Raw genomic sequence first — 56,182 nt, 5'->3', positions numbered from 1 at the left:
TCCGCGTCTACCTCGCCCTGCTCGCCGGACTGGGCCTCCTCCTCGCCCTGCGGGTGTGGCGCACGCTGCTCCCGCCCGTCGTCCTCGGCGTCGCGGGACTCTTCTTCGCCGGCCTGTGGGTCACCCTCTTCTACGGCCCCCGCGCCATGCCCAACCTCTGGTGCGCGCTCGGGGCGCTCGCCGCCACCGGCTGGTTCCTCCGCGCGGTCCGGCGCGGCCCCGGCGCCCCGGAGGACCGCCGTGCCCCCTGGCTCGCCGCGGCGGCCGTCGGCTTCGTCGCCGTGATGCGCCCCGCGGACGGCCTCTGGCTCGCCCTGCCGCTGGTGGCCGCGCCTCTCCTGGTGCCCGCCTGGCGGCGCCACCGCGCCCTGCCGCTGGTACTGGCCGCGGGCCTCGCCCTGGGTGCGCTGCCCTGGGTGGTGGAGGCCTACCAGTCCTACGGGGGTCTGTTCGCCCGGCTGCGCCGCGCGGGGGAGATCCAGGGCGGCATGGGCCTGCGCTTCGCCGTCGACGACCAGATCCGTTCCCTGGTGGGCCGCACCCTGTGCCGGCCCTGCGTCGGCCCCTGGAACCACCGGTGGACCGCGCTGTGGTGGTTCGCGCTGCCGCTGGTCACGGCCGCCGGGATCGTCCTCGCCCGGCGGGCCGGACGGGGCGCGGCCTCCGTCCTCGCCGCCGCCGTCGCGAGCTCCCTGGCCGTCACCTACCTGTTCACCATCGACTACGCCGCCCCGCGGTTCCTGCTGCCCGCCTACGCCCTGCTGGCCGTCCCGGTCGCCGAGGCGCTGGTCGCCGCCGTCCGGGCGGTGGGCCGGACCAGGGGCCGCACCCGCGCCCTGCTCGGCGGCGGCCTCGCCCTGGCGCTGTTCGGGCACGTCGCCGTCCAGCTCGCGGTGGCCGCCACGGTCACCGAGCGCAGCCGCGCCCAGCACCGGGAGCTGACCGCGGTCGCCGCCGAACTGCACCGGCTGGGGGTCCGACCGCCGTGCGTCGTCAGCGGCGACCAGTTCGTGCCCGTCGCCTACTACGCCGGCTGCTCCTCCCGGCAGCCGGTCGGCGGCCACGACGGCAGCATCACGGTGGCCGGGCTGCTGCGCCTCCAGCGCTCCTCGCCGCTCGCCGTGATCACCGTCGACGGCCGCCGCCCACCCGGCTACGCGGACGGCTGGCGGCCCGTGGAGCTCGCGGGCGGGCACGTCGCCTGGCTGCCGCCGGAGGGACCGGACGGGCGGGACCGGGGACAGGCGGCGCCCGGCGGGCGTACCGTCGGACCATGACCATCGAGGCCGTGGTGTGGGACGTGGACGACACCCTCTTCGACTACCGCACCGCCGACCGCAGCGGAATCGCCGCCCATCTCGCCGCCGAGGGCCTGGGGGCGGCGTACGAGAGCCCCGACCACGCCCTCGCGCGCTGGCGCGAGGTGACCGAGCTGCACTGGGCGCGCTTCGCCGCCGGGGAGGTCACCTACGAGGAGCACCGGCGGGACCGGGTGCGCACCTTCACCGGACGGGACCTCGACGACGCCGCGGCGGACGCCTGGTTCGACCGGTACATCGTCCACTACGAGTCCGCCTGGGCCCTGTTCCCGGACTTCCTCCCGGCCCTCGACGCGCTGGTGCCCAGTCACCGGCACGCGGTGCTCTCCAACTCCAGCCTGCGCGTGCAGGAGCGCAAGCTGCGGACGCTGGGCGTGCTGGACCGGTTCGAGGCGGTGCTCTGCGCCGCCGAACTGGGCGTCTCCAAGCCGGCCGCCGAGGCCTTCCACGCGGCGTGCGAGGCCCTGCGGCTGCCGCCGGAGCGCGTCGCCTACGTGGGCGACCACCCCGACATCGACGGGCGGGGCGCGGCCGAGGCCGGCCTGCTCTCCGTGTGGATCGACCGTCACGGCGAGGAGCCCGGCGGGCCACGGGAGCTTCCCTGGCGGCGGATCCGCAGCCTGGCGGAGCTGCCCGGGGTGCTGGGGTCGGAAACCCGTTTTGGAGCACGGTCCACCTTCGGGTAATGTTCTTCCTGCGCCGAGGGAAACGGGCCGAACGGGCCGGGACCGGAAGCGCGACAAGAGAACAAGATCCCCCGCACGGGGGCTTGCGTTCCAGTGGCCTATGGTGTAATTGGCAGCACGACTGATTCTGGTTCAGTTAGTCTTGGTTCGAGTCCAGGTAGGCCAGCTCGCAGAGCTCATCTGCAAAGCCCCCGTTGTGTAGCGGCCTAGCACGCCGCCCTCTCAAGGCGGTAGCGCCGGTTCGAATCCGGTCGGGGGTACTGGTTCTCTTCGGAGGATCGCCAAAAGGCCCCCGTTGTGTAGCGGCCTAGCACGCCGCCCTCTCAAGGCGGTAGCGCCGGTTCGAATCCGGTCGGGGGTACAAACTGGTCTATACCATGTATTGGTCTATGGTGTAATTGGCAGCACGACTGATTCTGGTTCAGTTAGTCTTGGTTCGAGTCCAGGTAGACCAGCTCGGATCTGCGGAAACGCAAGATCCTCGCCCCCGTTGTGTAGCGGCCTAGCACGCCGCCCTCTCAAGGCGGTAGCGCCGGTTCGAATCCGGTCGGGGGTACGTGTAGGAGAAGGGTCCCGTTCGAAAGAACGGGGCCCTTTCTCGTGGTGGAGTGAGCAGGAAGACGGCCCGGGCCCGCCCATCGGGGCGGACACGGGCCGCGGGAGATGTCAGCCGGTGCGCCGCAGTGCCTCGGAGAGCCGCGTGGCCGCGTCTATGACGGCCTGCGCGTGCATCCGGCCCGGGTGCCGGGTGAGGCGCTCGATCGGACCGGAGACGGAGACCGCGGCCACCACCCGGTTCGACGGGCCGCGCACGGGGGCGGACACCGAGGCCACGCCCGGCTCGCGCTCGCCGATGGACTGGGCCCAGCCGCGGCGGCGCACGCCGGAGAGCGCGGTGGCGGTGAAACGGGCGCCCTGCAGGCCGCGGTGGAGCCGCTCCGGCTCCTCCCAGGCCATCAGGATCTGCGCCGACGAACCGGCCTTCATGGTCAGCGTCGACCCCACGGGCACGGTGTCCCGCAGTCCGGACAGGCGCTCGGCGGCGGCGACGCAGATCCGCATGTCGCCCTGGCGGCGGTAGAGCTGGGCGCTCTCGCCGGTGACGTCGCGCAGATGCGTGAGCACCGGGCCGGCGGTGGCCAGGAGCCGGTCCTCGCCGGCCGCCGCGGCCAGCTCGGCCAGGCGCGGCCCGAGAATGAAACGGCCCTGCATGTCGCGCGCGACCATGCGGTGATGCTCCAGTGCCACGGCCAGACGGTGGGCCGTGGGCCTTGCCAGTCCGGTCGCCGCGACCAGACCCGCGAGGGTGGCCGGACCGGACTCGAGAGCGCTCAGCACAAGGGCTGCCTTGTCCAGAACGCCGACGCCGCTGCTGTTGTCCATGCAACGATACTCGCGTCTCACTCTGTGAAACGCAAGTTCACTTTCCCGTGGAACGCGCCACTCTGGGAGGCGTGGCGTCGTGGTCGCCGATCGCGGCCACCACCTGAGTCTCAAGAAGTGCGGGGCCGACGTGGTCCCCGCCGAAGGGAAAGCGATGGGTAGGACACTGGCGGAGAAGGTCTGGGACGATCATGTCGTCCGGCGAGCCGAGGGCGAGCCCGACCTCCTCTACATCGATCTGCACCTGCTCCACGAGGTGACCAGCCCCCAGGCCTTCGACGGCCTCCGCAAGAGCGGCCGACCCGTGCGCCGCCTCGACCTCACCATCGCGACCGAGGACCACAACACCCCGACGATCGACATCGACAAGCCGATCGCGGACCCGGTCTCCCGGGCCCAGCTGGAGACGCTGCGCAAGAACTGCGCCGAGTTCGGCGTCCGCCTGCACTCCCTGGGCGACGTCGAGCAGGGCGTCGTCCACGTGGTGGGCCCGCAGCTGGGCCTGACCCAGCCCGGCACCACCGTGGTCTGCGGCGACTCGCACACCTCCACCCACGGCGCCTTCGGCGCGCTGGCGTTCGGCATCGGCACCTCGCAGGTCGAGCACGTGCTGGCCACCCAGACGCTGCCCATGGCCCGCCCGAAGACCATGGCGATCACCGTCGACGGCGAACTGCCCGAGGGCGTCACCGCCAAGGACCTGATCCTCGCCGTGATCGCGCGGATCGGCACCGGCGGCGGCCAGGGCTACATCCTGGAGTACCGCGGCAGCGCCGTCGAGAAGCTCTCGATGGAGGCCCGGATGACCATCTGCAACATGTCCATCGAGGCCGGCGCCCGCGCGGGCATGATCGCCCCCGACGAGACCACCTTCGCCTACCTCCAGGGCCGCCCGCACGCCCCCGAGGGCGCCGACTGGGACGCCGCCGTGGAGTACTGGCGGACCCTGCGCACCGACGACGACGCGGTCTTCGACGCCGAGGTCGTCATCGACGCCGCGGAGCTCTCCCCGTTCGTCACCTGGGGCACCAACCCCGGCCAGGGGGCGCCGCTTTCGGCGGCCGTGCCGGACCCCGCCTCCTACGAGGACCCCTCCGAGCGGTTCGCCGCCGAGAAGGCCCTGGAGTACATGGGCCTGGAGGCCGGGACGCCGCTGCGCGAGGTCGCGGTGGACACCGTCTTCGTCGGTTCCTGCACCAACGGCCGCATCGAGGACCTGCGTTCGGTCGCCGAGGTCATCAAGGGCCGCAAAGTCGCCGACGGCGTACGGATGCTGGTGGTCCCGGGCTCCGCGCGGGTCGGCCTGCAGGCGGTCTCCGAGGGCCTGGACGTGGTCTTCAAGGAGGCCGGCGCCGAATGGCGGCACGCGGGCTGCTCCATGTGCCTGGGCATGAACCCGGACCAGCTCGCCCCCGGCGAGCGCTCCGCCTCCACCTCCAACCGCAACTTCGAGGGACGTCAGGGCAAGGGCGGCCGCACCCACCTGGTCTCGCCCCCGGTGGCCGCCGCCACCGCCGTCCTGGGCCGGCTCGCCTCCCCGGCCGACCTGTCCGACGCGCCCGTCGCCGCCGGCGTCTGAGAAAGCTGGAGCCGAAAACATGGAAGCCTTCACCGTTCACACCGGCCGGGCCGTCCCGCTGCGCCGCAGCAACGTCGACACCGACCAGATCATCCCCGCCCACTGGCTCAAGAAGGTGACCCGGGACGGGTTCGAGGACGGGCTCTTCGAGGCCTGGCGCAAGGACGCGGAGTTCGTCCTCAACCGCCCCGAGCGGCAGGGCGCCACCGTCCTGGTCGCCGGCCCCGACTTCGGCACCGGCTCCTCCCGCGAGCACGCCGTCTGGGCCCTGCAGAACTACGGCTTCAAGACCGTGATCTCCTCCCGCTTCGCCGACATCTTCCGGGGCAACTCGCTGAAGAACGGCCTGCTCACCGTGGTGCTCGACCAGAAGGTCGTGGACGCCCTGTGGGAGCTGACCGAGCAGGACCCGACCGCGGAGATCACCGTCGACCTCGAGGCCCGCGAGGTGCGCGCCGAGGGCGTCACCGCCCCCTTCGAGCTGGACGAGAACTCCCGCTGGAGGCTGCTGAACGGCCTCGACGACATCTCCATCACCCTGCGGAACGAGGCGGACATCGCCGCCTACGAGGCCGAGCGGCCCGGGCACAAGCCGAGGACGCTCGCCGCCTGAGCCGCCCGGACTCCGCTGCCCGCGGAGCACTCCGAGGACCCGAAGGCCCCCGGAACCGACCAGACCGGTCGGTTCCGGGGGCCTTTTTCGGCCACCCCTTCGAACCCCTCGACGCACCCCGCCACCACGATTGGGCTACCGCGCCACGCGGCCGCACCGGCGGGTTGACGCCGCCCGATTCGTCCCCAACTCCCCGCGTTAGCTGGGATGTTGTCCGGGTACACGAGCCCTGACGTCGCCCGCGGGCCGTGTCGTCGAAGGGCCCGTCGAGTGAGCAGTTGCCCCCTGCGCAGGCGACAACTCACCCTAGATGGCACAATCTGTGCATGGAACACGACGGCCAACTCGCGCTCTATGCGGCAGTCGCGGACCGGCTCAAGGAAGCGCACACAAAGGTGCGCTCACTGCAAGTCCCGGAGGGCGTACGGGTGGCGCTGACCCGGAAGCTGCTGATCATCACGGCAGCGGCCAAACATGATCTCGCCGACGCGACAAGGCGGCTGGAGCGGTTCACGGACGATCTCGCGCAGGGGCGTTTCCCCGCCGAGAGCCACTGAGCACTCCGGGGCGGTCGAGTCCGTTGCGGCACAAGGGTGATTAGCCCGTTTCGTGTTTGATTTGCGGTATATATCTGCCTAACGTGCGAAAACGCTTGAACGGATACGTTCTCGCAATGTCTCCGAAGGGGAAGACGTGAACAAGGCGCAGCTCGTAGAAGCGATTGCCGACAAGGTCGGCGGCCGTCAGCAGGCCGCCGACGCGGTGGACGCGGTCCTGGACGCCATCGTCCGCGCGGTCGTCGCCGGGGACCGGGTGTCGGTCACCGGCTTCGGTTCCTTCGAGAAGGTCGACCGCCCGGCGCGTTACGCCCGCAATCCCCAGACGGGGGAGCGGGTGCGGGTCAAGAAGACCTCGGTGCCGCGGTTCCGCGCCGGCCAGGGCTTCAAGGACCTGGTCAGCGGCTCCAAGAAGCTGCCGAAGAACGACGTGGCCGTGAAGAAGGCCCCCAAGGGCAGCCTCACCGGCGGCGCCTCCGCGACCGTGAAGAAGGCCGCGGCCAAGAAGACCACCGCCGCGAAGAAGGCCTCCGCCGCCAAGACCACGGCCGCGAAGAAGACCTCGGCCACGGCCAAGAAGACCTCGGCCGCCGCGAAGAAGACCACGTCGTCGACGGCGAAGAAGACCTCGGCCGCCGCCAAGAAGACCACCCCCGCGAAGACCACCGCCACGGCCAAGAAGACCGCCGCGAAGAAGGCTCCGGCCAAGAAGGCCACCGCGACGAAGGCGCCCGCCAAGAAGTCCGCGGCGCGCAAGACCACCGCGAAGAAGACCGCCTCGCGCGGCGGCAAGTAGGAACGTCACGCGCCCCTCGGGCAGCTCGCGCGCCGGGCCGGACTCCCTCGTGGAAGTCCGGCCCGCGGCGCGTCCGGCCAGCTCGGAAGGCCTGAGGTCGGAAGGCCTGAGGTCGGAAGGCCTGAGGCCAGAAGGCTCGAGGTTCGGAAGGCCTGCGCTCAGAAGGTCTGCAGGGTCACCAGGGTGATGTGCGGCGCGCCGCCCGCCGCCGGGGTGTCGCCGACCTCCAGCCGCACCCGCTGGCCCGGGCGCAGCAGGTACAGGCCGCCCGCGTCGAAGGCGGCGGCGTCGAAGGGGACCGGGGTCCCGTCGTCGAGCAGCACCTGACCGGTGCGGGTGTCCGGGTCGAAGGTGTAAGCGGTGGCCTGCATGCGGTCAGCGTACCGGCGGGCCCGCGCCCCGCCCGGCGCGGCGGCCGCCGTTCAGGGGCCGGCCGACAGCAGGAGGGCGGCCAGCGCCGCCGTCCGCGGACCCACCCCGAGGGCCAGCGCGGCCCGCAGGTCGGCGCCGGTGTCCACGTCCTGGCGGACCGACTCCACGTCCGGGGGCAGCAGCTCGGCGGCGCCCGACGCGGCGTGCCGGGCCCGTGAATCCGGCCCGAATTCCGGACGCAATTCCCGGCCCGGGGACGCCGTCAGCAATGTCGTCCCGATTCCCGCGGCGTCCGGGAGAAAGGCACGGGGGAATTCCGCCGCCGCGGCCAGCACGCGGGACAATTCCGCAGGCCGCAGCGCCGGGAGATCCGCGTTGAGGGCGGCGACCGCGGCAGCGGGTCGTGCCCGGCGGACCACCGCCGCGCCGTGGGCCAGCGCGGCGTTCAGACCGCCGCCCGCCGTGGCCTCCGCGACGACGCGCGCGCCCAACGCCCCCAGCTCCCGAGCGGCCAGCGGGTCCTCCGTGACTACCGCCACACCCCGCACCGCCTCGCAGGCCAGCGCGGCGGCCACCGTGTCCTGCGCGAACGCCAGCGCGAGCCCCGGCCGCAGCCCGTCCGAGGCGGCGTCCGACAGCCTGCTCTTGGCCCGCGCCAGGGGCTTCAGGGGGATGACCAGGGTCCAGTGCACGCGCGTTCGTCCCTCTCTTGTCGCCCACATTGTCCCCCGGCCCGTCCGGCGACAGGGCGCCGGCCGTCGGCGGGCGGGGCGTACGGTGTTCTCGACAGACGGTCGGCCCGGGGCCACACTTGTGCGACCCACGACCCCCGAAGAACCAGGCCCCGGCCCCGTACGGCCGGAAAGGCCCAAGAGGAAGGTGTGCGCGTGCCTCGCCGCAGAATCGGCTTCTGGTACCGCTTCGCAGCGGTCATCGCAAAACCGCCGCTGGTGCTTCTGCTGAAGCGGGACTGGCGAGGAATGGAGAACATTCCGGCCGAGGGCGGCTTCATCACCGTGGTGAACCACATTTCCCACGTGGACCCCCTCGTCTACGCGCACTACCAGTACAACACCGGCCGTGTGCCGCGCTTCCTCGCCAAGAGCGGGCTGTTCAAGAAGGGGTTCGTCGGCGCCGTGATGCGCGGCACCGGCCAGATCCCCGTCTACCGCGAGTCCACCGACGCGCTCAGCGCCTTCCGGGCCGCCATCGACGCCGTGAAACGCGGCGAGTGCGTGGCCTTCTACCCGGAGGGCACCATCACCCGCGACCCCGACGTCTGGCCGATGACCGGCAAGACGGGCGCCGCCCGGGTGGCCCTGAGCACCAAGTGCCCGGTGATCCCGGTCGCCCAGTGGGGCGCCAACGAGGTACTGCCGCCGTACGCGAAGAAGCCCAGCCTGTTCCCGCGCCGGACGGTGCGCGTGATGGCCGGGCCGCCCGTCGACCTGTCGCGCTTCCACGACCGGGAGATGACGCCGGAGGTCCTCAAGGAGACCACCGAGGTCATCATGGACGCCATCACCCGCCAGCTCGAAGGGCTCCGCGGCGAGAAGGCCCCCGAGGTCCGCCACGACCCCCGCGAGATCCGCCTCGAACAGCGCCGCAGGGCCGCCCGGCAGGCCGCCGAGCAGACCGGCTCCGCCACCACGGCGGGGGAGGGGAACGGAAAGTGACCCGACCCGTCCCCGCCGAATCCGGACCCGGACCCGCCGGACCCGGACCCTCCGGTGCACGCCCGGTGAAGGCGGCCGTCTTCGGCGCCGGCTCCTGGGGCACCGCCTTCGCGATCGTCCTCGCCGACGCCGGCTGCGAGGTCACCCTCTGGGCCCGCCGCCCCGAGGTCGTGGAGGCCGTCAACTCCACCCGCGTCAACGCCGACTACCTGCCCGGCGTCGAACTGCCCGCCGGGATCCGGGCCACCGCCGACCCGGCCGAGGCCGCCCGGGACGCCGACCTCACCGTCCTCTCGGTGCCCTCCCAGACCCTGCGCGGCAACCTGGCCGCCTGGGCGCCGCTGCTCGCCCCCGACACCGTGCTGGTCTCCCTGATGAAGGGGGTCGAGCTCGGCTCCGCGATGCGGATGAGCGAGGTGATCTCCGAGGCCGCCAAGGTGGATCCGGAGCGGGTCGCCGTCGTCACCGGGCCCAACCTGGCCCGCGAGGTGGCCTCCCGGCTGCCCACCACCGCCGTCGTGGCCTGCGCCGACGAGTCCGTCGCCCGCCGCCTCCAGGCCGCCTGCCACACCCCGTACTTCCGGCCCTACACCAACACCGACGTGGTGGGCTGCGAACTGGGCGGCGCGGTCAAGAACGTCATCGGCCTCGCGGTCGGCATCGCCGACGGCATGGGCCTCGGCGACAACGCCAAGGGCTCGCTGATCACCCGCGGGCTCGCGGAGACCACCCGGCTGGGCCTCGCCATGGGCGCCGACCCGCTCACCTTCGCCGGCCTCGCCGGACTCGGGGACCTGGTCGCCACCTGCTCCTCGCCGCTGTCCCGCAACCACACCTTCGGCACCAACCTCGGCAAGGGGATGACGCTGGAGGAGACCATCGCGGTCACCCGGCAGACCGCCGAGGGCGTCAAGTCCTGCGAGTCGGTGCGCGACCTCGCCCACCGGCACGGGGTGGACATGCCGATCACCGAGATGGTCGTGGAGATCGTCCACGAGGGCAAGCCGCCGGTCGTCGCCCTCAAGGAGCTCATGGGGCGCGACCCCAAGCCGGAACGGCGCTGACCGCAGGCCGCCGCAGGCCCCGGTTCGCGGCGCTGCCGTAACGTCGCTGGTCGTGGCCCTACGCCCGGTCGGCCCCCTCCCCGGGGGCAGACCGGGCGAATCGTCCGCGCGGCCGACCGCGCCCGCTGACCGTCGCGGAACCAGCGGGTACGCTCAATCCGTTATGAGCACCCAGAACCTCCCCCAGAGCCCTGAGCCGACCGCCGAGGAACCGCAGCGCAAGCCGCGCGTCGCCGTCGTCTTCGGAGGACGCAGCTCCGAGCACGGCATCTCCGTCGTCACCGCGGGCGCCGTGCTGCGCGCGATCGACCGGACGAAGTACGACGTCCTGCCGGTCGGCATCACCCGGGAGGGGCGCTGGGCCCTGACCGCCGACGAGCCCGACCGCATGGCGATCACCGACCGTGTCGTCCCGGCCGTGGAGGAACTCGCCGAGTCCACCGAGGGCGGCGTGGTGCTCCCCGTCGACCCCGCCAGCCGCGAGGTCGTCTACAGCGAGCCCGGCTCGGTCGCCAAGACCCTGGGCGAGATCGACGTGGTCTTCCCCGTCCTGCACGGCCCCTACGGCGAGGACGGCACCCTGCAGGGCCTGCTGGAGCTCTCCGGCCTGCCGTACGTCGGCGCGGGCGTGCTCGCCTCCGCCGTCGGCCAGGACAAGGAGTACATGAAGCGGGTCTTCACCTCCTTCGGCCTGAAGGTCGGCCCGTACGTGGTGATCCGCCCCCGCGAGTGGGAGCAGGACCCGGCGGCCGCCCGCAAGAAGATCGTCGACCTGGCGGGCGACCACGGCTGGCCGCTGTTCGTGAAGCCGGCGCGGGCCGGCTCCTCCATCGGCATCACCAAGGTCGACGACCTGTCCGGGCTCGAGGACGCGATCGCCGAGGCGCAGTCGCACGACCCGAAGATCATCGTCGAGGCGGCGGTGGTGGGGCGCGAGATCGAGTGCGGCGTGCTGGAGTTCGAGGACGGGCCGCGGGCGAGCGTGCCGGCGGAGATCCCCCCGGCGCAGAGCCACGCCTTCTACGACTTCGAGGCCAAGTACATCGACTCCGCGGCGGGGATCGTGCCCGCCCCGCTGACGCCGGAGCAGACGGCGGAGGTGCAGCGGCTCGCCGTCGAGGCGTTCGACGCGGCGTCCTGCGAGGGACTGGTGCGGGCGGACTTCTTCCTCACGGAGGACGGGGAGTTCGTGATCAACGAGATCAACACGATGCCCGGGTTCACGCCGATCTCCATGTACCCGCGGATGTGGGAGGAGTCGGGCGTGTCGTACGGGGAGCTGGTGGACCGGTTGCTGAGCGCGGCGCTGCGCCGCCGCACGGGCCTGCGGTAACGGTTCTCCTCACCCTCGCCTCCACCCCGCCGCGGCCCGTCCGCGGCGGGGTCCGCCTTTTCCGGGGGCCGGCTTCCGCCCCCGGCCGCACTCCCTCCGCGCGGGCGTCCCTCCCACGTTCCCCTTGACCGCGGCTGACCGCGGCTCACCGCGCCGCCCCGTCGTCCCGCGCGCGGCTCGCTGCGCCTCCCGCCCCGCTCGCACCCCCACCGGAGGGGCGTTGTACGCCCGGGGTGGGGACGGGGGCAGGGCCGGTGGAGTGACCCCGGTCCCCAAGGGGGCTCGGAACGGGCAGGGATCAGCGCATCCATCCACCGTCTTTCGGCCGAAGCACAGGCGTGCAGGTGACCGAGAGTGAAGAGGGGTTGTGCATGCTGGGAGTGCGGCTCACGGTGGCCGAACCGGTCAGGCCGCTCGACGGTCCGCTCACGGCCCGCGAGGCCGTCCGGGCGGTCGAGGCGGAACTCGCCGGCGTCCTCGACGAGGCGCTGGCCCAGGCGCGTGACACGGACCCGGTGTTCGCCCACGACGTCGCCGAACGCCTCGCCGCGTTCGTCCGGCGCGGCGGCAGGCGGATGCGCGCCGCCTTCGCCTGGTGCGGCTGGCGGGCGGCCGGCGGAACGGGGGACGCCACGCCCGTCCTCCGCACGGGCGCGGCCCTGGAACTCGTGCAGGCGTGCGCGCTGGTCCACGACGACGTGATGGACGGGTCCGCGCTGCGGCGCGGCGGCCCGGCCCTGCACGTGGAGTTCGCGGACCTGTACGAGGACGCGCGGACGACCGGACCGCCGGGCACCTTCGCGCTGTCCGCCGCCGTGCTCGCCGGCGACCTGGCCCTCGTCTGGGCGGACGACCTCGCGGCGGCGACCGCGCTCGGCTCGCCGCACGGCGGGCGGCTGCTGGGCGAATGGCGGGCCATGCGGCGCGAGATGGCGGCCGGCCAGTACCGGGACGTCCGCGCCCAGGCCACCGGCGCGTCGGGCATGGAGGAGGCGGTGACCATCGCCACCCTGAAGAGCGCCCTGTACACCGTGGAGCGCCCCCTCGCGCTGGGCGCGTCCCTGGCCGGGGCGGACGGGGCGGTCCTGGACGCGCTGCGGCTCGCCGGACGGTGCGCCGGGCTGGCGTTCCAGCTCCGCGACGACCTGGTCGGCGCGTTCGGCGACCCGGCGCTGACCGGGAAGCCGGCCGGCGACGACCTGCGCGCCCGCAAGCTGACCTACCTGCTCGCCGCGGGCATCCGGCTCGCCTCGGCGTCCGGTGACGCCGAGGCCGCCACCGCGCTCGCCGCGGGCCCGCAGGCCGGGTCGGACGAGGACCTGGAGCGGGTCCGCGCGGCGCTGACGCGGACCGGGGCCCGGGACGCCGTCGAGGCGCGGATCGGGGAACTGGCCGCCACCGCCCTGCGGCACTTCGACCGCACGGGCGCCCCACCCGCGGTGCGCGCCGAGTTCGCGGCCCTGGTGCGACTGGCCGCGGGCGTCGCCCTCGAGGGCGCGGGGGAGGCGGCATGAGGACCGTACCGGGTCCCACGGACCACGTCGTCGTGGTGGGCGCCGGCCTGTCCGGCCTCGCCTGCGCGCTGCACCTGCTCGGGGCGGGACGCCGCGTCACCGTCGTCGAGCGGGACGCCGGCCCCGGAGGCCGCGCCGGACGCCTGCGCCTCGGCGGGTACGAGATCGACACCGGCCCCACCGTGCTCACCATGCCCCACCTGGCCGACGAGGCGTTCGCGGCGGTGGGCGACAGCCTCCGCCACCACGTGGAGCTCATGCCCCTGCACCCGGCCTACCGCGCCCGGTTCGCCGACGGCACCGCGCTCGACGTGCACACCGACGGCGAGGCCATGGAGGAGGAGGTCCGGCGGTTCGCCGGCCCCGCCGAGGCGGACGGCTACCGCCGCCTGCGGGACTGGCTGGAGCGGCTGTACCGCGCCCAGATGCGGCGCTTCGTCGACGCCAACTTCGACTCGCCCTTCCAGCTGCTGCACCCGGACCTGGCCCGGCTGGCGGCGCTCGGCGGGTTCGGGCGGCTGGACCGCGGCATCGGCCGGTTCCTCCAGGACCCCCGGCTGCGCCGCGTCTTCTCCTTCCAGGCGCTCTACGCGGGGGTCGCCCCGGCCAGGGCGCTCGCGGCGTACGCGGTGATCGCCTACATGGACACCGTGGCCGGCGTCTGGTTCCCCAAGGGCGGCATGCACGCGCTGCCGCGCGGGATGGCGGACGCCGCGTCCGGCGCCGGGGCGGAGTTCCGCTGGTCGTCCGAGGTGACCGAGCTGGAACGCTCCGGGGACCGCGTGCGGGCCGTGCGGCTGGCCTCCGGGGAGCGGATCGCCTGCGACGCCGTGGTGCTCACCTGCGAACTGCCCGCCGCCCACGAGCTCCTCGGGCGGGCCCCGAGGCGACCGGTGCGGCTGCGCCACTCGCCGTCCGCCGTCGTCCTGCACGCCGGGACGGACCGCACCTGGGACTCGCTGGCCCACCACACCCTCTCCTTCGGGGAGGCCTGGGAGCAGACCTTCGAGGAACTCACCCGCTCGGGACGGCTGATGAGCGACCCCTCGCTGCTGATCACCCGGCCGACGACGCACGACCCCCGTCTCGCCCCGGCGGGCCGGCACCTCCACTACGTGCTGGCGCCCTGCCCCAACACCGCCGTGGGGCCCTCCGCGGAGACCTGGCGCGACCTCGGGCCCCGCTACCGGGACAGCCTCGTCGCCGAACTCGAACGCCGCGGGCTCGACGGGTTCGCGGACAGCGTGCAGGAGGAGGCGCTGATCACGCCGCTGGACTGGACGGCGCAGGGCCACGCGGCCGGCAGCCCCTTCTCCGTCTCCCACACCTTCGCCCAGACCGGCCCGTTCCGCCCGCGCAACCTGATCCGCGGCGTGGAGAACGCCGTGCTGGCCGGCTGCGGCACCACCCCCGGCGTCGGGGTCCCGACGGTGCTGCTCAGCGGCAAGCTCGCCGCCGCGCGCGTCACCGGCGGCTCCCCCCGCCGGACGGTCACCTCCCTCCCGTCCGGGCCGCGCGCCGCGCGGCCCGCCCCAGCGACCCCGGCAGGCGTCCATGACCCGTCGTGAACTCGATGCCGCCCGGATCACCGACCCCGGGCTGCGCGCCGCCTACACCCGGTGCCGCGGACTCAACGCCCGCCACGGGCGGACGTACTTCCTGGCTACCCGCCTGCTCCCGGTGGAACGCCGGTCCGCCGTGCACGCCCTCTACGGCTTCGCCCGCCGGGCCGACGACTTCGTCGACGACCACGCGCGGCACCGGACGCCCCGGGAGCGCGACACCGCGCTGCGGCGGCTGGAGGACGACCTGGCGCTCGCCCTGCGCACCGGGGAGGCGGACGACCCGGTCGTCCTGGCCGTCGCCGACACCGCCCGCCGGTACGGCATCGGCCACGAGCTCTTCGCCGACTTCCTGGCCTCGATGCGCAGCGACCTGCACGTCACCGACTACCCGACGTTCGCGGACCTGAAGGCCTACATGCACGGGTCGGCCGCGGTGATCGGGCTGCAGATGCTCCCCGTGCTCGGCACCACCGTGCCGCGGGAGGAGGCGGCGCCCTACGCCGCCGCCCTCGGCGAGGCGTTCCAGCTCACCAACTTCCTGCGGGACGTGGGCGAGGACCTGGACCGCGGCCGCGTGTACCTGCCGGCGGACCTGCTCGGCGCCCACGGCGTGGACCGGCCCCTGCTGGAGTGGAGCCGCCGCACCGGCCGCCGCGACCCGCGGATCAGGGACGCCCTGCTCGCCGCCGAGGCGCTGACCAGGAAGATCTACCGCGAGGCGGTGCCGGGCATCGCGCTGCTCGACCCGCGCACCCGGCCCTGCGTCCGCACCGCGTTCATCCTCTACTCCGGGATCCTCGACGCGATCGCGGAGCAGGGGTACGCGGTGCTGCACCGCCGCGCCGTGGTGTCCGGGGCGCGGCGCGCGGCCACGGCGGCCGCCGGACTGGTACAGATCGCCGGCGCGCGGGCCCGGGCCCGCACCGCCGCCCGCCCCGCGCCCCGCCCGGACGGCGTGGCGCTCCCGTCGAGAGGACCGGTGACGTGAGCGACCGATCGGACCGTGCCGGCTGGACGTCCCCGCTGCGCAGGCTGGGCCGCCGGACGGACTGGGCGGCCCAGCCGCCGACCTGGCGCGAGGCGCGCCCCGCCCTGATCGCCGAGGCCCTGAAGCGGGCCTCGGCCCGGCCCTCGGGCAACTGGTTCGTCGTCGGCGCCTCCCGCGAGGTGCGCGTCGGCGAGCGCCCCTACGGCCGGACCGTCGGCGGCGTCGAGGTGGTGCTGTGGCGGTCGGAGTCCGGGGAACTGCGGGCCGGTCCGGGGGTGTGCCCGCACCTGGGCGCGCCGCTGAAGGACAGCCGGGTGGCCTGCGGCACCCTGGTCTGCCACTGGCACGGCCTGGCCCTGGACGGCGGGCCGAAGGCCGGCTGGGAGCCCTACCCGGTGCACGACGACGGCGTGCTGGTGTGGGTCCGGCTCGACGCAGTCGGCGGCGAGGAGCCGACGGACCTCCCCGTGGTCCCGCCGCGGCCCCGGACGGGCAGCGGCGTGGACGCCGTGTTCACGGCGGTGGGGCGGTGCGAGCCCGAGGACGTGGTCGCCAACCGGCTCGACCCCTGGCACGGCTCGTGGTTCCACCCGTACTCGTTCGTGGACCTGACGGTGGCCGGGGCGCCCCGGGGAGAGGACGACGACGTGTTCGTCGTCGACGTCTCGTTCCGGGTGGCCGGGCGGCTGGTGGTGCCGGTGCGGGCGGAGTTCACCGCCCCGGAGCCGCGCACCGTCGTCATGCGGATCACCGAGGGGGAGGGGCGCACCTCGGTGGTGGAGACCCACGCGACGCCGCTGACGGCCCCGGACGACCCCCGGCCGCGGACCGCCGTGGTCGAGGCGGTGGTCGCCGCCTCGGACCGGCCCGGCTTCGCCCTCGCCCGCGCCGCCGCGCCCGTGCTGCGGCCGCTGATGCGGCGCACCGCCGGGCGGCTCTGGCGGGACGACCTGGACTACGCCGAACGCCGCTGGGCGCTGCGCAGCACGGGGCGCTTCCCGGGGTGAGGCCCGGGTGTCACTGCCGGGGTGTACGTCCCCGCCGCGCGCGGCGGGGACGTACACCCCGGGGGAGGGGTCAGCGGGCGGCGAGGGCGCTCAGGGCCCGCAGCGCGGGCGACCGGCCCGCGCGGGGCACCGTCCACAGCACCTGGCCGCGGATTCCCCACTGGTCGAGCAGGGCGCCGGCGGCCAGGAAACCCGTGGTGGCGGCGCGTTCCATCAGGGCGACCGGGAGGTCGCAGCGGATCGCGTCGCCGGCCAGCGTGACCCGCGGATGGGGGGTGCGCACGGCCGGCCGCCGGTGGTGGGAGCCCACGGGGAAGAAGGGGCAGTCCGCCCGCCACTCGTGCCGGACGTCCACCACCCGGGCCTCACGGGTCTCCGGATACACCCGGTGCAGACCGGCGAGCAGCCGGTCCTGCGTCTCCTGCCGGTCGGCGCCGGCGGGGACGGCGTAGGCGTGCAGTTCCACCACCGACCCCCCGGTGCGGGCGGCCCACCGCGCGGCCTCGCCCTCGTAGCGTTCCAGGACGCTGATGTTGTCCAGCCCGTCGTAGCCGCTGGTGCCGAGGAAGCCCGGGCGGTCGGGGCGTACCGGCCGGTCCAGCCAGAACCGGGAGACCAGGAAGGGCGGCGCGGTCCGCAGGGCGGCCACGTCGTCCCGCCAGGCGGGGGTGCCGAGCTCCGGCGACGCCTCCGTCAGCCCGCGCAGCGCCCCGGGGTCGAGGGCCAGCACCACGGCCTCGTGCCGTTCCACGGCGTCGTCGGTGCGCAGTTCGACGCCGTCCTCGCCCGGCCGGACGTCGTGGACCGGGGTGCCGGTGCGCACCCGTGCCCCCAGGCCGCGGAGGTAGTCGCCCAGCGGTTCCCACAGCGCCTGCGGGAACGGCTCGGACGGCACGTCGAACAGCAGGCCCTCGGAGGAGCCGAGGAAGTAGATGTGGAACATCAGGAGCAGCTCGGCCGCCGACAGTTCGCGCGGGTCGGCGAAGAAGCTGCGGGAGAACACCTCGAACGCCAGGTGGTGCGCGGCCTCCGGGAAGCGGACCCGCTCCAGGAAGTCCGTCGCGCTCACGTCGTCGAAGCGCTCGTACACCTCGGGGACGCGCACGTCCAGGAGCGGCAGCGCGGCCCGGGCGTCCATCGACGCCAGGTCGCGCGCGCCGAAGGTGGGGCTGAGGGCGACGAACCCGAGCGCGCTGAACGGCGGGGTGCGGGGCACCCGGGCGAAGCTGTCGGTCAGCCCGCCGCTGTGCCGCAGCGGGTAGTCGGGCAGCGGCCGGAGCCGGTCGAGCCCGGGATCGGTGCGGCGGAGCAGGCCCCGCAGGTTGTAGTACTGGCGGAAGAAGGCGTGGAAGCCGCGGCTCATGGTGGCCTCGGAGCCGTCGGCGAGGCGGGTGCGCCATCCGGCGAGGCGGCCGCCCAGCGTCTCGCCCCGCTCGTAGAGGGTCACCCGGGCGCCGCGCTCCGCCAGCAGGGTGGCCGCGGCGAGACCGGCGATGCCGCCGCCGACCACGGCGACACCGGGCGCGTCACCGGGTGTGAAACGGTCCCGGCCCGGCGCGGGCATCAGGATCTCGGCCTTGCGGTCACGGCCCCGCCGGGCCGCGCGGGCGCGGTGGGGCGCGCCCTGGGCCGGGCGCGTGGTGGACGGCGGTGTCATCGGTGGCTCTCTCCGGTGGGTGCGGTGCGGGCGGTGGGTGCGGTGGGCCGGTGGCGGCGGGGGAGGAAGGGCAGTTCGAGGGCGGTCCGGAGCATCGGGCCGACGGGGGTGCGCAGTCCGACGCTCCACTCCTCCGGGAGCGAGGTCCCGCCGTCCAGGAAGCGCAGCAGGCGTTCCGCCGGGACCCGGCGGAACAGGTCGGTGAAGAAGGCGGGGCCGTCGACCCGGCCGGTGTCCAGCGCCCGCAGCAGCACCGCGTCCATGGCGAGGGACCGCCGCCCGTACGGCGGCGGCACGCTCGCCCGGCCCGCGCGCAGGGCGGCGGCCACCGCCCTGCTCTGCCGCTGCACGGCGGCGAAGGTGTAGCCGGTGGCCGGCCGGGTCGCGCCGCCCGCCGTCCCGATCCGGAACACCGAGCGGCCGGCCCGGCGGGGGAACCGGCCGTCCGTCATCGGGATGACGCCCTGCTCCGCCGACTCCACGGTGAACGCGCCGAGTTCCAGCACCTCGCGGCAGTACCGCCGCAGCGCCACCTCGTACGCCTCCGTGGACAGGGGCGTCCGGGAGAACTCGGTGTACTCGACCAGCGCCCGGTCGGGCGCCAGCGGGAGGACGTACCCGAAGGCGAGGCCGTGGCGGGGCTGGGGGACGCGGAAGTCCATCAGGTCGGCGACCGACGGGTCGAACCGGGGCACCGCGGTGCGGACGAACCAGCCGCGGAAGTGCTGGAGCAGCCGGGTCCGGGCCGGCGGCAGGGCGGGCAGCGGACGGGAGTCGAAGACGTGCCGGGCCGTCAGCCGGAGGGCGCCGCCGTCCGGCGTGGTGCAGCGCACCTCGGCGCCGTGGGCGGTGTCGCGCGCCTCCTGCGCGGTCGCCCGCAGGAGGCGCGCGCCGGGGGCGGCGGCCAGCCGGGCGTGCACCAGACGCTCGAAGTCCGCGGACCGGATCATCCGGTAGCACAGCGGGGCCGGGTCCACGGTCACCGCCCGCCCGTCGGCGCCGTGGACGCGCAGCCGCGGCCAGGACGCGGCGACCGCGGGGCCGAGGTCGTCGTCGCCGCGGGTCCAGTGGCACCAGGTGCGCTCGGGCGGGCTCAGCGGGCCGGCGGGCGGCTCGACCAGCGTCACCGGGCGGCCGGGGACGGTCTCGGCCAGCCGGTGCGCCAGGCTCAGCCCGGCCGCTCCGGCGCCGAGGACGACCACGTCGGCGTCCAGGGCGGACGGTGCGGGACCCCGGCTCATCCGGCCGCCCCGGCCACTCCGGCCACTCCGGCCACTCCGGCCACTCCGGCCGCCCCGGCGTGCGCGGCCCGCGGCGGCGGCGCCGGGGGGCCGCCGCGCCGCACGCCGTACGGCGGCCCGCCGGCGTCGCCGTACGGCGTGCGGTGCGGGCAGGTCTCGCCGGTGCTCGGACGGGCGCGCGCGCCGTCGGACGTCACAGCTCACTCCCGGAGGTCGGAGAACGGGTGGTCGGCCTTCGCTCAGGCATGTTCTCTTCCGGGTACCGGCCGTCGGTGGATGCGGCGCGCGGTCCGCGTCGCCGTCAGCCGGGTGACGGATCGGCGAGCAGCTCGCGGGCGGCCCGCGTGCCCGAGGCGAGCGCGCCCTGGACGCTGCCGGTCGCCCGGTGGTCGCCGCACACGTAGCGGCCCGCACCCAGCCGCGTGGTGCGGCTGAGGGGCCAGGAGGGCTCCATCACGGGCAGGGCGCCTGGCACCGTGTACACGGCGACCTGCCGCCAGTCGCGGGTGTCCGCGCCGTACAGCTCGCCCAGGCGCCGCAGCACCGCCGCGTCCGCCCCGGGCCGGTCCTCGCCCAGCACGGAGGTGGACACCAGGGCGGACCCCGGCGGGGCGTACTCCGGCGCGACCTCGCTGGGCACGCAGGTGTTGAGCACCGCGCCCGAGGGGTCCACCAGCAGCGTCGGCTCGGCCAGCGGCGGGCGCGGCGCCGCGTGGTAGTAGGTGGTGACCGTGCGGCACGGGGGCACGGCCAGGCCGGGCAGCAGCCGCGCCGCGGTGGCCGCGTCCGTGGCCACCACCACGTGGGGCGCGGCCACCTCGCCGCCGCCGACGAGGGCCACGCCGTCGTCGGTGACCGCCTCCACCGGCGTCCCCAGCCGCAGCGTGCCCTCGGGCAGCCGGCCGGCCAGCTGGGCGGGGACGGCCCCGATGCCGTCGGCGGGCAGGCAGAGCGTGCCGCGCACCATGCTCCGCCACACCAGGTGGAAGAAGCGGGCGGACGTCTCCAGCCGGTCCTCCAGGAACACCCCGGACAGGAACGGCCGCAGGATCCGGTCGACCGTCCCGGCGGACACCCCGGCACGGGACAGGGCCTCGGCCGTGGAGCGGTCGGCGCCGCGGGTCAGGAGACGGGCGGGAAGCAGGGCGTCCCGCGCGGTGAGCGCGCCCAGGGCGGCCAGGTCGCGGGCCGGCAGCACCCGCCCGGGCAGCAGCGCCCCGGCCTCCGCGGGCCGCCGGGTCGGGTCGGTCAGGCGGACCGGGCCGTCCGGGGTGTGCGCGACGAGGCCCGGCGTGAACGGCCGCAGCCGCAGGGCACGCAGGTCCAGCCGCCGCTTGACCTGCGGATATGAGGTGTTGAAGACCTGGAAGCCCCGGTCCAGCAGGAAGCCGTCCCGGCGGTCCGTGCGCACCCGGCCGCCCACCCCGTCCGACGCCTCGAGCAGCGTCACGCGTCGGCCCGCGCGGCACAGGTCCAGCGCGCAGGCCAGACCGGCGAGACCCGCCCCGACGACGACGGTGTCCGGGGCGTTTCGGGGACGACCGGCCATGGCTGTTCCTCCGGTGTTCCTTCGGTTGTCCTTGCGTGGTCCTTGCGTTGTCCTCCCGCGCCGCCCGCCGGGCGGCGCCTCTCCACCGCGGGGCCGGTGCCCCGGCGGGGCCGCCGGCGGCCCGGACGGCGGACGCCGGGTACCCGGCCGGCCCGCGGCGTCACCTGCGGGCGGCGGCCTCCACCACGGCGACGGCCTCCGCCAGGCCCGGCGGGCGCGGCAGCCCGGCCGCGGTCTGCCCGGCCCAGCCCGGCCCCAGCGTCAGCACCACCGGTCGCCTGCGGGCCCCGCGCACCCCCCATTCGAGGGCCGCGACGTGCTGGGCCAGCGGCCGACTCGCCGTGGTGCGGGACTGCGCCCACAGCCCCACCACCGCCGGCCCGGTCCGGCGCACCGCGGTCACCAGCGACTCCACGGGCAGCGCGCCGCCGAACATGCGCACCGGCAGGTCCCGTTCGGCCAGCGCCGCGGCCAGCGCCTCCAGCGGCAGCGTGTGCGTCTCCCCGGGGACGCAGGCCAGCACCGTGGTGGCCCCCGGCCGGTCGGCGGCCACGGGCGGCGCGTGACGCCGCAGGGCGCCGGAGACGTGCCAGGACAGGAAGTGCTCCACCTCGACGTACCGCTCCCCGGAGGTCTCCCACTTCCGGCCAACCGCCTGCAGCGTCGGCATGATCACCTCCGTCCAGGCGGCGACCGGCCCGTAGACGCGCATCGTCCGGTCCAGCAGGTCGTCGAGGGCCACGGCGTCCAGGCGGAGGGCGGCCCGGGCGATGCCCTTGCACTCCTGGCGCGCGTCGCCCAGCCGCATGCCCGACCCGGCCCGGCTCCGGCCGGACCCGCCCGCGGAGCGCGGCCCGCTCGGTGAGCGCGGCCCGCTCGCGCGGGGAGGCTCGTCCGGGGTGGGCGGCTCGTCCGCGCGGGGCGGCTCGTCCGCGCGGCGAAGCCCGTCCGGGATGGGCGGCTCTCCCGGGCGGCGCGGCCCGTCCGTGTCCCGAGACCCGTCCGTGCCGCGAGGCCCGTTGGTGTCACCAGGTCCGTTCCGGGTGCGCCGGCCGGAAAGAGAACGCGGCTCCGCGCGCGGCGCGGCCCCGGACGCCGCCTCCGCGCGGACCACCCGCGCGGCCTCCGCCGGCGGCACCCCGGTCGCCGTCAGCGCGCACATCCGCTCCAGGCGGGCCAGGTCCTCGGCGGTCCAGCGGCGGTGCCGGCCGCCGGTGTGCGCGGCCGGGCCGAGCCCGTACCGGCGGTCCCAGGACCGGATCGTGGTCGGCGCCACGCCCAGCCGCCGCGCCACCTCGCCGGTGGTCAGTCCGCCCTCGTCCGGCGTCTCCGGCGTCCCGCCGGGTTCCTCGTCCATCTCGTCCGCCTCCTGTCCCGTCCCCGTCAGATCCCGCCGGCTCTTCCTACCGCCTCCAGCTTACGACGCACAAACGACGCATGTTGAGTGCGTCGTTTTCACTCACAAGACTGACAGCACGAGCCGCCGGCAACGGCGGAAACGGCAGGAGGACCAGGTCATGACCACGCACACCGCGCACGCCGGAGTCCGTCCCCCTCCGACGCCGCCCCAGGTCGCGCCCCCGGCGCCGGACGAGGACGAACTCGCCCGCGGCCTGCGCGCCGCCGACGAGCACGCCTTCGCGGCCGTCTACCGGCGGTGGGGCCCGCTGGTCCACACCCTGGCCACCCGCTCCCTCGGCGACACCCACGAGGCCGAGGACGTGACGCAGCAGGTCTTCATCGGCGCCTGGCGGGGACGGGACGGCTACCGCCCCGAGCGCGGGACGCTGGGCGGCTGGCTGGTCGGCATCACCCGCCGGAAGATCGTCGACGCCCTGGCGGCGCGCACCCGGCGCCTGGCCTTGGTCGACACCGCCGCCCGCGCCGACGGCGGAGGGGAGGCGCGCCCCGAGGGCACTCCGGAGGAGGTCCTCGACCGGCTGCTCCTCGTCGACGCCCTGTCCCGGCTGCCCCGCGCCCAGCGCGAGGTGCTGTGCATGGCCTTCTACGAGGACCTCACCCAGGCCCAGATCGCCGAGCGCACCGGCCTGCCCCTCGGCACCGTCAAGAGCCACACCCGGCGCGGGCTGCTCCGGCTGCGCGCGGCCGTCGAACGCGGAGGCGCGCCCCGGGGTGAGGCGTAGACACGGCGCACGGGTGGGAGATTTGGAAGGAATGTCCGTCATGCGCATCCGTCTCCGGGGGTACGCGCGAAGTACGGATGAGACCGCGCAACCGGTGCGGACCCTCGACGAAGGGATCACTCCCATGACCTCCCGGATCTCCAGGACCCCCCTCCTGCTCGGCGCCTCGGCCGGAGCCTGCGCCCTCGCCCTCACCGTCGCGGGACCGGCGGCGGCCGCCACCGCCGCGGACAGCGAACGGACGGGCATGGTGTCCGTCTTCCACGGTGTGCCGGGACTGACCGTCGACGTCTACGCCAACGGCGAGCGCCTGCTCGGCGACTTCAAGCCCGGCACGGTGACCCAGCCGCAGGCCCTGGACGCCGGCAGCTACGACATACAGCTCTTCAAGGCCGGCCAGGGACCGGACGGCAGCCCGGCCCTCGAGAAGAAGGTCGAGGTGCCCGAGGGCGCCAACGCCACCATCGCGGCCCACCTGTCCGCCGACGGCAAGCCGCAGCTGTCGACCTTCGTGAACGACACCTCGAAGACCGAGTCCGGCAAGGCACGGCTGACCGTCCGCCACGTGGCCGCCGCCCCGGCGGTGGACGTGCGGGCCGGCGGACAGCCCGTCTTCACGGGGCTGACCAACCCGAACCAGGACTCCACCGTCGTGGACGCCGGAACCGTCAACGCCGACGTGACCCTCGCCGGCACCGACACCGTGGCGATCGGCCCGGCCGACCTCGACCTGAAGGAAGGCAGCAACAACATCGTCTACGCCTGGGGCAGCGCGAACGACAAGAACCTCGCCCTGGCGACCCAGACCGTCGGCGGTACGCAGTCCTCGCCCACCGGCGGCATGGGCGGCACCACGGCCGCGGCCACCGTGTCCAACTCGCCGGACGCCTGGCTGGCCTGGGCGGCCGTCACCGGCCTGGTCACCCTCACGGGCGTCCACCTGGTCCGTCGTTACGGGGACCGGCGGGACTGACCCGACCGGACACCCTCAACCGTTCCCCTTCCCTTCCCGGACGACCGTCGCCGCGGCGGCGGTCGTCCGCCATGACCGGCCGAGCGGTCGCACGCCCGCCCCGCGGCGGCCGGGCGGCGAGCCCGGCCGTCCTCGTGGAGGCCGCTCACGGCGGGCGGGGAGAGACAGCAGCGGCGGCCCGGCAGGGGCGCCCGAGCGCAGCAAGGATGACGCACGGTGGCGCACGTCGACCCGGCACACCTCATGGAGCTCGCCCTCAGGGACGACGGCGTCCCGCCCGACGACGCGGCACTGCCCCACCTGACCGGGTGCGCGCGGTGCCGCGAGGAACTGCGCGGGATCACCCGGGTCGTCGCCGCCGCGCGGGCCGTGGAGGAACGGGACCTTCCGGCGGCGCCTCCCGAGCGGGTGTGGCGGGCCGTCGCCCGCGACCTCGCCGTGCCGCCCGGCCGGCGCCCGCCCCGCGGTCTGCGCGGCGCGCTCGCCGCCGTACGCCGGTGGATGCGGGGATGCCGCCGGACCACGCGGGGCCGCCGCGGGACCACGCGCTGAGCCGCGAACGCCGCGCGCCTCGGAGGCCGCCTGCCCCCAGGCGCGCGCGTCGTCAGTCCGCGAACTCCTCCGGGATCGTCCGCTCGATCGCCGGCACCAGATCGACCAGTGCGAAGGACCCGGTCTCCGCGGCGACCTCCGCGGGAAGCGTGACCTCGACGTACGCGCGGCGCAGCCCCGTGGTGAACCGGTAGGCCCCGCCGTCGAGTTCCTCCACCACCCACGCCATGCCGTCGATCTCCGCCGACTCCTGCTCGGGATCGCTCATCACGGCAGGCCGCGGGATTCCGCAGCGGAGTATGATCGCCGGGCTTCCCCAGCCCGCCGTGAGGTCGGACGCCGGTTCGGGGTCGGTGCGGTCCCTGCCGTCGACCTTCCCCGGCAACGCCTCGTCGAGGTCGCGGCAGAGCCCGGCCACTTCCTTGTCCGGCGTGGGAACCGCAGCCTCGGCCCGGTCGTCTGCCGAGGAGCAGGCGGGAGCCAGGAACAGCAGTCCGGCCACGCCCGCGCACGCCGAGGAGCGGGCGCGGAGGGCACGGGGACGAGGCCGGTGACGGAAGAAGTTCACCGGCCCAGGGTAGACGGGGGCTACAGATGCACGACCGGGCAGGTCAGTGTCCGCGTGATGCCCTCCACCCCCTGAATCTTGGCGACGACCATGCGGCCGAGTTCGTCGACCGAATCGGCCTGGGCCCGCACGATCACGTCGTAGGGTCCGGTCACGTCCTCGGCCTGGACGACACCGGAGAACTTGCTGACGGTGTCGGCGACGGAGGAGGCCTTGCCCACCTCTGTCTGGATGAGGATGTACGCCTGTACCACGGAACCTCCAGGGCGGCTTCGAGGATCGTGTGCAGAGAAGGACCGCCACGGTATCGCGTAGCCCCACGCCGGGGGGAGACCTCGCCGATCAAGGGCCCGCGCGCCGGAGTGCACCCCTCGGCGCGGGTTGACGCACGACCGCGACTTCGGGCGCAGCCGCCCCCGCGGACAGGTACACAGGTGGACGCATGACACTGATACCCGGAACATCGACCGCTGAGAGGAACGGTGAGACTCGGTGAAGGGAACCGTGGGGGAACTGGGGGAGTTCGGGCTCATCAGGGAGCTCACCTCCCGGCTCACCACCACCCCGGCCGTCCGGCTCGGCCCGGGCGACGACGCCGCGGTCGTCGCCGCCCCCGACCGGCGGGTGGTGGCGAGCACGGACATCCTGATCGAGGGACGCCACTTCCGCCGGGACTGGTCGACCGCCTACGACGTGGGCCGCAAGGCCGCCGCGCAGAACCTCGCCGACATCGCCGCGATGGGCGCGGTGCCGACGGCGCTGCTGCTCGGCCTGGTGCTGCCCGCGGAGCTTCCGGTGACCTGGCCGACCGAGCTGATGGACGGCCTGCGCGACGAGTGCCAGGTGGCGGGCGCCGCCGTGGTCGGCGGGGACGTGGTCCGCGGCGACACCATCACCGTCTCCATCACCGCCCTCGGCGACCTGCGCAACCACGAACCGGTGACCCGCGCCGGCGCGCAGCCGGGCGACCTGGTCGCCGTCACCGGCTGGCTCGGCTGGTCGGCCGCCGGGTACGCGGTGCTGTCCCGCGGCTTCCGCTCGCCCCGCGCGTTCGTGGAGGCCCACCGCCGCCCCGAGCCGCCGTACCACGCCGGTCCGGCCGCGGCCTCGCTCGGCGCGACCGCCATGTGCGACGTCAGCGACGGCCTGATCGCGGACCTCGGGCACATCGCGGAATCCAGCAAGGTGCGCATCGACATCCGTTCCGGCGCCCTCGACGTCCCCACGCAGATGAACGACATCGGCTCCGCGGTCGGTGTCGACCCGCTGCAGTGGGTGCTCACCGGAGGAGAGGACCACGCCATCGTGGCGACCTTCCCGCCCGACGTGAAGCTGCCCGCGCGGTGGAAGGTGATCGGCGAGGTCCTGAACCCGTCGGCGCTGCCGCAGGTCACCGTGGACGGGGCGCCCTGGACCCGCAAGGGCGGCTGGGACCACTTCGCGGACATGGAGGACTGACCGAGATGACCGCGATGACCACGACCACCGCACCACCGCTGGTGCTGACCGTCGCCGGATCCGACTCGGGCGGCGGCGCGGGCATCCAGGCGGACCTCAAGACGATGCTGGCGCTGGGCGTGCACGGCATGAGCGTGCTCACCGCCGTCACCGCGCAGAACTCCCGCGGCGTGCACGGCGTCTGGGACCTGCCCGCCGAGGCGGTACGGGCCCAGTACCGGGCGGTGGCCGACGACATCGGCGTGCACGCGGTGAAGACCGGGATGCTCTCCTCCGCCGAACTGGTCGGCCTGGTCGCCGAGTTGATCGCCGGAACGGTCGCGCCGGCGGTGGTCGACCCGGTCGGCGTCTCCAAGCACGGCGACTCCCTGCTGGCCGACTCCGCGCTGGACGCGGTACGCACCCGGCTGCTGCCCGCCGCCACCGTCGTCACCCCCAACCTCGACGAGGTGGCCCAGCTCACTGGGGTGCGGGTGGAGGACGAGGCGGGGATGCGGCGGGCCGCCGAGGCGCTGCTGGCCCTCGGACCGCGCTGGGCGCTGGTCAAGGGCGGCCACCTGACGGGCGACGCCGTGGACCTGCTGACCGACGGCGACGAGGAGCACTGGCTGCGGGCACCGCGGCTGGACAACCGGCACACCCACGGCACGGGCTGCACCCTGGCCTCGGCGATCGCCTCGCACCTGGCTCTCGGACTGCCGGTGCCGGAGGCGGTGGCGCGGGCCAAGGAGTACGTCACGGGTGCGATAGCCGCCGGGTTCCGGCTGGGCGCGGGCATCGGCCCCGTCGACCACGGCTGGCGCACCCGCGGGAGCCGCACGGGCCGCGGCTAGGCAGCGCACGTCCGGGCGGGAACACCCGGACGCGCGCGGAAACGCCCGCCTGGGAACGCCCGCGCGGGAACAGCAGAAAGCCGGTCCACGGAGTCGTGGACCGGCTCAATGCAGCGAACCGGCAGTGGCCGCGCGTGATGTCCCCGCAACCCGGGGAGTCCCGGGAGAGCGGGTGGTGGACGTCAGCGCGAGACCTTGCCGGCCTTGATGCACGAGGTGCAAGCGTTCACGCGCTTCGGCGTCCCGCCCACCACGGTACGAACGCGCTGGATGTTGGGGTTCCAGCGACGGGGCGTACGGCGGTGCGAGTGCGAGATGTTGTTGCCGAAGCTCGGGCCCTTGCCGCAGACGTCGCAGTTGGCAGCCACGGGTCACTCCAAAGACTTCAGATGCACTTACGGTGGACCCCGGCATGCCAGGGGTCGGATCGAAGGGATCTGAGTGGCCTTGCCAGGGGAATGGCCCGAACGGATCGGGCAACCGGAGCAGCATACAACGACTGCGTCCGTACAACGAAACTACCACGGGACGGGCATCGACCCGCCCGGAGCCCTCACAGGGCGGGCCCCCGCCGGGCACGGCCGGGGACTACGCTGCGTACCGGTCCGGCAGGCCGACCGGTCCGACAGAAACAGGAGGCGCAGGTGCCGAAGGTGCGGGAGACGTTCTTCGACGCATCCGCGGTCTTCGACGCATCAGCGGTGCGCGCCTGGTGCGCCCTGGCGCTCGACGCGCTGGGCAGGGCGCGCGAGGAGATCGACGCGATCAACGTCTACCCCGTGCCGGACGGCGACACCGGGACCAACCTCTACCTGACCCTCGAGGCGGCCGCGGCCGGCGTCGAGGACGTCTTCGCCGGCGGGGCCGCCCCCCGGCTGCCCGAGGTGATGCGGGCGATGGCCCACGGCGCGCTGGTCGGCGCGCGGGGCAACTCCGGCACGATCTGCGCCCAGCTGCTGCGCGGGCTGGCCGAGGGCCTGGACGAGGAGGCCCCGCACGCCGACGCCGCCGGGCTCTCCGCGGCGCTGCGGCGGGCCGCGGACTCCGCCTGGGAGGCGGTGGCGCGTCCCGTGGAGGGCACCGTCCTGACCGTCGCCTCGGCCGCCGCGGCGGCCGCCACCGCGGCGTCGGCCGCCTCGGCGGCCTCGGCCGGCGGCAGCGGTGACTGCGGGGCCGTGGCGCGGGCCGCCTACGACGGCGCCTGCGAGGCGCTCGCGCGGACCCCGGGCCAGCTGGAGACGCTGGGCCGGGCCGGAGTGGTCGACGCCGGCGGGCGCGGACTGGTCGCCGTGCTGGGCGCGCTGGTGGAGGTGCTCACCGGGGAGCGGCCGGCGGCCCTGACCGCGACGCGCCCCGCGGAGGGCGTCGTGGCCGGCGCGGCGGAGACCTGCGCGGCCGGCCCCGGCGGCGGGCCCGCCTACGAGGTGATCTACCTGCTCGACCGGACCGACGACGCGGGCGTGGACCGGCTGCGCGCACGGCTCGACACCCTCGGCGACTCCCTCGTGATCGTCGGCGGCGACGGGCTGTGGAACGTGCACGTCCACGTGGACGACGCGGGCGCGGCGGTCGAGGCGGGCATCGAGGAGGGGCGGCCGCACCGCATCCGGATCACGCACTTCGCCGCCGAACAGGGCGTCGGGCGGCCCGGCGCCGAGGGCTCCCCCCAGGACACGCGGCGGGCCGTGGTGGCCGTGCTGCCCGGCGAGGGCCTGGCGGCGCTCTGTGCGGAGGCGGGGGCGTCGACACTGCTGGCGCCGCCGGGGAGCACCCCGACCGCGGAGGAACTGCTGAAGGCGGTGCGCGCGGCAGGGGCCCGGGAGGTCGTCCTCCTCCCCAACGACGACGAACTGCGGCCGGTGGCCTCCGCCGCGGCCGAGCGGGCGCGGGCGGAGGGGATACGCGTCGCGCTGATCCCCACCCGCGCGGCCGTCCAGGGCATCGCCGCCCTCGCCGTCCACCAGCCGGAACGGAGCTTCGACGAGGACGTCGTCTCCATGACCTCGGCGGCGGGCGCGACCCGCTTCGCCGAGGTGACCGTCGCGGACCGGCAGGCCTGGACCATGGCCGGCATCTGCCAGCCGGGGGACGTGCTCGGCATGGTCGAGGGCGACGTCGCGCTCATCGGCTCCGACGTCACCGCCGTCGCCCTCGACGTCCTCGACCGCATGCTCTCCGCGGGCGGCGAACTGGTCACCCTGGTCCTCGACGACACCGCCCCCGAGGACCTGGCCACCACCCTCGAGACCCACGTCCACGACCACCACCTCGCCGTGGACACGATCATCCACCGCGGCGGCGCCCAGGGAGCCCCGCTCCTCGTCGGCGTGGAGTAGCGCCGACGGGGCGTCCGGCGGGAAGCCGGACGCCCCTCGCCCGCCCCTGTCCGAGCAGGCTCCCGCCGTCGGTCATCCAACCGGCGGCGATCGCCGGAACGGCACCTGCCGCGATGAGCCCGACGGGCCGCCGCTGCAGTGTCAGGCGCATGCCGCCGATGCGGATCTCGAGATAGGGACGTCTGTCAGTGGCCATGATGGGTCGGGGGTTCGAGGACCGTTGTCCCCCGGCTCCTTTCGTCGTGGAGCGGTCCTCGGCCGCCGCCTCGGCAGTGCTCGGTCGCTCTGGTCGCGCCGGGGCGGTCGGACTGCCCCAGCCAGGACGGCGAGCCGGATGGGAGCAGTGGGCGGCTTCGGCGAGCCGCTTGACAGGAGCATGCACCGGCGACAGATGCGGGTGCTCCGGATACCGGTATTCGCCATCTTTCGCTACCCATGGCCAGGGACGTGACCCCGGGAAACCGCCCGTTCCGCCCGTTCGCCCGCCCGCGAGGGCGGGCGAACGGGCGGGCAAGCAGGCGGCGCGGGTCAGGTCCGCGTTTCGCGGAGCAGGGTCTCCGCGTCGGCGCGGCGGGTGGCGAGGGGGCCGTCCGGGTCCGCGTCGCAGGCGGTGAGGACCTCGCGGGCGCGGGCGGCGGCGTCGGCGGAGCGGCCGAGGGCGTCCTCGAGGCGCCCCAGGGTCAGGAGGGCGTCCGCGTGGGCCACGCGGGCGACCTCGCCGAGGGACGCGAACCCGGACACCGCCTCCGTGAGGTGCCCGTGGGCCTCCTCGGACGGTCCCTCGTGGTCGGCGAGCAGGCCGCCGAACTGGTGGTGGGTGCCCGCCAGTTCCGCCGCGGCCGGCAGCCGCCCCGCCTCGTCCTCCGCGACCGCCGACGCCTCCCGGCACGCGGCCAGCGCCTGCTCCATCAGCTCCCGCGCGGCGCGCACGTCGTCGTCCGCCGCCAGCCACGCCCGGGCCCGCAGCGCCCGCACCTGTCCCGGCAGGTCGCCCAGCTCACGCCAGAGCTCCCCGGCCCGCGCGTACGCCGCGTCCGCCTCGGCCGGCAGCTCCGCCCGGGACAGCGACTCGGCGGCCAGGTGCGCCAGCGTCGCGTGGTCCCGCTGCTCGGGCCACCGCGCCGCCAGCTCCGCGGCCCGCAGCCGCCGCTCCGCCGCGTCCCGGTGCTCGCCGAGGGAGGCCAGGCAGTCGCCCAGCCACCACAGCGTCTGCACCACCGTGCCGTCGCCGTGCGACTCCGGCGTCAGGTCCGGGAGGGTGGACTCCAGCACCTCCGCCGCCTCCGCCCAGCGCCCCTGCCGGTGCAGCAGCCCGCCGAGCCGGTGCCGCGCGTACGCGCCCAGCGTGGCCGACTGCCCGGCCTCGTCGGCCCAGTGCGCCGCCTCCAGCGCGTGGTCGGCCGCCTCGACGACGGCGTCCGCCTCCGCGAGCACCTCGCAGAGCTGCAGGTGGAGATGGGCGTGCCCGGTCGGGGGCAGCGCCTGCCCGCCGTGCTCCAGCGCGGACCGCAGGTGACCGGCCGCGGCCTCCGGGTCATCGAGGTGGTGCGCGATCGCGGCCAGCCGCGACTCGTACTCCACCGTGTACCAGGGCAGTCCGGCGTCGAGGAACTGCCGTACCGCGAGCGTCAGTTCGGGAACCGCCTGCTCAGGTTCCGGGGACAGGTCGCCCAGCATGGCGTGCGCCTCGGCGGTCCGCGAGAGCAGGTGCGGGTCCTCGGTGTCCGGGGCGTGCTCCGCGACGAAGGCCAGCACCTCGCGGGCCGCCTCCCGGGTGAGTTCCGCCGTCCCGGCCTCCGCCGCCGGATCCGGCTCCTGGCCGTCCGTGCCCTGGGCGAGCCGCAGCAGCACCCGCGCCCTGGCCATCAGCACCAAGGCGGTCTGCCGCACCCCGGTGTCCCCGGCCGCGAACAGCGACAGGCACTGCCGGTACGGCTCGGTCACGTCCTCCAGCGCCCCGTCCAGCTTGCCGCTGAGCGTCCGCGCGTACACCCCGCGGGCCCGCGCCGCCAGCGCCTCGCCCAGGTCGCCGGCCTCCGCGTACAGCCCGGCGGCGACGGCGAACAGCTCCACGCCGTCCGGCCCCAGCCCCAGCGCCCGGTGCTCGGCGATCTCCGCGCGGTCCCGGACGGTCAGCCGTGCCCCCTCGGGATCCGCCCCCTCGGGATCCGCCCCCGCGGCCCGCTCCACGGCCTCCCACGCCTCCACCGCGCTCGGCAGCAGCGCCTCCGACCGCCGCCGCGCCTCGGCCAGCAGCCCGGCCAGGTCCACGGGACCGGCGGACGGTGCCGCGACCGGCGCGACGGGCCGGGGCGCCACCGCGGCCGCCGCGACCCGCAGGCCCAGCGGCAGGCGCTCCACCAGCGGCTCGCGCGCCATCCGCCGGCGCACCAGGTCGCTCACGTACGTCGTGCCGTTGCGCCGGTCGAAGGCCTCCGCCAGCGACAACGCCCCGGTCCGCGCGTGCGCGGCCAGCTCCGCGGCCGTCCACTCCCGGCCGGCCGGCCCCGGCACCCGCCTGTCACCCAGGCCCAGCGCCACCAGCCGGTCCATGACCAGGGCCGTCACCGCCAGGTAGTCCTTCCTGCTCGACGGGTGCCCGTCGTCGGTGAAGTACGACGGCCGCTCGGCCAGCAGCTCCAGCGCCCGCGCCTCGTTCCCGGTGAGCGCGCAGAACTCCACGTGCTCGGCGTACGAGGACCGCATGCTCTCGGTCGCCCGCACCAGCCGGAAGCCCCGCAGGTGGTGGGCCTTCGCCTCGTCGAGGCGGCCCAGCCGCAGCAACGGCAGCAGCGAGGCAGCCAGCACGTTGTGCGGCTCGTGGGCGCAGGTGAAGCGGCCCTCCAGCACCGGGGCCCACAGCTCCAGCGCCTCCTCGTCCCGGCCGTTCACCACCTGCCACCAGCCCTGGCCCTGCAGTTCGCAGGCGTAGCAGTCGGCCATCCGGTCGCGGTCGGCGGCCAGCCAGGCCTGGTAGGCGCGTTCGGCGCGCTCCAGGTCGCCGACATGGCTGGCGACGTGGAACTCGCAGGAGCGCACCGCCCGTGCGGAGTGGCCCGCCAGCCGGTAGCGGCGCTCCATCTCCGCCAGCCAGTTCTCCATCGCGTCCAGCGGGATGTGCGGCTGCCCCAGCATCCCCGTCGACATCCACTTGAAGCGCCAGAACAACGAGTGCGTCTCGTACGCGTCGAAGTCCTCCGGCCGCTCGTCCCACATCCGTAGCAGCCGGGCGAAGGGCACGAACGCCTTGTCCTTCTCCGAGCTGTAGTTGTAGACGGTCAGCTGGTGGCCCAGCGCCTCGATCACGGCCAGCGGTATGCCCAGCGCCTCGGCGTCGGCGAGCAGTTGCTCGGACCGGGCGTTGCGCGCCGGGCCCTCCGGCCGCTCGCCGTTCTCCGCGATCGCGCGGCGCAGTTCGTCCAGGCTGGTGACGGAAGTCAACGGACGTCCTCCTCGTTGTCGCCGGGCGTGGCGTCGCCGGGCGCGGCGTCGCCGTGCGTGGCCCACTCCAGCAGGCCGAGGAACGCACGGTTGAGCAGCGCGGTGTCCGCCGGCCGCAGCGGGCGCTGCGCCATCAGCAGCGCCTGCCCGTACAGGGACTCCGTCGCCGTGCCGATCAGCTCCGGGTCGGTCAGCGAACCGATGCGCCGGATCAGCGGGTTGAGATGGTTGAGCACCAGGCGGGCGCGCGGCGCGCCGCCCCGCAGCGAGCCGAGGATCCCCGACCACAGGTCGTCGGCCCGGTCCTCGGCCTCCGCGCGCGCCTGCTCGTGGCGCGCGGAACGGTCGTCCAGGTGCAGCGCCGGCACCGTCATCGGGTGGAACGCCCGCAGCGCCACGTCGCAGCCCAGCGCGTCCAGCCGGGCCCGGGCCGCCGCCAGGAACGGCTGCAGCGCCAGCTCCACCGACGGGTCCACGGCGTCCAGGTGGGCGGTCACCACGTCCGCGTCCAGCTCGGCGACGACCGTGCCCGGCCGCACCGACGGCAGCGCCTCCACCAGCTCCGTGTCGTAGGTGTAACCGCCGTTGACCACGCCGACGCCCTGCGCCGAGGCGATCGCGGAGACCTGCCGGTACTCCTCCACCGTCCGCGTGTAGTGCACGACCCTGTGCCGCTGGGCGAACTCCTCCAGCGAGAGCTGCCCGTCCGTGGTCTCGAACGGCAGCCAGGGCAGCATCACCCGCAGCATCTCGGTGTCGTGCCGCGCCAGCGCCTTGACCCCCAGGTGGTGCACGGCCAGGAACGCCCGCAGCCGCTCCGGGTCGCCCGCCGCCAGCCCGGTCAGCCAGGACCGGATCCGCTCGCCGAGCGCCTCCCGCACCGCCGCCAGCGTCTCGTCCTCGTACAGCGACTCACGGGACGCGGTCGGCCGCAGGGTGTCCGTGTCCAGCACGCAGCGCACGAAGAACGCCCAGTCCGGCAGCAGCTCGTCCGCCCGGTCGGTCAGCAGCATGCCCTTGAGGTGCACCCGGTGACCGGCCCGTTGCGCCGGGCTGACCGCGGCCGGCAGCACGTACGCCACCCCGCGCACGCCGGCCACCGGCACGTCCAGGTCGACCGAGTCCAGCGGCGTGAAGCCGAACAGCTCCCGGCAGTGCCGGGCCAGCGCCACCCGGCGGGTCGCCGGGCTCTGGTACGACCGGTCCCAGGGCGCCGGCAGGTCGGTGACCGCCTCGTCGCCCACCCGCACGTCGTACGGCAGCAGCGAACCGAAGTCACGGGCCAGCTTCAGCACCCGCTCCTCCTCCAGCCACTGCGCGGCCCCCGCGCGCGCCCGCAGGTGCACGGTGGTGCCCGGCTCGGGCCTCTCCTCCTCGGGCAGCGTCCGCACGGTGTACGAGCCGTCGTCCGTCGCGCGCCACTCCACCGGCGGCGCCCCCGGCGTGCGGGCGCTGCGGCTGACCACCCGGATCTCCTCGGCCACCAGGAAGCAGGCCAGCAGGCCGATGCCGAACTGCCCCAGGAACCCGGAGCGGGCCGACTCCAGCGAGGCGGCGTCACCGCGCTTGGAACTGCGGCCGATGGTGGCCAGCAGGCTGTGGACGTCCTCCTCGGTGAGGCCGACGCCGGTGTCCTCCACCCGCAGCGTCCCCGCCCCGGTGTGCAGCCGCACCCGGGCGGGCGCGTCCGGATCCACCGCGCGGCGCGCGGTGACGGCGTCCACGGCGTTCTGCAGCAGCTCCCGCAGGTAGACCCTGGGGCTGGAGTACAGATGGTGGGAGAGCAGGTCCACCAGACCGCGCAGGTCGACCTGGAAGGAGTGCGAGGCGGAGGGAGCGGACTGGTCTGGCTTCGAGATCTGAGAGTCCATCGTCACGGCGCCGGTGGGGGAGACAGCGGATCGGCGCGGGGTCGGGCGGCACCGTGTGGGGCGGTGGTCCGCGGGTCGGTGGTGGCCGGACGCGTCATCCTAGGAGCTGAAGAACACACCTGACCAGGAGTTTCCACAGGCATTCCGTGGCCTTGTCGCACCCGTGGTGTGGAATGGGGGGCGTGCCCGCACTGGAAGAACCCCTGAAGAAGGTGCTCGGCCCCGCCACCGCGAAGGTGATGGCCGAGAACCTCGGCCTGCACACCGTCGGCGACCTGCTGCACCACTACCCGCGCCGGTACGAGGAGCGCGGCCGGCTCACCCGGCTCGCCGACCTCCCCATGGACGAGCACGTCACCGTGGTCGCCCAGGTCGCCGACGCCCGGCTGGCGACCTTCGCCTCCAGCCGGGCCCCGCGCGGCAAGGGCCAGCGCCTCGAGGTCACCATCACCGACGGCAGCGGCCGCCTCCAGTTGGTGTTTTTCGGCAACGGCGTCCACAAACCCCACAAGGAACTGCTCCCCGGCACCCGCGCGCTCTTCGCCGGCAAGGTCTCCATGTTCAACCGGCGTCTGCAACTCGCCCACCCCGCCTACGAGTTGCTGCGCGGCGAGGACGCCGCCGAGACGGTCGACAGCTGGGCGGGGGCGCTGATCCCGATCTACCCGGCCACGGCCAAGCTGGAGTCCTGGAAGCTGGCCAAGGCCGTCCAGACGGTGCTGCCCGGTGCCCAGGAGGCCGTGGACCCGCTGCCGGCCGGCCTCCGCGAGGGCCGGGGCCTGGTCCCCCTCCCCGAGGCGCTGCTCAAGATCCACCGGCCGCAGACCCCGGCCGACGTCGAGGACGCCCGCTCCCGCCTCAAGTGGGACGAGGCGTTCGTCCTCCAGGTCGCCCTCGCCCGCCGCCGCCACGCCGACGCCCAGCTGCCCGCCGTGCCCCGCAGGCCCACCCCCGACGGCATCCTCGCCGCCTTCGACGCACGCCTGCCGTTCACCCTCACCGAGGGCCAGCGGAAGGTGTCCCGGGAGATCTTCGACGGCCTCGCCGCGGAGCACCCGATGCACCGCCTCCTGCAGGGAGAGGTCGGCTCGGGCAAGACGATGGTCGCGTTGCGGGCCATGCTCGCCGTGGTCGACGCCCAGGGGCAGGCCGCCATGCTCGCCCCCACCGAGGTGCTGGCCCAGCAGCACCACCGGTCGGTCACCGAGATGATGGGCGACCTCGCCCAGGGCGGCATGCTGGGCGGCGCCGAGCAGGCCACCAAGGTCGTGCTGCTCACCGGCTCCATGGGCGCCGCCGCCCGCCGCCAGGCACTGCTGGACCTGGCCACCGGCGAGGCCGGCATCGTCATCGGCACCCACGCCCTGATCGAGGACAAGGTCCAGTTCCACGACCTCGGCCTGGTCGTCGTCGACGAACAGCACCGCTTCGGGGTCGAGCAGCGCGACGCCCTGCGCGGCAAGGGCAAGCAGCCGCCCCACCTGCTGGTGATGACGGCCACCCCGATCCCGCGCACGGTCGCCATGACCGTCTTCGGCGACCTGGAGACCTCGGTCCTGGACCAGCTGCCCGCCGGGCGCTCCCCGATCGCCACCCATGTGGTGCCCGCCGCCGACAAGCCGCACTTCCTGGCCCGCGCCTGGGAACGCGTCCGCGAGGAGGTGGAGAACGGCCACCAGGCCTACGTGGTCTGCCCGCGCATCGGCGACGAGGAGGACGACCCGAAGGGCCGGAAGAAGAAGGAGGAGGCCGAGACGGCCGACCGTCGGCCCCCGCTCGCCGTCCTGGAGGTCGCCGAGCAGCTCGCCGGCGGCCCGCTCGCCGGCCTGCGGGTCGAGGTGCTGCACGGCAGGATGCACCCGGACGACAAGGACGCCGTGATGCGCCGGTTCGCCGCGGGGGAGACGCACGTCCTGGTCGCCACCACGGTGATCGAGGTCGGCGTGAACGTGCCCAACGCCACCGCCATGGTGATCATGGACGCGGACCGGTTCGGCGTCTCCCAGCTCCACCAGCTCCGGGGCCGCGTCGGCCGCGGCTCCGCACCCGGGCTGTGCCTGCTGGTCACCGACGCGCCCGAGGCGAGCCCCGCCCGGCAGCGGCTGAACGCGGTGGCCTCCACCCTCGACGGCTTCGAGCTCTCCCGGATCGACCTGGAGCAGCGCCGTGAGGGCGACGTGCTCGGCCAGGCCCAGTCCGGCGCCCGCTCCTCCCTGCGGGTCCTCGCCGTCATCGACGACGAGGAGGTCATCGCCCAGGCGCGCGAGGAGGCCACCGCCGTCGTGGCCGAGGACCCCGACCTCACCGCCCACCCGGGCCTGCGCACCGCCCTGGACGCCCTCCTCGACGAGGACCGGGAGCAGTACCTGGAGAAGGGCTGAGAGACTGGAGATCCACAGCACGCCGTCGCACCGGACGCCGAACCAGAGGACCTGAGCAGCAGATGAGCCGCGTGATCGCCGGGACGGCGGGGGGACGCCGCCTGGCCGTCCCCCCGGGCACCAGTACCCGTCCCACCTCGGAACGGGCTCGCGAGGGCCTCTTCTCCACCTGGGAGGCGCTGCTCGGCGGCCCGCTGGAGGGCGAACGCGTGCTCGACCTGTACGCCGGCTCCGGCGCCGTCGGCCTGGAGGCGCTCAGCCGCGGCGCCGCTCACGCCCTGCTGGTGGAGGCCGACGGCCGCGCCGCCCGCACCGTCCGCGAGAACGTCCGCTCGCTGGGCCTGCCCGGCGCCGAGGTCCGCAACGCCAAGGCCGAGCAGGTGATCCAGGGACCGCCCCCGGGCGACCCCTACGACCTGGTCTTCCTGGACCCGCCGTACGCGGTCACGGACGACGATCTCCGGGAGATTCTCCTCACACTCCACGCCGGAGGCTGGCTCGCCGACGAGGCGCTCGTCACCGTGGAGCGCAGCACCCGAGGCGGCGCTTTCAGCTGGCCCGGCGGTTTCGCACCACTGAGGTCCCGTCGTTACGGCGAAGGCACCTTTTGGTACGGTCACGCCGCCTCCACCAGCGAGGACGCGTCATGACCGGACCGGAGAGCGAGGGATCTCACGTGCGCCGCGCCGTATGTCCCGGGTCGTTCGACCCCATCACCAACGGACACCTCGACATCATCGCCCGAGCCTCCCGTCTGTACGACGAGGTGTACGTGGCCGTGATGATCAACCAGAACAAGAAGGGCCTGTTCACGGTCGAGGAGCGGATGGATCTGATCCGCGAGGTGACCGCCGACTGCGCCAACGTGGTCGTCGAGTCCCACCACGGCCTGCTGGTCGACTTCTGCAAGCAGCGCGACATCCCCGCCATCGTCAAGGGGCTGCGCGCCGTCAGCGACTTCGACTACGAGCTGCAGATGGCCCAGATGAACAACGGCCTCTCCGGTGTGGAGACCCTGTTCGTCCCCACCAACCCGACGTACAGCTTCCTGTCCTCCTCCCTGGTCAAGGAGGTGGCGGCCTGGGGCGGCGACGTGGCGCACCTGGTGCCCCCGACCGTCCTGACGGCACTCACCGAGCGGCTGCGCCGGAACTGAGTCCACGCGGCGCCGACGCGCCGGGGACGCAGGGACGTCCCGTCATCCGTGTCGGACGGGACGGTGGTCGCCGTACAGTCGTCCCGTCCGTCTCCAACCAGCTGTAGAGAGTGGCGAGTCCAGGTGGACGTGCAGAACAAGCTCGACGAGATCGTCGGCATGGTGTCAGGTGCCAGGTCGATGCCCATGTCGGCCTCGTGCGTGGTCAACCGCGCCGAGCTCCTCGCCCTGCTGGAGGAGGTGCGGGACGCCCTGCCCGGCTCCCTCGCCCAGGCGCAGGAGCTGATCGGCGGCCGCGAGACGATGGTCCAGCAGGCCCGCGAGGAGGCCGACCGGATCGTCGAGGGCGCCCACGCCGAGCGCGCCTCCCTGATCTCCGGCACCGAGATCGCCCGCCAGGCCCAGCAGGAGGCCGAGCGCATCCTCGCCGAGGCGCGGGCCGAGGCGGAGGAGATCAAGGCCGAGGCGGACGACTACGTCGACTCCAAGCTGGCCAACTTCGAGGTCGTCCTCACCAAGACCCTCGGCTCGGTGGGCCGCGGCCGCGAGAAGCTGCTCGGCACCGGCCCCGGCCTGGACGAGAACGGCTACGAGGACGAGGACGCCCCCGAGCGCAGCCACGACCCGGAGACGCTGCGCCGCGACGCGGACAGCTACGTCGACGCCAAGCTGGGCGCCTTCGAGGCGGTCCTCGCCAAGACGCTGGAGGCGGTCGGCCGCGGCCGGGACAAGCTCCAGGGCCGCATCGCCTCCGACGCGCTGGCCGACCTGCCGGTGGACGAGGACGGCATGCCGCTGCACCACGAGAGCGACGCCGACTACCTGGCCGGGCTCGCGGACGCCGCGCAGGCCCCCGACCGGCGCCTGGACCGGCACGCCGAGCAGCGGGAGCCCCGGCTCCCCCAGCAGCCGCAGCACCAGCCCCAGCACCAGCCGCAGTACGACCAGCAGTCGCCGTACGAGCACCAGCAGCCCTCGCCGTACGAGCAGCAGCCCGCCCAGGACCCGTACGGCTACCAGCAGCCCCAGCCCGCCGCGGCCTCCTACGGCGGCTACGACCAGTCCCAGCACTCGCAGGGCTACGGGTACGACTACACCCAGGCCGACTCCTACGGCGGCTACGGGCAGCAGCCCCAGCAGCAGCCGCAGCACCAGCAGCCGCAGCACCAGCCGCAGCAGGGCTACGAGCCGGACTACGGGCAGCAGAACGGCTACGGGGCGCCGGCCGTCCCCGCTCCGGCCCGCGCGCTGGACGAGACCAGCTTCTTCGACACCAGCATGATCACGCCGGAGCAGATGCGCGCCTACGAGCAGGGCCGTGGCCAGTAGCGACGCGTCCGGCGGACGGCGTCGAGGGGGGCGGGTTGGGAGCCGGTCGAAACGTCCAGTATCCTGGCTCTTCGTCGTGCCTTCTCGGCGCGACGTCCCCCCTCATCTCTTCGCAGACCTAAGGCTGGAATGGCTCAGAACGCCCGCCTCGACCACCGCGACCCTCTCGTGTTCGACACGCATGAGCTGGGGCGGCGGCCCGGTGCGCTGCAGCGCCTGACCAGGACGGTCGACGCGCCCCGTGACCTCGGCATCGCCGACGTGATCGGAGTGCCGGAGGGCGCCCCGGTCGAGCTCGAGCTCCGGCTGGAGTCGGTCCTGGAGGGCGTCCTCGTCACGGGGACCGCCCGTGCGAAGGCCGAGGGGGAGTGCGTAAGGTGTCTGGAGCCGCTCGAGCGTCAGCTCGTGGCGGACTTCCAGGAGATGTTCTCGTACCCTGACGCCGACGACCGGGGCCGCCCCAAGGCGGAGCCCGGCGACGACGCCGAGGACGACGAGGACACTCTGCACCTCGAGGACGGCATGTTCGACCTCGAGCCCGTGCTGCGTGACGCGGTGGTACTCGCACTGCCGATGCAGCCGGTGTGCCGGGAAGACTGCCCCGGCCTGTGCCCCGAGTGCGGGGTGCGGCTGGCGGACGACCCGGACCACCACCATGACGCCGTCGACATCCGTTGGGCGGCTCTGCAGGGACTCGCCGGTTCACTCGAACCCGGCGATAAGGACGAGATGAGCGGCGGCGCGCCTCAGTCAGCACGCGCCGACGAGAAGCAGGAGAAGTAGCCGTGGCTGTTCCGAAGCGGAAGATGTCGCGCAGCAACACGCGCCACCGCCGGTCGCAGTGGAAGGCTGCGGTCCCCACCCTGGTGTCGTGCGAGCGCTGCCACGAGCCCAAGCAGCAGCACATCGCGTGCCCGTCTTGCGGCACGTACAACAAGCGCCAGGTCCTCGAGGTCTGAGCGGCTGGTGAGAGGCTCCATGTCCAACGCCAAGAAGGCGGACACGGCCTCGTCCCACACGCTTCTGGAAGGGCGGCTCGGGTACCAACTCGAGTCCGCCCTTCTGGTGCGTGCGCTGACCCACCGTTCCTACGCGTACGAGAACGGCGGCCTGCCCACCAACGAGCGGCTGGAGTTCCTCGGGGACTCCGTGCTCGGCCTGGTGGTCACGGACACGCTGTACCGGGTCCACCCCGACCTCCCGGAGGGCCAGCTGGCCAAGCTCCGGGCCGCGGTGGTCAACTCGCGCGCGCTGGCCGAGGTGAGCCGTGGGCTCGACCTCGGCTCCTTCATCCGGCTCGGCCGCGGTGAAGAGGGCACGGGCGGCCGGGACAAGGCATCCATCCTCGCCGACACCCTCGAAGCGGTGATCGGCGCGGTCTATCTGGACCAGGGTCTGGACGCGGCGGCGGAGCTGGTGCACCGCCTGTTCGACCCGCTGATCGAGAAGTCCTCGAACCTGGGCGCCGGCCTGGACTGGAAGACCAGTCTCCAGGAGCTCACCGCGACCGAGGGGCTCGGCGTTCCCGAGTACCTGGTCACGGAGACCGGCCCCGACCACGAGAAGACCTTCACTGCTGCCGCCCGCGTCGGAGGCGTCTCGTACGGCACCGGCACCGGCCGCAGCAAGAAGGAAGCGGAGCAGCAGGCCGCGGAGTCCGCCTGGCGGGCCATCCGGGCCGCCGCGGACGAGCGGGCCAAGGCGGAGGCCGTGGAGGCCGCCGCCGCGACGCCCGCCGCCGACACCGGCGCGGACGCGGTCGCGTCCGACGCCGCCTCGGCCGAATCGGCGGCCTCGGCCGCCGAGGAGGCGGAGCCGACCGGCGAGGCCGGCACGTCGCAGGCCGGCACGCCGCGTGGCGGCGGACCGGCCGACGCCGAGCAGGCCTCCGCCTGACCCGGCCCGTCCGGCCGGCCCGTGCGCGGCGCGCACGGACCACCGCAGTACACCCGCGAACGCCCGCCCCCGGACCACCGGGGGCGGGCGTTCGCCCACGCCCAGCCCACGGGGGAGACCGAGCCATGCCCGAACTGCCCGAGGTCGAGGTCGTCCGGCGCGGCCTGGAACGATGGGTCGCCCACCGCACCGTCGACGCCGTCGAGGTCCTGCACCCGCGCGCGGTACGGCGCCACCTCGCGGGCGGCGAGGACTTCGCCCGCCGCCTGGCCGGCCACCGCGTCGGCGTGCCCAGCCGTCGCGGCAAGTACATGTGGCTGCCGCTGGAGGACGTGGACCAGGCCGTCCTCGCCCACCTCGGCATGAGCGGCCAGCTGCTGGTCCAGCCGCACGACGCCCCGGACGAGAAGCACCTGCGCATCCGGATCCGCTTCGACGACGGACTCGGCACCGAGCTCCGCTTCGTCGACCAGCGCACCTTCGGCGGGCTCTCGCTGCACCCGACCGACACCGAGGGCCTGCCCGACGTCATCTCCCACATCGCGCGCGACCCGCTGGACCCCCTCTTCGACGACGAGGCCTTCCACCAGGCGCTGCGCCGCCGTCGCACCACCGTCAAGCGGGCGCTGCTGGACCAGTCGCTGATCAGCGGGGTCGGCAACATCTACGCCGACGAGGCGCTGTGGCGCGCCCGCGTGCACTACGAGCGCCCCACGGCCGGTTTCACCCGCCCGCGCACGGCGGAGCTGCTGGGCCACGTCCGTGACGTGATGTCCGCGGCCCTTCAGGTGGGCGGCACCAGCTTCGACAGCCTGTACGTCAACGTGAACGGCGAGTCCGGCTACTTCGACCGCTCCCTGGACGCCTACGGCCGCGAGGGCCTGCCCTGCCGCCGCTGCGGCACGCCCATGCGGCGACGCCCGTGGATGAACAGGTCCAGCTACTTCTGCCCCCGCTGCCAGAGGCCGCCCCGGGCCCGGTGACCGTCGGACGGCACGCAGAGGGGGACGCGGATGATCACGCAAGGCGCGACGGTCACCGGGCGGTGCGAGGCATGTGGATCCACCACGACCTGCGACGTCGGTCAGTTCTTCCACGACGGCAGGCTGCGGTGGGGCACCGAAGGGCGGTGTGCCGACTGCCCGAACGCGTGGTGCGAACAGGACACCGGCCCCGTCACGCCCGAGAGCGTCCGGCAGGTCCTGCTGCGGGTGCACGGCCCGGCGCGGCTGCGCCTCTCCGGCGAGGTGCCGCACCTGGTCCCCGTGCTGCGGGCCCTCCGGGAAGCGCTGGACCTGCCCCTGGGCGCGGCGCGGACGCAGGCGGCGCGACTCGCCCAGGACGGTCTCGTCGGCACGCTCGTCGAGATGGAGGTGCTGGCGCTGTTCCTCCGCCGCCGTGGCGTCGGGGCGACCGTCGAGCCGGAGCGACCCGCGTGACGACCGGTCGACCGGCTGTCTCAGTAGCCGAAGTCCTGGGTCCACCAAGGGCCGCCGGAGGCGAAGTGGACGCCCACGCCGAGGGTCTTGAAGTCGCAGTTCAGGATGTTGGCCCGGTGGCCGTCGCTCTGCATCCAGGCGTCCATGACGGCCGCGGCGTCGGCCTGGCCCCGCGCTATGTTCTCGCCGCCGAGGTTGCTCACGCCGGCGGCGGCCGCGCGGTCCCAGGGGGTCGCGCCGCTGGGGTCCGTGTGGTCGAAGAAGTCCTGCTCGGCCATGGCGCTGCTGAAGTCGTCGGCCAGCTCGGTGAGGCCGCTGTCGGCCTTGACCGGGCTGCACCCGGCGGCGGCGCGTTCCTGGTTCACCAGCTGGAGGACCTGGGCGCGGGCGGCGTCCTCCTGGGAGAGGTCGGCACCGCCGCCGGACGCGGGCTTCTCCGGGGCGGGCGCCTTGGTGGAGGGGGCCGGCTCGTCCGGGGTGGCGGTCTTCTGCGGGGTGCGCGTGGGGGAGGGCTCGGCCTTCTTCCTGTCCTTCTCCGGGGCCGAGGGGGACGCGGACCGCGAGGGCTTCGCGGACTCCGTACCGGGGGTGCCCGAGGAGGCCCCGGGGTCGACCCGGCCGCCGGAGCCGCCCTGCTGGGTCTCGGCGTTGCCGGGGCCGTCGACCGCGCGGACCGAGCCGTCGCCGCCGAGCCGATAGGTGTCCAGGCCCGGCACCAGGCCGGTCGCGGCGGCCACCACACCGATGGCCAGGGCCGCGGAGACGCCGAGCAGTCCGTTGCGCACCGGGCGGTGCTGACGCCTCGCCCCGGGGGCACGGCCCGTGGAAACCTCGCGCCGCACGGGCAGCGCGGCGGTGGGGGCGTCCTGGCGGACGGGGCCTTGGTGGACGGGGCTCGGGTGGACGGGACCCTGCTGCCGCTCCTCCGTTCCGAACAGGTAGGCGTCGCTACGCGCGTAGGCGCCGTCACCGTACGTGTCGCCGAAGTCGCTGCCGGAGCCGGAGTCGGAGCCGTAGCCGATGCCGGAGTCATGGCCGTAGCCGGATCCGTAAGGGCTGTTGGAGCCGTAGGGGTACGAGCCGTAGGCGTCGTGCGTCGTCCGGTACTGCTCGTGCCCCGCGTCGTGCCCGGCCTCGGGGCCGGTGGCTCCCGGGGTGGCGCCGTTGGCGCGGGGGGTGCCGCCCTTGCCCTTGCGGCCGGCGGCGGAGCGTCGGTGGCGTCCCATTCCTCTGCTGGCCCTTCTCGGTGCTGCGGTCCTCGCGACTCACCCGAACGGGTGAGTTTTGCTGGGTCGAGGGGGGACGCTACCGCATTGCCGCAGAGGGTGTGGGAGTCCGGTGAGACTTTTGCTCGGTTAGCGTGCACACATGAACGACGATGCACGACTGGTGGCCTGGGTCCGCGGAAACGTACAGCGCGTGGGATTCCGGTGGTTCACGCGAGCGAAGGCTCTGGAGCTCGGCGGCCTGCGTGGTTTTGCTCTCAATCTCCAGGACGGTCGCGTGCAGGTCGTCGCCGAGGGTCCGCGCGAGCACTGCCGCCGGTTGCTGGAGTGGCTGGAGGGAGAGGACACGCCGGGTCGCGTGGACGGCGTGACCGAGATTTGGGACACACCTCGCGGCGGCTACACCGGCTTCGAGATCCGCTGAAAGCCGTCTCCCGCACGGGCCGGAAGACCGCCCTCCGGGCCCCGGCCGAGCGCGCCGCCGAGGAAAAGTCCAGGTGACCGGCGCAACGGGCTTGTCATGGCCGTCGCCACACGACAGGATGACCCGCACGCCCCCGGGCCCCGCAGGAGACGCCGCGCGAAGACATCCGCGCCGAGCGCCGCGAGGACACCGTCGATACGGGGCGTGATCGTGTTGACCGTCAAACTTTTTGGTGAGACTCTGAAAGCCCCGCGCACCCTAGCTGTTTGGCATGTGGAAACAGCGGCACGAAGTCACCGGTCTGCGACCGCGGTGTCTCTGGAACCGCAGTGTCGGGCACTACGGGTGCAATTCCCTCACGACCCACCACCGCATCGGTCGGTCACTCAGTGTGGAGGACCATCCATCATGGCAAAGGCGCTTCTCGGTTACGTCGGCGGCTCCGACCCGCGACTCCTCGCCGAGATGCGACGGCTCCAGCAGCGCGTCCAGGACCTGGAATCCGAGCTCGTCAGGATCCAGGCCGAGAAGGACGCGCTGGCGGCTGCCGCTTCTCGCGACAGGATCATGCAGACCATGGAGAGCATCGACGCACACCCGGCGGAGCCCGCGCTCACCTGATCCGGCACGTCCGCGGGCCGGAGCCGAGCCCGCACCTCGCCGGTGCCTCAAGGGACGCCCTCGGCGTCCCTTTCGCCTTTCCCACTCCCGCCCTTCGCCCGGCCCCGCCACCTCGTCGGCGTGGTCGCCGCCGTCCTGTCACCCGTCCGTCGTACGGGCGGCCCCTGCCGGAGCCCCTCCGACGCCGGAGCCGTGCGCATGCGGCCCCCGCCGTCGATCCCGTGAGTCTGATCTGCCCGCCGCCCCGCCGCGTGAAACCGGATCGGGGCGTCGGCTCATGGAGTGGACGGGGACCGGCCGGTAAAGTCCACCGGCGTGCACCTCAAGGCCCTGACCCTCCGCGGCTTCAAGTCGTTCGCATCCGCGACCACCCTCCGGTTCGAACCGGGGATCACCTGTGTCGTCGGACCGAACGGCTCGGGCAAGTCCAACGTGGTGGACGCGCTGACCTGGGTCATGGGCGAGCACAGCGCGAAGTCGCTGCGCGGCGGCAAGATGGAGGACGTCATCTTCGCCGGGACCACCGGCCGCCCCCCACTGGGCCGCGCCGAGGTCTCCCTCACCATCGACAACTCCGACGGCGCCCTCCCCATCGAGTACGCCGAGGTCACCATCACGCGGATCATGTTCCGCAACGGCGGCAGCGAGTACCAGATCAACGGCGACACCTGCCGCCTGCTGGACATCCAGGAACTCCTCTCCGACTCCGGCATCGGCCGCGAGATGCACGTCATCGTCGGCCAGGGCCAGCTCGACTCGGTACTGCACGCCGACCCCATGGGCCGCCGCGCCTTCATCGAGGAGGCGGCCGGCGTCCTCAAACACCGCAAGCGCAAGGAGAAGGCGCTGCGCAAACTGGACGCCATGCAGGCCAACCTGGCCCGCGTCCAGGACCTCACCGACGAGCTCCGCCGCCAGCTCAAGCCGCTCGGCCGCCAGGCCGCCGTCGCCCGCCGCGCCGCCGTCATCCAGGCCGACCTGCGCGACGCCCGGCTCCGGCTGCTCGCCGACGACCTGGTGAAACTGCGCCGGGCGCTCCAGGCCGAGGTGGCCGACGAGGCCGCCCTCAAGGAACGCAAGGAGGCGACCGAGGAGGAACTGCGCAAGGCGCTGCGCCGCGAGGCGCTGCTGGAGGACGAGGTCCGCCGCCTCACCCCGCGCCTCCAGCGGGCCCAGCAGACCTGGTACGAGCTCTCCCAGCTCGCCGAACGCGTCCGCGGCACCGTCTCGCTCGCCGACGCACGGGTGAAGAGCGCCACCGCGGCGCCCGTGGAGGAACGCCGGGGCCGCGACCCGGAGGAGATGGAACGCGAGGCCGCCCGCGTCAGGGAGCAGGAGGCCGAACTCGAGGCCGCCCTGGAGGCCGCCGAGCGGGCCCTGGAGGACACCGTCGCCCACCGCGAGGAACTCGAACGCTCCCTCGCCGCCGAGGAACGCCGCCTCAAGGACGTCGCCCGGGCCATCGCCGACCGCCGGGAGGGCCTGGCCCGGCTCAGCGGCCAGGTGGGCGCCGCCCGCTCCCGGGCCGCCGCCGCCCAGGCCGAGATCGACCGCCTCACCGCCTCCCGCGACGAGGCCCGCGCCCGCGCCGTCACCGCCCAGGAGGAGTACGAGGCCCTCAAGGCCGAGGTCGACGGCCTCGACGCCGAGGACACCGAACTCGCCGGACAGCACGACGAGGCCAAGGCTGCCCTCGCCGACGCCGACGCCGCCCTGACCGCCGCACGCGAGGCCCTCACCGCCGCCGAACGCGAACGCGCGGCCACCCGCGCCCGGCACGACGCCCTCGCCCTGGGCCTGCGCCGCAAGGACGGCACCGGCGCCCTGCTCGAAGCGCGCGACACCCTCACCGGTCTCCTCGGCCCCGCCGCCGAACTCCTCCGCGTCACCCCCGGTCACGAGGCCGCCCTCGCCGCGGCCTTCGGCGCGGCCGCCGACGCGGTCGCCGCCGCCTCGCCCGCGGCGGCGGCCGACGCGCTGCGCCTGCTGCGCAAACAGGACGCCGGCCGGGCCTCGCTGATCCTCGCCGGAGCGGACGGAACCCCCGACGAGGCCCGCCACGAGCACTGGCCGCACGCCGGCGACCTCGTCGACGGCCCCGACGACCTGCTGCCCGCCGTCCGGCGCCTGCTGCGCGGCGTGGTGGTGGTGGGCACCCTCGAGGACGCCGAGGACGTGGTCCGCGCCCGCCCCGACCTCACCGCCGTCACCGCCGAGGGCGACCTCCTCGCCGCCCACCACGCCCACGGCGGCTCGGCCGCCGCCCCCAGCCTGCTGGAGGTGCAGGCCTCCGTCGACGAGGCCGCCGCCGCGCTCCAGGACCTCGAGTTCCGCTGCACGGAGCTCACCGAAGCGCAGCGGCTGGCCGCCGGGCGCCGCACCGCCCGCGCCGCCCAGGTCGAGGAACTGGGAGAACGCCGCCGGGCCGCCGACCGCGAGAAGTCCGGGGTCTCCCAGCAGCTCGGCCGCCTGTCCGGCCAGGCCCGCGGGGCCGCCGGGGAGGCCGAACGCGCCGAGGCCGCCACCGCCCGCGCCCAGGAGGCGCTGGAGAAGGCGCTCACCGACGTGGAGGAACTGGCGGAACGGCTGGCCGTCGCCGAGGAACTGCCGGCCGAGGAGGAGCCGGACACCTCGGTGCGCGACCGGCTCGCCGCCGACGGCGCCAACGCCCGGCAGACCGAGATGGAGGCAAGGCTCCAGCTGCGCACCCACGAGGAACGGGTCAAGGCGCTGGCCGGCCGCGCCGACTCCCTCGACCGTGCCGCCCGCGCCGAACGTGAGGCCCGCGCCCGCGCCGAACGCCGCAAGGCCCGGATGCGCCACGAGGCCGCCGTCGCCGGAGCCGTGGCGGCCGGCACGCGGCAGCTCCTCGCCCACGTCGAGGTGTCCCTGCGGCGCGCGGACCGCGAGCGCGGGGCCGCCGAGGCCGCCAAGGCCCGCCAGGAGCGGGAGCTCGCCGCCGCCCGCACCGCGGGACGGGACCTCAAGGCCGAGCTGGACAAGCTCACCGACTCCGTCCACCGGGGCGAGGTGCTGGGCGCGGAGAAGCGGCTGCGGATCGAGCAGCTGGAGACCAAGGCCCTGGAGGAACTCGGCGTCGAGCCGGAGGCCCTGGTCGCCGAGTACGGGCCGGACCAGCCCGTCCCGCCGTCGCCGCCCGCCGAGGGCGAGGAGCTGCCGGAGGACCCGGAGCATCCGCGCAACTCGCCGCGGCCGTTCGTCCGCGGCGAGCAGGAGAAGCGGCTGCGGGCCGCGGAACGCGCCTACCAGCAGCTCGGCAAGGTCAACCCGCTCGCCCTGGAGGAGTTCGCCGCCCTGGAGGAACGCCACCAGTTCCTCAGCGAGCAGCTCGAGGACCTCAAGAAGACCCGCGCCGACCTGCTCCAGGTTGTCAAGGAGGTCGACGAGCGGGTCGAGCAGGTGTTCACGGAGGCATACCGGGACACCGCCCGCGAGTTCGAGGGAGTCTTCGGCCGCCTCTTCCCCGGCGGCGAGGGACGCCTGATCCTCACCGACCCGGACAACATGCTGACCACCGGCGTGGAGGTCGAGGCCCGGCCCCCCGGCAAGAAGGTCAAGCGGCTGAGCCTGCTCTCCGGCGGGGAGCGGTCGCTGACGGCCGTCGCGCTGCTGGTGTCCATCTTCAAAGCCCGTCCCAGCCCGTTCTACGTGATGGACGAGGTCGAGGCCGCGCTGGACGACACCAACCTGCAGCGGCTGATCCGCATCATGCAGGAACTGCAGGAGTCCTCCCAGCTGATCGTCATCACGCACCAGAAGCGGACGATGGAGGTCGCCGACGCGCTGTACGGCGTCTCCATGCAGGGCGACGGCGTCTCGAAGGTCATCAGCCAGCGCCTGCGGTGAGACCGGCGGCCACCCCGTGCGCGCACCGCGGGCGGCCGCGATGAGACCGGCGGCCACCCCCTGGCGGGCACCGCGCGGCGGCCGCGCCGGCCGGGGCGACCGGGGCGGACGCCCCGCGCGCGGAACCCACCGGGGCGCGGACCGGGGCACGGCGCGCCCCATGGCCGATACTGGGACGCGTTATGGACACCGTCATCCTTGCCGTAGTCATCGCGGTGGTGGCCCTCGTCGCCCTTGCCGGCCTCGTCGTCGGAGGTCGCCGCAAGAAGTCGCTGCCCCCGCCGCCACCGTCCGCGCCCGACATCACCGCCCCGCCCGCCGAACCCACGGTCGGCGAGGAGGCCGAGACCCCACGGGACGAGGAACGCCGCACGATCGAGGAGGTCGACCTCCCCGCATCGCCCACCGGCGCCACCCTGGTCGAAGAAGTCCCGGTGGAGCCCGCCGCCCCGGCGATCGAGGTCCCCGAGCCCACCGCCGGCCGCCTGGTCCGGCTGCGCGCCCGCCTCTCCCGCTCGCAGAACGCGCTGGGCAAGGGCCTGCTGACCCTGCTCTCCCGCGAGCACCTCGACGAGGACACCTGGGAGGAGATCGAGGACACCCTCCTCACCGCCGACGTCGGCGTGCAGCCCACCCAGGAGCTCGTGGAGCGCCTGCGCGAGCGGGTCCGCGTGCTCGGCACCCGCACCCCCGCGGAGCTGCGCGTCCTGCTCCGCGAGGAGCTGGTGCAGATCCTCGACCCCGCCTTCGACCGTTCCGTCAGGACGGACGCGAAGGAGGGGACCCCGGGCGTCGTCATGGTCGTCGGTGTCAACGGCACCGGCAAGACCACCACCACCGGCAAACTGGCCCGCGTCCTCATCGCCGACGGCAAGACCGTGGTGCTGGGCGCCGCGGACACCTTCCGCGCCGCCGCCGCCGACCAGCTGCAGACCTGGGGCGAGCGGGTCGGCGCCCACACGGTGCGCGGGCCGGAGGGGGGCGACCCCGCCTCCGTCGCCTTCGACTCCGTCAAGGAGGGCATCACGATCGGCTCCGACGTCGTGCTGATCGACACCGCCGGCCGGCTGCACACCAAGACCGGCCTGATGGACGAGCTGGGCAAGGTCAAGCGGGTCGTCGAGAAGCAGGCGCCGCTGGACGAGGTGCTGCTGGTCCTGGACGCCACCACCGGCCAGAACGGCCTGGTGCAGGCCCGGGTGTTCGCCGAGGTCGTGAACATCACCGGCATCGTGCTCACCAAGCTGGACGGCACCGCCAAGGGCGGCATCGTGATCGCCGTCCAGCGGGAACTGGGCGTGCCGGTCAAGCTGATCGGCCTCGGCGAGGGCGCCGACGACCTCGCGCCCTTCGAGCCGCAGGCGTTCGTGGACGCCCTCATCGGCGACTGACCCCGCCGCGCGACGGCCCCGTTGCGCGACGCCCCCGCACGGCAGACGCCCGCCCCCCGGAAGGCCCGGGACGGCGGGCGTCTGCCGTTTTCCCTGCCGCTGCCGCTGCCGCTGCGGTGCGAGCGCCGCGGCGGGGTTCCGCGGGTGGGGTCAGGTGCGGGGGGAGCGGTGGGCCGCGTAGGCGAGGGTGCCGAGGAGCAGGCGTGCGGCCGGGAGGCCGGCGGCGGAGTCGAGGGCCGGCTGCCGCAGCCACCGCACCGGGCCCCGTCCGCCACGGTCCGACGGCGGCGCCGTCACGTACGCGCCCGCGCCCAGGGCGCGCAGCCCGGCCGGACGGCGCGCCGCCCGGGCCTCCTCCTCGCCCGACGGCCCCCGGTCGTCCAGCCCCATCCGGTACAGCAGCGAGGGGAGTTCGGCGGCGGCCCCGGGGGCGACGAAGAACTGGGCGCGGCGCTCGGGGGTGACCGTCACCGGCCCCACCGGCAGACCCATGCGCTCCAGCCGCACCACGGCCAGCCGCCCGGCCGTCTCCGGCACCTCCAGCACGTCGAACGCCCGGCCCAGGGGCAGCATCACGGCGGCGCCGGGATGGTCGGACCAGGCGCGGGTCACGTCGTCGAGGGTGGACCCGGCGGAGATCTCCGGGGCGTACGCCAGCGGATGGGCGCCGGGTTCCGGGCAGTCGGCCCGGCCGCACGAGCAGTCCCGGCCGCCGGGCGCCACGCGCGCACCCGGCACCACGTCCCAGCCCCAGAGGCCGGTGAACTCGGCGACCGCGGTGCACTCCGAGGAGCGGCCCCGTCGGCGCACGCCGACGCGCGCTCCGGACCGTGCGCCGGAACGCTCCCGCATACCGCCGATCGTGAAGCCCATGCCCTCTCCAACGGGTCCGCCGCGTGGCTGGTTACGTGCCGGGGGTTCGTCGTGACGCTGAGTTGCGAATACCCGCCCTCTCGTCCCGACTCGCCCGGTTCGCACCGCGCGTGGTGGTGCGTGAGGTGGTGCGAGCGGCCCTTCGCGCCCCCTCGATGCATCGAGCTCCAATCCGGCCCTCCGGACAGGTTTCCGACGCTCCCGGTCAAGTGAATCGCGGTCAGCGGCACCAGAGTTCATCCGAAGGGGTGGCGAAAGGTGGCGTTTCCCGAACCAGCGTGGCTGGAGCGGTGATCGTGAGGCTACGTTGAGTATGCAAGGCTTGTGGCACATGCCCGATCGGACTTGCCAGAAGCACCTCTTGGCCCGGCCCGCCAAGGATTCTTCCGACCGCGGCCCGGTCACGGAGAGTGACAGGTGGGCTTCCGGTGAAAGGTGCGACGGCGGATACCGACCCGGAACCCGGGGATTCCGCCGAACCGAAGGACGGTCCGGCTGCATTCTGATAGGGCTGTTCGCAGACACGACCGGGCCCGTGCAGGGACCCGAAAGGTCTTCAGGGATGGATGGGGGCGTTCCAGTGAGCGGCAACGGTGACGGCGGGACGAACGCCGAGAAGCGCCCTAACGAGCTGCTCAACTCGTGGTTCGTGCGCAGCGGTTGGTCCAAGGGCGAGCTCGCCCGGCAGGTGAACCGCCGGGCCCGCCAGCTCGGCGCCAACCACGTCTCCACCGACACCTCCCGGGTCCGCCGCTGGCTGGACGGCGAGAACCCGCGCGAGCCCATCCCCCGGATCCTCTCCGAGCTGTTCTCCGAGCGCTTCGGCTGCGTCGTGGCCGTCGAGGACCTCGGCCTGCGCACGGCCCACCAGGCGCCCTCGGCGGCCGGCGTCGACCTGCCGTGGACCGGGCCGCAGACGGTGGCGCTGCTGGGCGAGTTCTCCCGCAGCGACCTCATGCTGGCCCGCCGGGGCTTCCTCGGCACCTCGCTCGGGCTCGCCGCCGGCCCTTCGCTGATCGAGCCCATGCAGCGCTGGCTGGTGCCCTCCCCGTCGTCGCCGCTGGACGCGCCGTCGCCGTCGTCCGCCTCCTCCGTGTCCACCGGTCCCTCCGGCGGCCGCCGCGGCGGGCTCTCCGGGCCGGAGCTCGACCAGCTGGCCACCACCATCGAGATGTTCCGCCAGTGGGACGCCCAGTGCGGCGGCGGCCTGCGCCGCAAGGCGGTCGTCGGCCAGCTTCACGAGGTCACCGACCTGCTCCAGGAGAGCCACCCGGAGCCGACCGCGCGGCGCCTCTTCGGCTTCGCCGCCGAGCTCGCCGAGCTCGCCGGGTGGATGAGCTACGACGTGGGGCTCCAGCCCACCGCGCAGAAGTACTTCGTCCTGGCGCTGCACGCGGCCAAGGAGGCCGGGGACAAGCCGCTCGGCTCGTACATCCTCTCCTCCATGAGCCGGCAGATGATCCACCTCGGCCGGCCCGACGACGCGCTGGAGCTCATCCACCTCGCCCAGTACGGCAGCCGGGACTGCGCGAGCCCGCGCACCCAGGCCATGCTGTATGCGATGGAGGGGCGCGCCTACGCGAACATGGGCCAGCCCGGCAAGTGCAAGCGCGCGGTCCGGATGGCCGAGGACACCTTCGCCGACGCCGACGACTGGGACGAGCCGGACCCGGACTGGATCGGCTTCTTCACCGAGGCCGAGCTGCACGGCGAGAACTCCCACTCCTTCCGCGACCTCGCCTACGTCGCCGGCCGCAGCCCCATCTACGCGTCGATGGCCGAGCCGCTGATGAAGAAGGCCGTCGAGCTCTTCGCCCAGGACGCCGAGCACCAGCGCTCCTACGCGCTCAACCTGGTCGGCATGGCGACGGTGCACCTCCTCCAGAGCGAGCCGGAGCAGAGCACGGTGATGCTGGGCCAGGCCATGAAGGTGGCCAAGAAGGTCCGTTCCGAGCGCGTCAACACCCGTATCCGCAAGACGGTCGACATCGCCGCGCGGGACTACAAGGAACTCCCCGCCGTCCGGGACATCACCCGGCTCCTGGCGGAGGAGCTTCCGGAGGCCGCAGAAGCGGTCTGACCGGCGCACACAGTCCCCGGCCGCGGCCGGCCCTCCCGAACTGCCCGACTCGGCTCCCCCCGCCAGGTCGTCGGAAGGCCGCCGCGGCCGGTATTCGTGTGCCGTCCACCAGTTCATGGACGTGTAACACACCGGGCGTCTTCGTCACTGGGGCGAAACAACCAGGGGTCATGGCCGAAACGGCGCTGCGTCAACCTCGTGGCGAAAGCAGGCCCACCACCTCCCCATCCGCCCAGGTGGCCCGCACGGGCCGCGACCCCGACGAGGAGACGCCGATGGCACCAGCCATCACCTTTGCGGCCGACGAGATCTCGTCCGCCGACACAGGCTTCATGCTCATCTGTTCCGCCCTGGTGATGCTCATGACCCCGGGGCTGGCCTTCTTCTACGGAGGCATGGTCCGCGTCAAGAGCGCCCTCAACATGCTGATGATGTCCTTCATCAGCCTCGGCATCGTCACCGTGCTGTGGGTGCTCTACGGCTTCTCCCTCGCCTTCGGCACCGACACCGGCAGCCTCATCGGCTGGGACTCCGACTACGTCGGCCTCAGCGGCATCGACAAGGTCGAGGTCTGGGACGGCTACACCATCCCGACCCTGGTCTTCGCCGTCTTCCAGCTGATGTTCGCCATCCTCACCCCCGCGCTGATCAGCGGCGCCCTCGCCGACCGGGTGAAGTTCACCGCCTGGGCCCTCTTCGTCGTCCTGTGGGTGAGCATCGTCTACTTCCCGGTCGCCCACTGGGTGTGGGGCGCCGGCGGCTGGGCGTTCGAGCTCGGCGTGATCGACTTCGCGGGCGGCACCGCCGTCCACATCAACGCGGGCGCCGCGGCACTGGGCGTGATCCTGGTCATCGGCAAGCGCGTGGGCTTCAAGAAGGACCCGATGCGGCCGCACAGCATGCCGCTGGTCATGCTCGGCGCCGGTCTCCTGTGGTTCGGCTGGTTCGGCTTCAACGCCGGCTCCTGGCTCGGCAACAGCGACGGCGTCGGCGCGCTGATGTTCGTCAACACGCAGGTCGCCACCGGCGCCGCCGTGCTCGCCTGGCTGATCTACGAGAAGATCCGCCACGGCGCCTTCACCACCCTGGGCGCAGCCTCCGGCGCGGTCGCCGGTCTGGTCGCCATCACCCCGGCGGGCGGCGCGGTCTCCCCGCTCGGCGCCATCGCGATAGGCGTCATCGCGGGTCTGCTCTGCGCCATGGCGGTCGGCCTGAAGTACAAGCTGAACTACGACGACTCCCTCGACGTCGTCGGCGTCCACCTGGTCGGCGGTATCGTCGGCTCGCTGCTGATCGGCTTCTTCGCCACCGGCGAGGGCCAGTCCGACGTGGCCGGCCTCTTCTACGGCGGCGGCCTGGACCAGCTCTGGAAGCAGGCGGCCGGTGTCTTCGGTGTCCTCGCCTACTCGCTCGTCGTCTCCGCGGTCCTCGCCCTGATCGTCCACAAGACCGTGGGCATGCGGGTCGACGAGGACGAGGAGATCTCCGGCATCGACCAGGCCGAGCACGCCGAGACCGCCTACGACTTCAGCGGCGTCGGCGGCAGCAGCTCCGCCAAGCCCACCGTCCCCGCCCGCGCCGAGAGCAACAAGGTTGACGCATGAAGCTGATCACCGCGGTCGTCAAGCCGCACAAGCTCGACGAGATCAAGGAAGCCCTCCAGGCCTTCGGAGTGCACGGCCTGACCGTCACCGAGGCCAGCGGCTACGGCCGGCAGCGCGGCCACACCGAGGTCTACCGGGGCGCCGAGTACACCGTCGACCTGGTCCCCAAGATCCGCATAGAGGTCCTGGTGGACGACGCGGACGCCGACGAGCTCGTCGAGGTCGTGGTCAGCGCGGCCCGCACCGGCAAGATCGGGGACGGCAAGGTGTGGGCGGTGCCCGTCGACACCGCCGTCCGGGTCCGCACCGGTGAGCGCGGGCCGGACGCCCTGTAGCGCGCCGAAACAGCAGGCAGAGGAACAGGAGTCGCCGGGTGACGAGCACGGACACGCGTGAAGAGACCGAGAACTCGGGACCCGGCGGCTACGCGGCGGCCCGGCTGGGTCTCCTCCAGGAGGAGACCCGGTCCGGGCCGTCGCGCCGCAAGGCGCTCGCCGGCCTCACCGACCGGTGGCTGGCCGGCCTGTTCGCCGCCGCCGCGCCCGCCGCCCGCGGCATCGCCCTGGTCGCCGTCGGCGGCTACGGCCGCGGGGAACTCTCCCCCCGCAGCGACCTCGACCTGCTCCTCCTCCACGACGGCTCCGACCCGTCCGCCGTCGCCGCCGTCGCCGACCGGCTCTGGTACCCGGTCTGGGACCTCGGCATCGCCCTCGACCACTCGGTCCGCACCCCGGCCGAGGCACGCGCGACCGCCGCCGACGACCTCAAGGTCCAGCTCGGCCTCCTCGACGCCCGCCACCTGGCCGGCGACCTCACCCTC

General features: G+C 74.2%; 51 protein-coding genes and 5 tRNA genes (2 of these 56 running past the window's edge). 41 read left to right on the top strand and 15 right to left on the bottom strand.

The genetic code is table 11. The annotated features are described in order from the left end of the window. From ACWD3O_RS07415 to ACWD3O_RS07385, 7 genes are all read left to right on the top strand, one after another. Positions 1 to 1,277 carry the 3' portion of a hypothetical protein gene (locus ACWD3O_RS07415; protein ID WP_451415130.1) on the top strand. Its footprint begins 247 nt before the window's first position, so only the last 1,277 of its 1,524 coding nucleotides appear in the window; its start codon lies beyond the left edge, outside the window; its stop codon occupies positions 1,275 to 1,277. Continuing rightward, entirely contained in the window at positions 1,274 to 2,005 is a 732-nt protein-coding gene (locus ACWD3O_RS07410) for an HAD family hydrolase (protein ID WP_451415129.1), read from the top strand. The genes ACWD3O_RS07415 and ACWD3O_RS07410 overlap by 4 nt, the downstream gene beginning before the upstream one ends. Before the next feature lie 94 nt (positions 2,006 to 2,099). After that, a tRNA-Gln gene (locus ACWD3O_RS07405) sits at positions 2,100 to 2,171 on the top strand. Positions 2,172 to 2,192: 21 nt separating this feature from the next. Then, positions 2,193 to 2,265 (top strand) — tRNA-Glu (locus ACWD3O_RS07400). Between the two features lie 28 nt (positions 2,266 to 2,293). Then, positions 2,294 to 2,366: transfer RNA gene (locus ACWD3O_RS07395), tRNA-Glu, on the top strand. A 22-nt stretch (positions 2,367 to 2,388) separates the two neighbouring features. Then, positions 2,389 to 2,460, top strand: a tRNA-Gln gene (locus ACWD3O_RS07390). A gap of 28 nt (positions 2,461 to 2,488) precedes the next feature. Next, positions 2,489 to 2,561 (top strand) — tRNA-Glu (locus tag ACWD3O_RS07385). A gap of 110 nt (positions 2,562 to 2,671) precedes the next feature. Here ACWD3O_RS07385 and ndgR read toward each other — a convergent pair. Further along, a complete protein-coding gene (ndgR, locus tag ACWD3O_RS07380; protein WP_328982244.1) occupies positions 2,672 to 3,388 on the bottom strand; it encodes an IclR family transcriptional regulator NdgR in 717 nt (238 codons plus the stop codon). Positions 3,389 to 3,542: 154 nt separating this feature from the next. Between ndgR and leuC the strand changes: the two genes are divergently transcribed. The 4 genes from leuC (at position 3,543) to ACWD3O_RS07360 (ending at position 6,933) form a co-directional block, all read left to right on the top strand. Then, positions 3,543 to 4,967: a 3-isopropylmalate dehydratase large subunit gene (leuC, locus tag ACWD3O_RS07375; protein WP_451415128.1), complete on the top strand. Its 1,425-nt coding sequence runs from the start codon at positions 3,543 to 3,545 to the stop codon at positions 4,965 to 4,967. 19 nt (positions 4,968 to 4,986) lie between these two features. Continuing rightward, complete coding sequence (gene leuD, locus ACWD3O_RS07370; RefSeq protein ID WP_451412624.1) at positions 4,987 to 5,580, top strand: 3-isopropylmalate dehydratase small subunit; 594 nt, start codon at positions 4,987 to 4,989, stop codon at positions 5,578 to 5,580. A gap of 326 nt (positions 5,581 to 5,906) precedes the next feature. Then, positions 5,907 to 6,137 carry an SCO5555 family protein gene (locus tag ACWD3O_RS07365; protein ID WP_356137746.1) on the top strand — a complete coding sequence of 77 codons (231 nt, stop codon included), beginning with the start codon at positions 5,907 to 5,909 and terminating at the stop codon, positions 6,135 to 6,137. 136 nt (positions 6,138 to 6,273) lie between these two features. Then, positions 6,274 to 6,933: an HU family DNA-binding protein gene (locus ACWD3O_RS07360; RefSeq protein WP_451412623.1), complete on the top strand. Its 660-nt coding sequence runs from the start codon at positions 6,274 to 6,276 to the stop codon at positions 6,931 to 6,933. Positions 6,934 to 7,091: 158 nt separating this feature from the next. On the opposite strand, the gene ACWD3O_RS07355 is transcribed toward ACWD3O_RS07360, so the two are convergent. Then, the gene (locus ACWD3O_RS07355; RefSeq protein WP_451412622.1) at positions 7,092 to 7,304 is read right to left on the bottom strand and encodes a hypothetical protein; all 213 of its coding nucleotides are present in this window, start codon (positions 7,302 to 7,304) and stop codon (positions 7,092 to 7,094) included. A 51-nt stretch (positions 7,305 to 7,355) separates the two neighbouring features. Next, positions 7,356 to 7,997, bottom strand: coding sequence for a 2-phospho-L-lactate guanylyltransferase (cofC, locus tag ACWD3O_RS07350; RefSeq protein WP_451412621.1), 642 nt, complete (start codon positions 7,995 to 7,997; stop codon positions 7,356 to 7,358). A 195-nt stretch (positions 7,998 to 8,192) separates the two neighbouring features. Here cofC and ACWD3O_RS07345 point away from each other — a divergent pair, with 195 nt between their 5' ends. The 7 genes from ACWD3O_RS07345 to ACWD3O_RS07315 all read left to right on the top strand — a co-directional run bounded on the left by ACWD3O_RS07345 (position 8,193) and on the right by ACWD3O_RS07315 (position 16,452). Continuing rightward, positions 8,193 to 8,981 carry a lysophospholipid acyltransferase family protein gene (locus ACWD3O_RS07345; RefSeq protein WP_451415127.1) on the top strand — a complete coding sequence of 263 codons (789 nt, stop codon included), beginning with the start codon at positions 8,193 to 8,195 and terminating at the stop codon, positions 8,979 to 8,981. 65 nt (positions 8,982 to 9,046) lie between these two features. Continuing rightward, positions 9,047 to 10,045 carry an NAD(P)H-dependent glycerol-3-phosphate dehydrogenase gene (locus ACWD3O_RS07340; protein ID WP_451415226.1) on the top strand — a complete coding sequence of 333 codons (999 nt, stop codon included), beginning with the start codon at positions 9,047 to 9,049 and terminating at the stop codon, positions 10,043 to 10,045. Positions 10,046 to 10,208: 163 nt separating this feature from the next. Next, positions 10,209 to 11,378: a D-alanine--D-alanine ligase family protein gene (locus ACWD3O_RS07335; protein ID WP_451412618.1), complete on the top strand. Its 1,170-nt coding sequence runs from the start codon at positions 10,209 to 10,211 to the stop codon at positions 11,376 to 11,378. Between the two features lie 371 nt (positions 11,379 to 11,749). Beyond that, positions 11,750 to 12,892 carry a polyprenyl synthetase family protein gene (locus ACWD3O_RS07330; RefSeq protein ID WP_451415225.1) on the top strand — a complete coding sequence of 381 codons (1,143 nt, stop codon included), beginning with the start codon at positions 11,750 to 11,752 and terminating at the stop codon, positions 12,890 to 12,892. Beyond that, entirely contained in the window at positions 12,889 to 14,460 is a 1,572-nt protein-coding gene (locus ACWD3O_RS07325) for a phytoene desaturase (RefSeq protein WP_451412617.1), read from the top strand. The genes ACWD3O_RS07330 and ACWD3O_RS07325 overlap by 4 nt, the downstream gene beginning before the upstream one ends. Next, positions 14,447 to 15,445, top strand: a complete 999-nt coding sequence (locus ACWD3O_RS07320) for a phytoene/squalene synthase family protein (RefSeq protein WP_451412616.1) — start codon at positions 14,447 to 14,449, stop codon at positions 15,443 to 15,445. The genes ACWD3O_RS07325 and ACWD3O_RS07320 overlap by 14 nt, the downstream gene beginning before the upstream one ends. Continuing rightward, positions 15,442 to 16,452, top strand: a complete 1,011-nt coding sequence (locus ACWD3O_RS07315; protein WP_451415126.1) for a DUF5914 domain-containing protein — start codon at positions 15,442 to 15,444, stop codon at positions 16,450 to 16,452. The genes ACWD3O_RS07320 and ACWD3O_RS07315 overlap by 4 nt, the downstream gene beginning before the upstream one ends. A gap of 70 nt (positions 16,453 to 16,522) precedes the next feature. On the opposite strand, the gene ACWD3O_RS07310 is transcribed toward ACWD3O_RS07315, so the two are convergent. From ACWD3O_RS07310 to ACWD3O_RS07290, 5 genes are all read right to left on the bottom strand, one after another. Beyond that, positions 16,523 to 18,109, bottom strand: a complete 1,587-nt coding sequence (locus ACWD3O_RS07310; protein WP_451415125.1) for an FAD-dependent oxidoreductase — start codon at positions 18,107 to 18,109, stop codon at positions 16,523 to 16,525. Then, positions 18,106 to 19,350, bottom strand: coding sequence for a lycopene cyclase family protein (locus ACWD3O_RS07305; RefSeq protein ID WP_451415124.1), 1,245 nt, complete (start codon positions 19,348 to 19,350; stop codon positions 18,106 to 18,108). The genes ACWD3O_RS07310 and ACWD3O_RS07305 overlap by 4 nt, the downstream gene beginning before the upstream one ends. After that, positions 19,347 to 19,547: a hypothetical protein gene (locus ACWD3O_RS07300; RefSeq protein WP_451415123.1), complete on the bottom strand. Its 201-nt coding sequence runs from the start codon at positions 19,545 to 19,547 to the stop codon at positions 19,347 to 19,349. Before ACWD3O_RS07300 ends, ACWD3O_RS07305 begins: the two co-directional genes overlap by 4 nt. 104 nt (positions 19,548 to 19,651) lie before the next feature. Continuing rightward, the gene (locus ACWD3O_RS07295) at positions 19,652 to 20,899 is read right to left on the bottom strand and encodes an NAD(P)/FAD-dependent oxidoreductase (RefSeq protein WP_451415122.1); all 1,248 of its coding nucleotides are present in this window, start codon (positions 20,897 to 20,899) and stop codon (positions 19,652 to 19,654) included. A 160-nt stretch (positions 20,900 to 21,059) separates the two neighbouring features. Then, the gene (locus ACWD3O_RS07290; RefSeq protein WP_451415121.1) at positions 21,060 to 22,256 is read right to left on the bottom strand and encodes a MerR family transcriptional regulator; all 1,197 of its coding nucleotides are present in this window, start codon (positions 22,254 to 22,256) and stop codon (positions 21,060 to 21,062) included. Between the two features lie 160 nt (positions 22,257 to 22,416). Between ACWD3O_RS07290 and ACWD3O_RS07285 the strand changes: the two genes are divergently transcribed. The 3 genes from ACWD3O_RS07285 to ACWD3O_RS07275 all read left to right on the top strand — a co-directional run bounded on the left by ACWD3O_RS07285 (position 22,417) and on the right by ACWD3O_RS07275 (position 24,568). Further along, positions 22,417 to 23,043, top strand: coding sequence for an RNA polymerase sigma factor (locus ACWD3O_RS07285; RefSeq protein ID WP_451415120.1), 627 nt, complete (start codon positions 22,417 to 22,419; stop codon positions 23,041 to 23,043). A gap of 124 nt (positions 23,044 to 23,167) precedes the next feature. Then, positions 23,168 to 24,016: a DUF4397 domain-containing protein gene (locus ACWD3O_RS07280; protein ID WP_451415119.1), complete on the top strand. Its 849-nt coding sequence runs from the start codon at positions 23,168 to 23,170 to the stop codon at positions 24,014 to 24,016. Between the two features lie 216 nt (positions 24,017 to 24,232). Then, positions 24,233 to 24,568 carry a hypothetical protein gene (locus ACWD3O_RS07275; protein ID WP_451414225.1) on the top strand — a complete coding sequence of 112 codons (336 nt, stop codon included), beginning with the start codon at positions 24,233 to 24,235 and terminating at the stop codon, positions 24,566 to 24,568. A gap of 52 nt (positions 24,569 to 24,620) precedes the next feature. Here the strand turns inward: ACWD3O_RS07275 and ACWD3O_RS07270 are convergent, their stop codons facing one another. Together ACWD3O_RS07270 and ACWD3O_RS07265 are read right to left on the bottom strand one after the other, a co-directional pair. After that, positions 24,621 to 25,136, bottom strand: coding sequence for a DUF3515 domain-containing protein (locus ACWD3O_RS07270; protein WP_451415118.1), 516 nt, complete (start codon positions 25,134 to 25,136; stop codon positions 24,621 to 24,623). A 20-nt stretch (positions 25,137 to 25,156) separates the two neighbouring features. Then, positions 25,157 to 25,390, bottom strand: a complete 234-nt coding sequence (locus ACWD3O_RS07265) for an Lrp/AsnC family transcriptional regulator (RefSeq protein ID WP_356137779.1) — start codon at positions 25,388 to 25,390, stop codon at positions 25,157 to 25,159. A 238-nt stretch (positions 25,391 to 25,628) separates the two neighbouring features. On the opposite strand from ACWD3O_RS07265, the gene ACWD3O_RS07260 reads away from it, so the two are divergent. Further along, entirely contained in the window at positions 25,629 to 26,594 is a 966-nt protein-coding gene (locus ACWD3O_RS07260; RefSeq protein WP_451414227.1) for a thiamine-phosphate kinase, read from the top strand. Positions 26,595 to 26,599: 5 nt separating this feature from the next. Continuing rightward, complete coding sequence (gene thiD / locus ACWD3O_RS07255; RefSeq protein ID WP_451415117.1) at positions 26,600 to 27,427, top strand: bifunctional hydroxymethylpyrimidine kinase/phosphomethylpyrimidine kinase; 828 nt, start codon at positions 26,600 to 26,602, stop codon at positions 27,425 to 27,427. Between the two features lie 182 nt (positions 27,428 to 27,609). On the opposite strand, the gene rpmB is transcribed toward thiD, so the two are convergent. Further along, on the bottom strand, positions 27,610 to 27,795 hold the full coding sequence (gene rpmB, locus ACWD3O_RS07250) for a 50S ribosomal protein L28 (protein WP_151775442.1): 186 nt from the start codon (positions 27,793 to 27,795) through the stop codon (positions 27,610 to 27,612). 276 nt (positions 27,796 to 28,071) lie between these two features. On the opposite strand from rpmB, the gene ACWD3O_RS07245 reads away from it, so the two are divergent. Continuing rightward, a complete protein-coding gene (locus tag ACWD3O_RS07245; protein WP_451415116.1) occupies positions 28,072 to 29,763 on the top strand; it encodes a DAK2 domain-containing protein in 1,692 nt (563 codons plus the stop codon). A gap of 528 nt (positions 29,764 to 30,291) precedes the next feature. Here ACWD3O_RS07245 and ACWD3O_RS07240 read toward each other — a convergent pair. Both ACWD3O_RS07240 and ACWD3O_RS07235 read right to left on the bottom strand, forming a co-directional pair. Further along, on the bottom strand, positions 30,292 to 33,204 hold the full coding sequence (locus tag ACWD3O_RS07240) for a tetratricopeptide repeat protein (protein WP_451415115.1): 2,913 nt from the start codon (positions 33,202 to 33,204) through the stop codon (positions 30,292 to 30,294). After that, entirely contained in the window at positions 33,201 to 35,075 is a 1,875-nt protein-coding gene (locus tag ACWD3O_RS07235; protein WP_451415224.1) for an HSP90 family protein, read from the bottom strand. Before ACWD3O_RS07235 ends, ACWD3O_RS07240 begins: the two co-directional genes overlap by 4 nt. Positions 35,076 to 35,248: 173 nt before the next feature. On the opposite strand from ACWD3O_RS07235, the gene recG reads away from it, so the two are divergent. From recG to ACWD3O_RS07190, 9 genes are all read left to right on the top strand, one after another. After that, positions 35,249 to 37,456: an ATP-dependent DNA helicase RecG gene (recG, locus tag ACWD3O_RS07230; protein WP_451415114.1), complete on the top strand. Its 2,208-nt coding sequence runs from the start codon at positions 35,249 to 35,251 to the stop codon at positions 37,454 to 37,456. A gap of 62 nt (positions 37,457 to 37,518) precedes the next feature. After that, the gene (rsmD, locus tag ACWD3O_RS07225) at positions 37,519 to 38,106 is read left to right on the top strand and encodes a 16S rRNA (guanine(966)-N(2))-methyltransferase RsmD (RefSeq protein WP_451412095.1); all 588 of its coding nucleotides are present in this window, start codon (positions 37,519 to 37,521) and stop codon (positions 38,104 to 38,106) included. 26 nt (positions 38,107 to 38,132) lie between these two features. Beyond that, positions 38,133 to 38,612: a pantetheine-phosphate adenylyltransferase gene (gene coaD / locus ACWD3O_RS07220; protein WP_451415223.1), complete on the top strand. Its 480-nt coding sequence runs from the start codon at positions 38,133 to 38,135 to the stop codon at positions 38,610 to 38,612. 123 nt (positions 38,613 to 38,735) lie between these two features. Next, positions 38,736 to 39,941, top strand: coding sequence for a cell division initiation protein (locus ACWD3O_RS07215; protein ID WP_451415113.1), 1,206 nt, complete (start codon positions 38,736 to 38,738; stop codon positions 39,939 to 39,941). Positions 39,942 to 40,070: 129 nt separating this feature from the next. After that, positions 40,071 to 40,724, top strand: a complete 654-nt coding sequence (locus ACWD3O_RS07210; RefSeq protein WP_451412093.1) for a YceD family protein — start codon at positions 40,071 to 40,073, stop codon at positions 40,722 to 40,724. A gap of 2 nt (positions 40,725 to 40,726) precedes the next feature. Further along, positions 40,727 to 40,900 (top strand): 50S ribosomal protein L32, encoded by a 174-nt coding sequence (gene rpmF / locus ACWD3O_RS07205; protein ID WP_052859918.1) that lies wholly within the window; start codon positions 40,727 to 40,729, stop codon positions 40,898 to 40,900. A gap of 19 nt (positions 40,901 to 40,919) precedes the next feature. Then, complete coding sequence (rnc, locus tag ACWD3O_RS07200) at positions 40,920 to 41,837, top strand: ribonuclease III (protein WP_451415112.1); 918 nt, start codon at positions 40,920 to 40,922, stop codon at positions 41,835 to 41,837. A 125-nt stretch (positions 41,838 to 41,962) separates the two neighbouring features. Continuing rightward, complete coding sequence (gene mutM, locus ACWD3O_RS07195) at positions 41,963 to 42,820, top strand: bifunctional DNA-formamidopyrimidine glycosylase/DNA-(apurinic or apyrimidinic site) lyase (protein WP_451415111.1); 858 nt, start codon at positions 41,963 to 41,965, stop codon at positions 42,818 to 42,820. 30 nt (positions 42,821 to 42,850) lie between these two features. Further along, positions 42,851 to 43,276, top strand: a complete 426-nt coding sequence (locus ACWD3O_RS07190) for a hypothetical protein (RefSeq protein WP_451415110.1) — start codon at positions 42,851 to 42,853, stop codon at positions 43,274 to 43,276. Positions 43,277 to 43,296: 20 nt separating this feature from the next. On the opposite strand, the gene ACWD3O_RS07185 is transcribed toward ACWD3O_RS07190, so the two are convergent. Beyond that, positions 43,297 to 44,502, bottom strand: a complete 1,206-nt coding sequence (locus ACWD3O_RS07185; protein ID WP_451415109.1) for a CAP domain-containing protein — start codon at positions 44,500 to 44,502, stop codon at positions 43,297 to 43,299. A 142-nt stretch (positions 44,503 to 44,644) separates the two neighbouring features. Between ACWD3O_RS07185 and ACWD3O_RS07180 the strand changes: the two genes are divergently transcribed. The 4 genes from ACWD3O_RS07180 (at position 44,645) to ftsY (ending at position 50,805) form a co-directional block, all read left to right on the top strand. Further along, positions 44,645 to 44,926, top strand: coding sequence for an acylphosphatase (locus ACWD3O_RS07180; protein WP_451415108.1), 282 nt, complete (start codon positions 44,645 to 44,647; stop codon positions 44,924 to 44,926). 408 nt (positions 44,927 to 45,334) lie between these two features. After that, on the top strand, positions 45,335 to 45,547 hold the full coding sequence (locus ACWD3O_RS07175; RefSeq protein WP_451415107.1) for a hypothetical protein: 213 nt from the start codon (positions 45,335 to 45,337) through the stop codon (positions 45,545 to 45,547). A 315-nt stretch (positions 45,548 to 45,862) separates the two neighbouring features. Next, a complete protein-coding gene (gene smc / locus ACWD3O_RS07170) occupies positions 45,863 to 49,414 on the top strand; it encodes a chromosome segregation protein SMC (RefSeq protein WP_451415106.1) in 3,552 nt (1,183 codons plus the stop codon). Positions 49,415 to 49,596: 182 nt separating this feature from the next. Next, entirely contained in the window at positions 49,597 to 50,805 is a 1,209-nt protein-coding gene (gene ftsY / locus ACWD3O_RS07165; protein WP_451412085.1) for a signal recognition particle-docking protein FtsY, read from the top strand. A gap of 150 nt (positions 50,806 to 50,955) precedes the next feature. Here ftsY and ACWD3O_RS07160 read toward each other — a convergent pair whose 3' ends face one another. Further along, the gene (locus ACWD3O_RS07160; RefSeq protein ID WP_451415105.1) at positions 50,956 to 51,678 is read right to left on the bottom strand and encodes a bifunctional DNA primase/polymerase; all 723 of its coding nucleotides are present in this window, start codon (positions 51,676 to 51,678) and stop codon (positions 50,956 to 50,958) included. 580 nt (positions 51,679 to 52,258) lie between these two features. On the opposite strand from ACWD3O_RS07160, the gene nsdA reads away from it, so the two are divergent. The 4 genes from nsdA to ACWD3O_RS07140 form a co-directional block, all read left to right on the top strand. Beyond that, positions 52,259 to 53,758 (top strand): transcriptional repressor NsdA, encoded by a 1,500-nt coding sequence (gene nsdA / locus ACWD3O_RS07155; protein ID WP_451415104.1) that lies wholly within the window; start codon positions 52,259 to 52,261, stop codon positions 53,756 to 53,758. A 275-nt stretch (positions 53,759 to 54,033) separates the two neighbouring features. Further along, entirely contained in the window at positions 54,034 to 55,362 is a 1,329-nt protein-coding gene (locus ACWD3O_RS07150; protein ID WP_451415103.1) for an ammonium transporter, read from the top strand. Continuing rightward, positions 55,359 to 55,697, top strand: a complete 339-nt coding sequence (locus tag ACWD3O_RS07145; protein WP_356136152.1) for a P-II family nitrogen regulator — start codon at positions 55,359 to 55,361, stop codon at positions 55,695 to 55,697. Before ACWD3O_RS07150 ends, ACWD3O_RS07145 begins: the two co-directional genes overlap by 4 nt. A gap of 38 nt (positions 55,698 to 55,735) precedes the next feature. Continuing rightward, on the top strand, positions 55,736 to 56,182 hold the start of the coding sequence (locus ACWD3O_RS07140) for a [protein-PII] uridylyltransferase (RefSeq protein ID WP_451415102.1). 2,037 nt of this gene lie beyond the right edge of the window; the window shows 447 of its 2,484 coding nt (coding positions 1-447); its start codon is at positions 55,736 to 55,738; its stop codon lies off the right edge, out of view.

The organism is Streptomyces sp. NPDC002640, assembly GCF_053592575.1.
The sequence above is the reverse complement of the archived record's forward strand: the minus strand, read 5'-3'. Positions and strand labels throughout refer to the sequence as shown.

Excerpts from the sequence above, each read along its gene's own strand:
- ACWD3O_RS07210 (WP_451412093.1), top strand. The coding sequence starts at position 40,071 with ATGGCTCAGAACGCCCGCCTCGACCACCGCGACCCTCTCGTGTTCGAC.
- rnc (WP_451415112.1), top strand. The coding sequence starts at position 40,920 with ATGTCCAACGCCAAGAAGGCGGACACGGCCTCGTCCCACACGCTTCTG.
- ACWD3O_RS07310 (WP_451415125.1), bottom strand. The coding sequence starts at position 18,109 with ATGACACCGCCGTCCACCACGCGCCCGGCCCAGGGCGCGCCCCACCGC.
- ACWD3O_RS07330 (WP_451415225.1), top strand. The coding sequence starts at position 11,750 with ATGCTGGGAGTGCGGCTCACGGTGGCCGAACCGGTCAGGCCGCTCGAC.
- mutM (WP_451415111.1), top strand. The coding sequence starts at position 41,963 with ATGCCCGAACTGCCCGAGGTCGAGGTCGTCCGGCGCGGCCTGGAACGA.
- ACWD3O_RS07145 (WP_356136152.1), top strand. The coding sequence starts at position 55,359 with ATGAAGCTGATCACCGCGGTCGTCAAGCCGCACAAGCTCGACGAGATC.
- thiD (WP_451415117.1), top strand. The coding sequence starts at position 26,600 with ATGACCGCGATGACCACGACCACCGCACCACCGCTGGTGCTGACCGTC.
- ACWD3O_RS07235 (WP_451415224.1), bottom strand. The coding sequence starts at position 35,075 with ATGGACTCTCAGATCTCGAAGCCAGACCAGTCCGCTCCCTCCGCCTCG.
- ACWD3O_RS07190 (WP_451415110.1), top strand. The coding sequence starts at position 42,851 with ATGATCACGCAAGGCGCGACGGTCACCGGGCGGTGCGAGGCATGTGGA.
- rsmD (WP_451412095.1), top strand. The coding sequence starts at position 37,519 with ATGAGCCGCGTGATCGCCGGGACGGCGGGGGGACGCCGCCTGGCCGTC.
- ACWD3O_RS07185 (WP_451415109.1), bottom strand. The coding sequence starts at position 44,502 with ATGGGACGCCACCGACGCTCCGCCGCCGGCCGCAAGGGCAAGGGCGGC.
- ftsY (WP_451412085.1), top strand. The coding sequence starts at position 49,597 with ATGGACACCGTCATCCTTGCCGTAGTCATCGCGGTGGTGGCCCTCGTC.
- ndgR (WP_328982244.1), bottom strand. The coding sequence starts at position 3,388 with ATGGACAACAGCAGCGGCGTCGGCGTTCTGGACAAGGCAGCCCTTGTG.
- ACWD3O_RS07335 (WP_451412618.1), top strand. The coding sequence starts at position 10,209 with ATGAGCACCCAGAACCTCCCCCAGAGCCCTGAGCCGACCGCCGAGGAA.
- ACWD3O_RS07355 (WP_451412622.1), bottom strand. The coding sequence starts at position 7,304 with ATGCAGGCCACCGCTTACACCTTCGACCCGGACACCCGCACCGGTCAG.
- ACWD3O_RS07325 (WP_451412617.1), top strand. The coding sequence starts at position 12,889 with ATGAGGACCGTACCGGGTCCCACGGACCACGTCGTCGTGGTGGGCGCC.
- ACWD3O_RS07150 (WP_451415103.1), top strand. The coding sequence starts at position 54,034 with ATGGCACCAGCCATCACCTTTGCGGCCGACGAGATCTCGTCCGCCGAC.
- ACWD3O_RS07180 (WP_451415108.1), top strand. The coding sequence starts at position 44,645 with ATGAACGACGATGCACGACTGGTGGCCTGGGTCCGCGGAAACGTACAG.
- ACWD3O_RS07160 (WP_451415105.1), bottom strand. The coding sequence starts at position 51,678 with ATGGGCTTCACGATCGGCGGTATGCGGGAGCGTTCCGGCGCACGGTCC.
- ACWD3O_RS07410 (WP_451415129.1), top strand. The coding sequence starts at position 1,274 with ATGACCATCGAGGCCGTGGTGTGGGACGTGGACGACACCCTCTTCGAC.
- ACWD3O_RS07305 (WP_451415124.1), bottom strand. The coding sequence starts at position 19,350 with ATGAGCCGGGGTCCCGCACCGTCCGCCCTGGACGCCGACGTGGTCGTC.
- leuD (WP_451412624.1), top strand. The coding sequence starts at position 4,987 with ATGGAAGCCTTCACCGTTCACACCGGCCGGGCCGTCCCGCTGCGCCGC.
- leuC (WP_451415128.1), top strand. The coding sequence starts at position 3,543 with ATGGGTAGGACACTGGCGGAGAAGGTCTGGGACGATCATGTCGTCCGG.
- ACWD3O_RS07280 (WP_451415119.1), top strand. The coding sequence starts at position 23,168 with ATGACCTCCCGGATCTCCAGGACCCCCCTCCTGCTCGGCGCCTCGGCC.
- ACWD3O_RS07320 (WP_451412616.1), top strand. The coding sequence starts at position 14,447 with ATGACCCGTCGTGAACTCGATGCCGCCCGGATCACCGACCCCGGGCTG.
- ACWD3O_RS07285 (WP_451415120.1), top strand. The coding sequence starts at position 22,417 with ATGACCACGCACACCGCGCACGCCGGAGTCCGTCCCCCTCCGACGCCG.
- ACWD3O_RS07295 (WP_451415122.1), bottom strand. The coding sequence starts at position 20,899 with ATGGCCGGTCGTCCCCGAAACGCCCCGGACACCGTCGTCGTCGGGGCG.
- ACWD3O_RS07290 (WP_451415121.1), bottom strand. The coding sequence starts at position 22,256 with ATGGACGAGGAACCCGGCGGGACGCCGGAGACGCCGGACGAGGGCGGA.
- ACWD3O_RS07175 (WP_451415107.1), top strand. The coding sequence starts at position 45,335 with ATGGCAAAGGCGCTTCTCGGTTACGTCGGCGGCTCCGACCCGCGACTC.
- recG (WP_451415114.1), top strand. The coding sequence starts at position 35,249 with ATGGGGGGCGTGCCCGCACTGGAAGAACCCCTGAAGAAGGTGCTCGGC.
- ACWD3O_RS07365 (WP_356137746.1), top strand. The coding sequence starts at position 5,907 with ATGGAACACGACGGCCAACTCGCGCTCTATGCGGCAGTCGCGGACCGG.